At 72.0% G+C, this 57,671-nt stretch carries 49 protein-coding genes, 1 tRNA gene and 1 pseudogene (2 of these 51 only partly in view); 30 read left to right on the top strand and 21 right to left on the bottom strand.

Going from position 1 to position 57,671, the window contains the following annotated elements:
• From typA to E9228_RS05910, 7 genes are all read left to right on the top strand, one after another.
• On the top strand, positions 1-115 hold the 3' end of the coding sequence (typA, locus tag E9228_RS05940) for a translational GTPase TypA (RefSeq protein WP_111075669.1). 1,808 nt of this gene lie to the left of the window's left edge; the window shows 115 of its 1,923 coding nt (coding positions 1,809-1,923); the start codon falls outside the window, past its left edge; the stop codon is at positions 113-115.
• Between the two features lie 98 nt (positions 116-213).
• Positions 214-1,407, top strand: a complete 1,194-nt coding sequence (locus E9228_RS05935; protein WP_166779659.1) for an amidohydrolase — start codon at positions 214-216, stop codon at positions 1,405-1,407.
• A gap of 92 nt (positions 1,408-1,499) precedes the next feature.
• Positions 1,500-2,048 (top strand): hypothetical protein, encoded by a 549-nt coding sequence (locus E9228_RS05930; RefSeq protein ID WP_166779658.1) that lies wholly within the window; start codon positions 1,500-1,502, stop codon positions 2,046-2,048.
• 41 nt (positions 2,049-2,089) lie between these two features.
• Entirely contained in the window at positions 2,090-3,346 is a 1,257-nt protein-coding gene (locus tag E9228_RS05925) for a PIG-L family deacetylase (protein ID WP_166779657.1), read from the top strand.
• A gap of 39 nt (positions 3,347-3,385) precedes the next feature.
• Complete coding sequence (gene fdxA / locus E9228_RS05920) at positions 3,386-3,700, top strand: ferredoxin (protein WP_166779656.1); 315 nt, start codon at positions 3,386-3,388, stop codon at positions 3,698-3,700.
• Positions 3,701-3,703: 3 nt separating this feature from the next.
• Entirely contained in the window at positions 3,704-4,822 is a 1,119-nt protein-coding gene (gene dapC / locus E9228_RS05915; protein ID WP_166779655.1) for a succinyldiaminopimelate transaminase, read from the top strand.
• A 179-nt stretch (positions 4,823-5,001) separates the two neighbouring features.
• Positions 5,002-6,300, top strand: a complete 1,299-nt coding sequence (locus tag E9228_RS05910; protein ID WP_166780145.1) for a citrate synthase — start codon at positions 5,002-5,004, stop codon at positions 6,298-6,300.
• A gap of 159 nt (positions 6,301-6,459) precedes the next feature.
• Here E9228_RS05910 and E9228_RS05905 read toward each other — a convergent pair whose 3' ends face one another.
• Positions 6,460-8,292 carry a M60 family metallopeptidase gene (locus E9228_RS05905; protein WP_166779654.1) on the bottom strand — a complete coding sequence of 611 codons (1,833 nt, stop codon included), beginning with the start codon at positions 8,290-8,292 and terminating at the stop codon, positions 6,460-6,462.
• Between the two features lie 817 nt (positions 8,293-9,109).
• Positions 9,110-10,093: a 2,3,4,5-tetrahydropyridine-2,6-dicarboxylate N-succinyltransferase gene (dapD, locus tag E9228_RS05900; protein WP_166779653.1), complete on the bottom strand. Its 984-nt coding sequence runs from the start codon at positions 10,091-10,093 to the stop codon at positions 9,110-9,112.
• 128 nt (positions 10,094-10,221) lie between these two features.
• On the opposite strand from dapD, the gene dapE reads away from it, so the two are divergent.
• The 4 genes from dapE (at position 10,222) to E9228_RS05880 (ending at position 13,703) form a co-directional block, all read left to right on the top strand.
• Positions 10,222-11,304, top strand: a complete 1,083-nt coding sequence (gene dapE / locus E9228_RS05895) for a succinyl-diaminopimelate desuccinylase (RefSeq protein WP_166779652.1) — start codon at positions 10,222-10,224, stop codon at positions 11,302-11,304.
• Entirely contained in the window at positions 11,301-12,548 is a 1,248-nt protein-coding gene (locus tag E9228_RS05890) for a hypothetical protein (RefSeq protein ID WP_341849797.1), read from the top strand. Before dapE ends, E9228_RS05890 begins: the two co-directional genes overlap by 4 nt.
• A 106-nt stretch (positions 12,549-12,654) precedes the next feature.
• Entirely contained in the window at positions 12,655-12,825 is a 171-nt protein-coding gene (locus E9228_RS05885; protein WP_017887054.1) for a DUF3117 domain-containing protein, read from the top strand.
• A 206-nt stretch (positions 12,826-13,031) separates the two neighbouring features.
• Positions 13,032-13,703, top strand: a complete 672-nt coding sequence (locus E9228_RS05880; protein WP_252727875.1) for an AAA family ATPase — start codon at positions 13,032-13,034, stop codon at positions 13,701-13,703.
• A 71-nt stretch (positions 13,704-13,774) separates the two neighbouring features.
• Here E9228_RS05880 and E9228_RS05875 read toward each other — a convergent pair whose 3' ends face one another.
• A complete protein-coding gene (locus E9228_RS05875; RefSeq protein ID WP_166779650.1) occupies positions 13,775-14,407 on the bottom strand; it encodes a class I SAM-dependent methyltransferase in 633 nt (210 codons plus the stop codon).
• Positions 14,408-14,470: 63 nt separating this feature from the next.
• Here E9228_RS05875 and E9228_RS05870 point away from each other — a divergent pair, with 63 nt between their 5' ends.
• A complete protein-coding gene (locus tag E9228_RS05870) occupies positions 14,471-14,845 on the top strand; it encodes a twin-arginine translocase TatA/TatE family subunit (protein WP_166779649.1) in 375 nt (124 codons plus the stop codon).
• 37 nt (positions 14,846-14,882) lie between these two features.
• Here E9228_RS05870 and E9228_RS05865 read toward each other — a convergent pair whose 3' ends face one another.
• The 3 genes from E9228_RS05865 to E9228_RS05855 are packed head-to-tail and all read right to left on the bottom strand — an operon-like array spanning position 14,883 to position 17,986.
• Entirely contained in the window at positions 14,883-16,043 is a 1,161-nt protein-coding gene (locus E9228_RS05865) for a P-loop NTPase (protein WP_166779648.1), read from the bottom strand.
• The gene (locus E9228_RS05860; protein WP_425248367.1) at positions 16,036-16,671 is read right to left on the bottom strand and encodes a DUF1003 domain-containing protein; all 636 of its coding nucleotides are present in this window, start codon (positions 16,669-16,671) and stop codon (positions 16,036-16,038) included. Before E9228_RS05860 ends, E9228_RS05865 begins: the two co-directional genes overlap by 8 nt.
• Positions 16,655-17,986: a magnesium transporter MgtE N-terminal domain-containing protein gene (locus E9228_RS05855; RefSeq protein WP_166779647.1), complete on the bottom strand. Its 1,332-nt coding sequence runs from the start codon at positions 17,984-17,986 to the stop codon at positions 16,655-16,657. Before E9228_RS05855 ends, E9228_RS05860 begins: the two co-directional genes overlap by 17 nt.
• A gap of 92 nt (positions 17,987-18,078) precedes the next feature.
• Between E9228_RS05855 and E9228_RS05850 the strand changes: the two genes are divergently transcribed.
• Positions 18,079-19,338, top strand: coding sequence for a YflT domain-containing protein (locus tag E9228_RS05850; RefSeq protein WP_166779646.1), 1,260 nt, complete (start codon positions 18,079-18,081; stop codon positions 19,336-19,338).
• Between the two features lie 96 nt (positions 19,339-19,434).
• On the opposite strand, the gene E9228_RS05845 is transcribed toward E9228_RS05850, so the two are convergent.
• From E9228_RS05845 to E9228_RS05835, 3 genes are read right to left on the bottom strand one after another with little or no spacing between them, the layout of a single operon-like run.
• Positions 19,435-19,908 (bottom strand): GNAT family N-acetyltransferase, encoded by a 474-nt coding sequence (locus tag E9228_RS05845; protein ID WP_341849795.1) that lies wholly within the window; start codon positions 19,906-19,908, stop codon positions 19,435-19,437.
• A 10-nt stretch (positions 19,909-19,918) separates the two neighbouring features.
• Positions 19,919-21,403: an aminopeptidase P family protein gene (locus E9228_RS05840; protein ID WP_166779645.1), complete on the bottom strand. Its 1,485-nt coding sequence runs from the start codon at positions 21,401-21,403 to the stop codon at positions 19,919-19,921.
• 28 nt (positions 21,404-21,431) lie between these two features.
• The gene (locus tag E9228_RS05835; RefSeq protein WP_166779644.1) at positions 21,432-22,229 is read right to left on the bottom strand and encodes an SDR family NAD(P)-dependent oxidoreductase; all 798 of its coding nucleotides are present in this window, start codon (positions 22,227-22,229) and stop codon (positions 21,432-21,434) included.
• A gap of 87 nt (positions 22,230-22,316) precedes the next feature.
• Here E9228_RS05835 and E9228_RS05830 point away from each other — a divergent pair, with 87 nt between their 5' ends.
• Together E9228_RS05830 and E9228_RS05825 are read left to right on the top strand one after the other, a co-directional pair.
• On the top strand, positions 22,317-23,180 hold the full coding sequence (locus E9228_RS05830) for a helix-turn-helix transcriptional regulator (protein ID WP_166779643.1): 864 nt from the start codon (positions 22,317-22,319) through the stop codon (positions 23,178-23,180).
• 88 nt (positions 23,181-23,268) lie between these two features.
• Positions 23,269-24,141, top strand: coding sequence for a PHP domain-containing protein (locus E9228_RS05825; protein WP_166779642.1), 873 nt, complete (start codon positions 23,269-23,271; stop codon positions 24,139-24,141).
• A 108-nt stretch (positions 24,142-24,249) separates the two neighbouring features.
• Here the strand turns inward: E9228_RS05825 and E9228_RS05820 are convergent, their stop codons facing one another.
• Entirely contained in the window at positions 24,250-25,818 is a 1,569-nt protein-coding gene (locus tag E9228_RS05820) for a DEAD/DEAH box helicase (RefSeq protein WP_166780142.1), read from the bottom strand.
• Positions 25,819-25,902: 84 nt separating this feature from the next.
• On the opposite strand from E9228_RS05820, the gene E9228_RS05815 reads away from it, so the two are divergent.
• Positions 25,903-26,616 carry a ferritin-like fold-containing protein gene (locus E9228_RS05815; RefSeq protein ID WP_341849794.1) on the top strand — a complete coding sequence of 238 codons (714 nt, stop codon included), beginning with the start codon at positions 25,903-25,905 and terminating at the stop codon, positions 26,614-26,616.
• Between the two features lie 19 nt (positions 26,617-26,635).
• On the opposite strand, the gene E9228_RS05810 is transcribed toward E9228_RS05815, so the two are convergent.
• Positions 26,636-26,932, bottom strand: coding sequence for a hypothetical protein (locus E9228_RS05810; protein ID WP_166779641.1), 297 nt, complete (start codon positions 26,930-26,932; stop codon positions 26,636-26,638).
• Positions 26,933-26,942: 10 nt separating this feature from the next.
• Positions 26,943-27,167, bottom strand: coding sequence for a DUF3107 family protein (locus tag E9228_RS05805; RefSeq protein WP_166779640.1), 225 nt, complete (start codon positions 27,165-27,167; stop codon positions 26,943-26,945).
• Positions 27,168-27,286: 119 nt separating this feature from the next.
• On the opposite strand from E9228_RS05805, the gene E9228_RS05800 reads away from it, so the two are divergent.
• Complete coding sequence (locus tag E9228_RS05800; protein WP_166779639.1) at positions 27,287-30,460, top strand: PD-(D/E)XK nuclease family protein; 3,174 nt, start codon at positions 27,287-27,289, stop codon at positions 30,458-30,460.
• Positions 30,457-33,798, top strand: a complete 3,342-nt coding sequence (locus E9228_RS05795; protein ID WP_341849793.1) for an ATP-dependent DNA helicase — start codon at positions 30,457-30,459, stop codon at positions 33,796-33,798. The genes E9228_RS05800 and E9228_RS05795 overlap by 4 nt, the downstream gene beginning before the upstream one ends.
• Positions 33,799-33,946: 148 nt before the next feature.
• Here E9228_RS05795 and E9228_RS05790 read toward each other — a convergent pair whose 3' ends face one another.
• Positions 33,947-34,945 (bottom strand): phosphotransferase, encoded by a 999-nt coding sequence (locus tag E9228_RS05790; RefSeq protein ID WP_166779638.1) that lies wholly within the window; start codon positions 34,943-34,945, stop codon positions 33,947-33,949.
• Positions 34,946-35,026: 81 nt separating this feature from the next.
• Here E9228_RS05790 and nudC point away from each other — a divergent pair, with 81 nt between their 5' ends.
• Both nudC and E9228_RS05780 read left to right on the top strand, forming a co-directional pair.
• Complete coding sequence (gene nudC, locus E9228_RS05785) at positions 35,027-35,962, top strand: NAD(+) diphosphatase (protein ID WP_166779637.1); 936 nt, start codon at positions 35,027-35,029, stop codon at positions 35,960-35,962.
• Positions 35,959-37,704: an ATP-dependent helicase gene (locus E9228_RS05780; RefSeq protein ID WP_341849792.1), complete on the top strand. Its 1,746-nt coding sequence runs from the start codon at positions 35,959-35,961 to the stop codon at positions 37,702-37,704. Before nudC ends, E9228_RS05780 begins: the two co-directional genes overlap by 4 nt.
• Here E9228_RS05780 and E9228_RS16980 read toward each other — a convergent pair.
• Positions 37,646-38,143, bottom strand: a pseudogene (locus tag E9228_RS16980) (TOMM precursor leader peptide-binding protein); the annotation flags it as partial. The gene E9228_RS05780 and the pseudogene E9228_RS16980 overlap by 59 nt on opposite strands.
• Before the next feature lie 429 nt (positions 38,144-38,572).
• Positions 38,573-39,997: a zinc-dependent metalloprotease gene (locus E9228_RS05775; RefSeq protein ID WP_166779636.1), complete on the bottom strand. Its 1,425-nt coding sequence runs from the start codon at positions 39,995-39,997 to the stop codon at positions 38,573-38,575.
• A 103-nt stretch (positions 39,998-40,100) separates the two neighbouring features.
• Between E9228_RS05775 and E9228_RS17515 the strand changes: the two genes are divergently transcribed.
• From E9228_RS17515 to E9228_RS05760, 3 genes are all read left to right on the top strand, one after another.
• Positions 40,101-41,210: a S16 family serine protease gene (locus E9228_RS17515; protein WP_166779635.1), complete on the top strand. Its 1,110-nt coding sequence runs from the start codon at positions 40,101-40,103 to the stop codon at positions 41,208-41,210.
• A 163-nt stretch (positions 41,211-41,373) separates the two neighbouring features.
• Complete coding sequence (locus tag E9228_RS05765; protein WP_341849791.1) at positions 41,374-44,409, top strand: UPF0182 family membrane protein; 3,036 nt, start codon at positions 41,374-41,376, stop codon at positions 44,407-44,409.
• Between the two features lie 64 nt (positions 44,410-44,473).
• Positions 44,474-44,550, top strand: a tRNA-Met gene (locus tag E9228_RS05760).
• Positions 44,551-44,679: 129 nt separating this feature from the next.
• Here the strand turns inward: E9228_RS05760 and E9228_RS05755 are convergent.
• Positions 44,680-45,621 (bottom strand): aldo/keto reductase, encoded by a 942-nt coding sequence (locus tag E9228_RS05755; RefSeq protein WP_166779634.1) that lies wholly within the window; start codon positions 45,619-45,621, stop codon positions 44,680-44,682.
• Positions 45,622-45,721: 100 nt separating this feature from the next.
• Here E9228_RS05755 and E9228_RS05750 point away from each other — a divergent pair, with 100 nt between their 5' ends.
• Both E9228_RS05750 and E9228_RS05745 read left to right on the top strand, forming a co-directional pair.
• Positions 45,722-46,342, top strand: a complete 621-nt coding sequence (locus E9228_RS05750) for an acyl-CoA-like ligand-binding transcription factor (protein WP_166779633.1) — start codon at positions 45,722-45,724, stop codon at positions 46,340-46,342.
• Between the two features lie 82 nt (positions 46,343-46,424).
• Complete coding sequence (locus E9228_RS05745; protein WP_341849789.1) at positions 46,425-47,240, top strand: carbon-nitrogen hydrolase family protein; 816 nt, start codon at positions 46,425-46,427, stop codon at positions 47,238-47,240.
• Positions 47,241-47,264: 24 nt separating this feature from the next.
• On the opposite strand, the gene E9228_RS05740 is transcribed toward E9228_RS05745, so the two are convergent.
• The gene (locus E9228_RS05740) at positions 47,265-48,467 is read right to left on the bottom strand and encodes an aminotransferase class I/II-fold pyridoxal phosphate-dependent enzyme (protein WP_166779632.1); all 1,203 of its coding nucleotides are present in this window, start codon (positions 48,465-48,467) and stop codon (positions 47,265-47,267) included.
• A gap of 300 nt (positions 48,468-48,767) precedes the next feature.
• Here E9228_RS05740 and E9228_RS16970 point away from each other — a divergent pair, with 300 nt between their 5' ends.
• The 5 genes from E9228_RS16970 to E9228_RS05715 all read left to right on the top strand — a co-directional run bounded on the left by E9228_RS16970 (position 48,768) and on the right by E9228_RS05715 (position 54,968).
• The gene (locus E9228_RS16970) at positions 48,768-50,621 is read left to right on the top strand and encodes a S1C family serine protease (RefSeq protein ID WP_252727777.1); all 1,854 of its coding nucleotides are present in this window, start codon (positions 48,768-48,770) and stop codon (positions 50,619-50,621) included.
• Positions 50,622-50,831: 210 nt separating this feature from the next.
• Positions 50,832-51,875, top strand: a complete 1,044-nt coding sequence (locus E9228_RS05730) for a glycosyltransferase family 2 protein (RefSeq protein ID WP_166779631.1) — start codon at positions 50,832-50,834, stop codon at positions 51,873-51,875.
• A 5-nt stretch (positions 51,876-51,880) separates the two neighbouring features.
• On the top strand, positions 51,881-52,729 hold the full coding sequence (locus tag E9228_RS05725; protein WP_166779630.1) for a CDP-alcohol phosphatidyltransferase family protein: 849 nt from the start codon (positions 51,881-51,883) through the stop codon (positions 52,727-52,729).
• Positions 52,726-53,634 (top strand): glycosyltransferase, encoded by a 909-nt coding sequence (locus tag E9228_RS05720; protein WP_166779629.1) that lies wholly within the window; start codon positions 52,726-52,728, stop codon positions 53,632-53,634. The genes E9228_RS05725 and E9228_RS05720 overlap by 4 nt, the downstream gene beginning before the upstream one ends.
• A 101-nt stretch (positions 53,635-53,735) precedes the next feature.
• Positions 53,736-54,968 (top strand): CDP-glycerol glycerophosphotransferase family protein, encoded by a 1,233-nt coding sequence (locus E9228_RS05715; protein WP_166779628.1) that lies wholly within the window; start codon positions 53,736-53,738, stop codon positions 54,966-54,968.
• Between the two features lie 3 nt (positions 54,969-54,971).
• Here E9228_RS05715 and E9228_RS05710 read toward each other — a convergent pair whose 3' ends face one another.
• From E9228_RS05710 to E9228_RS05695, 4 genes are all read right to left on the bottom strand, one after another.
• Entirely contained in the window at positions 54,972-55,274 is a 303-nt protein-coding gene (locus E9228_RS05710) for a hypothetical protein (RefSeq protein WP_166779627.1), read from the bottom strand.
• Between the two features lie 108 nt (positions 55,275-55,382).
• On the bottom strand, positions 55,383-56,153 hold the full coding sequence (locus tag E9228_RS05705; protein WP_166779626.1) for an ABC transporter ATP-binding protein: 771 nt from the start codon (positions 56,151-56,153) through the stop codon (positions 55,383-55,385).
• On the bottom strand, positions 56,153-56,974 hold the full coding sequence (locus tag E9228_RS05700) for an ABC transporter permease (protein ID WP_166779625.1): 822 nt from the start codon (positions 56,972-56,974) through the stop codon (positions 56,153-56,155). Before E9228_RS05700 ends, E9228_RS05705 begins: the two co-directional genes overlap by 1 nt.
• A gap of 116 nt (positions 56,975-57,090) precedes the next feature.
• Positions 57,091-57,671, bottom strand: the 3' portion of a protein-coding gene (locus E9228_RS05695; RefSeq protein WP_166779624.1) for a phosphocholine cytidylyltransferase family protein. The gene runs 115 nt beyond the window's last position; 581 of the gene's 696 nt are visible here — the last part of the coding sequence; its start codon lies beyond the right edge, outside the window — the gene reads right to left on this strand; the stop codon is at positions 57,091-57,093.

Below are 57,671 nucleotides of genomic sequence, written 5' to 3'. Positions count from 1 at the left end.
CCGCGAGGACGAGTGCGTCGAGGTCACCCCGGACGCGGTCCGGATCCGCAAGGTCGAGCTGGACGCGTCGGCTCGCCAGCGTTCCTACGCGCGCCTCAAGCGCCAGGACGCGTAAGCAGTCAGCACCACCCCTGGAGGCCCGTCCTCCGTCCCACGGCCCGGTCACCGCTCGCAGGTGGCCGGGCCGTCGGCGTCGGGAGATACGGTGGACGGGTGACTCTCGACCTGCTCTCGATCTACCAGGACCTCCACGCCCACCCGGAGCTCGGCTTCCAGGAGCACCGCACCGCGGGCGTGGTCGTCGACCGACTGACCGAGATCGGCGGCATCACCGTCACGACCGGTGTCGGCGGGACGGGTGTCGTCGGGGTCCTCGAGAACGGCGAGGGGCCGGTCGTCTGGCTCCGCGCCGACATGGACGGCCTGCCCGTGCAGGAGCGCACCGGTCTGCCCTACGCCAGCACCGCCCGTGCGACGGACGAGGACGGCAACGAGGGCCCGACCATGCACGCCTGCGGTCACGACATCCACGTGACGTGGCTGCTCGGCGCACTCGAGCGCCTCGTCGCGACCCGTGCGGACTGGAGTGGCACCGTCGTGGCCGTGTTCCAGCCGGCGGAAGAGGTCATCTCCGGCGCCCGTGCGATGCTCGACGACGGACTCGTCGAGCGCTTCCCGACGCCCGCCGTGGTCCTCGGGCAGCACTCGGCCCCGGCACCGGTCGGCGTCGTCGCCGTGGGGTCCGGCGCCGTGATGGCGTCGAGCGACCGCTTCACCGTCACCTTCAACGGTCGCGGTGCCCACGGTTCGGCACCGCAGGCGTCCCTCGACCCGATCGTCACGGCGGCCTCCGCGGTGGTCCGGCTGCAGACGATCGTCTCGCGCGAGGTCGGCCCGAGCGACGCCGGGGTCGTCACGGTGGGCTCGTTCCACGCCGGGACGCGGCCGAACATCATCCCGGACACCGCGGTCATCGAGATCTCCACGCGGGCACGCAACGAGGAGACCCGGGCGCGCATCATCGCCTCGATCGAGCGCATCGTCCGGGCCGAGAGCGAGGCCGGGGGACTCGGCGCGCCGACGATCGAGCGTGCCCCGGGAGCGGACGTCCTGGTCAACGACGCCGAGCAGGCGGCTGTCGTGCTCGAGGCCGTCCGCGCCGTCGTGCCGCACGCCGTCGACATGGAGTCCGGGCTGGCGATGGCGTCCGAGGACGTCGGACAGCTCGCGACGGCCGCTGGCGCCCCGATCGTCTACTGGTTCACGGGCATCACCGACCCGGAGCTGTTCCGCCGCGGCGAGGACATCCCGAGCAACCACTCGCCGTTCTACGCACCGCAGGCCGACACCGCCATCCCCGTCGGCGTCGACGCCCTCGTGGCGGCAGCCCGCGCCGCGCTCGACTGACGCACGCCGGGTGGACCCCGCATGCCCCCAGTGCGGGTGATCACCCAGCGGATGCTCGACCACTTCGAGGTCGGGGCGGTTACGGTACCGGCATGCGCCACCCGATCCGCACCTCCCTGACCGCCGCCGTCGCTGCCGGCGTCGCCCTCGCCGGGCTGAGCGGCTGCTCGTCCGAGACCCTCTCGCAGGCGACGGACCTCGGTTCCTCGGTGGCGTCGAGCGTGTCCGAGACCGTGCAGGGCATCGACGGTGCCGCGATCCAGCAGGGCATGGCGAAGGTCGCGGGCGGGATCGACGGCGCGCTCGACACCGCCCTCAAGGGCACCAGGGTGACGAGCGACGGGCAGGTGCCCGCGGGCTTCCCGTCCTCGGCCGTCCCGCTGGTCGACGGCACCGTGCTCGGCGGGGGCGCGGGACCCGCCGGCTCCGGGTGGGTCGTGCAGGTCCGCGCGGCGTCGGTCGACGACTTCGCCCGGGCGGCGCAGCAACTGGCGGACGCCGGGTTCACGAAGTCGGCCGAGCGGGCTGACTCGTCGAGTGCCTTCGGCCTGTTCCGGAGCGACGACCACCGTGTCGTCGTGACGTTCTCGTCCGAGGACGGTGGCGGCGCGACCGCGACGTACATCGTCACTCCCCGCTGACCCACGCCGCGGCCGGACGACGTCCCGTACGCTTGCAGGCGATGTCCACGGTCACACGCCCCGAGCGCGTCCTCTTCGTCCACGCGCACCCCGACGACGAGACGCTCGCGTCCGGGGGCACCATCGCGACGCTGCTCGAACTCGGAGCCCAGGTGACCGTCCTCACGGCCACCCGGGGGGAACGCGGCGAGATGCTCACACGCGAGCTCGCCCCGCTGGCCGGGGACGGCCTCCGGGTCGCTGCGCACCGTGAGACCGAGATCGCCGCCGCGCTGGCGGCCCTGGGCGGACCCGCGCACCTCTGGCTCGGCGGCCCCGGAGCCCGGCCCACCGACCTCCCGACGCGGCGGTACACGGACTCGGGCATGCAGTGGGGCCCGGACGGACGAGCCACCTCGGCCGGTGACGCCCCGGCGGACTCGTTGACCCGCGCGGATCTCGGCGAGGTGGTCGACGACGTCCGCGCCGCCATCCGCTCGACCGGTGCCGACGCCGTGGTCAGCTACGGCGACGACGGCGGCTACGGGCACCCGGACCACCTGCGGATCCACGCCGCCGCCCGGTACGCAGCGACGGCCGAAGAGGTCCCGTTCTCGATGATCGTGGACGCCGACTCCGGGCTGGCGGACCTCACGGTGGACGTGCTCCCGGTACGGGGGCGGGTCCGGGCGGCGCTCGAGCAGTACCGCAGCCAGGTCGCGGTCGACCCCGCCGACCCGCAGGACCCCGCGTCGCTGTCGTACGTCATGCCGCACGGCGTCCGGCACCAGGTCCCCGCGCTCGAGGCCTTCCGGCACGACACGCCCCCGGCTCCGGTCGCCCCGCAGACGTTCGCCGAGATGTCCGGCCAGGGCAAGGCCACCGCGGTCGTCGTGGCCGCCGTCGTCGGGGTCCTCGTCGGGGCCCTCGGCACGATCACCCACCAGCAGACCGTCGCGATCGGCTCGTGGAGCACCGCCCCGATCGGCATGGTCCTGACCACCCTCATCGTGATCGGCATCGTCGTCGGGATCCGCCTGCTGTACCGTTCGCGGCTGCTCGTCGCGGCGGTCGGCATCGGGATCATCCTGGCCACCCAGGTGCTCGTGGCAGTGGCCGGAGCGACGTCCCCGCTGGTCCTGGCGAACGCCGCGGGCTACGTCTGGACGTTCGGACCGGCGGTCGTGGCGATGCTCGTCCTCGCCTGGCCGGACCTCACCGGGCTCCGCGCCCACCAGCCGACCGACGGGCAGCGCCCGACGGACGTGCAGCACCCGACGAACGGCGAGCGGTCCGAGGTCGCAGCCCCGCACGAGTAGGCTGGCAGTCGCTCAACCCCCGGAAGGGAGCACTCGCTCGTGACCTACGTGATCGCCCAGCCCTGTGTCGACGTCAAGGACCGCGCGTGCATCGACGAATGCCCCGTGGACTGCATCTACGAGGGTGACCGGTCGCTGTACATCCACCCGGACGAGTGCGTCGACTGCGGTGCCTGCGAACCGGTCTGCCCGGTCGAGGCCATCTACTACGAGGACGACCTCCCCGAGCAGTGGGCGGACTACTACAAGGCGAACGTCGAGTTCTTCTCCGAGATCGGGTCGCCCGGTGGTGCCGCCAAGGTCGGCGTGATCCACGCGGACCACCCGGTCATCATGGCGCAGCCGCGGGCCTGACCCGTGCCGCTCGACCTGCCGGACTTCCCCTGGGACCAGCTCGCGCCGTACAAGCAGCGTGCCTCGGCGTACGACGGCGGCATCGTCGACCTCAGTGTCGGGTCGCCGGTCGACCCCACGCCCGAGGTCGTCCGCCGAGCCCTGGCCGACGCGACCGATGCGCACGCCTACCCGCAGGTCGCCGGCACCCCGGCCCTCCGCGACGCGATCGCGTCCTGGTACGGCCGACGACAGGGCGTCCAGCTCACCGCCGACCACGTCCTGCCGACGATCGGGTCGAAGGAGTTCATCGCGGGCCTGGCGCTCTGGATGGGCCTCGGTCCGGGTGACACCGTCGTGTTCCCGGAAGCCGCCTACCCCACCTACGAACTCGGTGCGGCCCTCGTGCGCGCCGACGCCCTGGCCGCCGACGACCCCGCCGCGTGGCCGACCACCACGAAGCTCGTCTGGCTGAACTCCCCGGGCAACCCGGACGGGCGGGTGCTGTCGATCGAGCAGCTCCGTGCCGCGGTCGAGCGGGCCCGCGAACTCGGTGCGGTCATCGTCGGCGACGAGTGCTACGCCGAACTCGGCTGGGACGCCCCGTACGACACCACGCCGACCCCGACGATCCTCGACCCCCGCGTGGTGGGCGACTCGTTCGACGGCGTCCTCAGCGTCTACTCGCTGTCGAAGCAGTCGAACCTCGCCGGGTACCGCGCGGCCTTCGTCGCCGGGGACCCGCGGCTGTTGGCGGACGTCCTGGCGATCCGCAAGCACACCGGCATGATGCCGCCGCTGCCGGTGCAGCAGGCGATGATCGTCGCGCTCGAGGACCAGACCCACGTGCAGCAGCAGAAGACCCGCTACCGCAACCGGCGGAACGTGCTCCGGACGGCATTGGAACGTGCGGGCTTCCGTATCGACGACAGCGGTGCCGGTCTCTACCTCTGGGCGACCCGCGACGAGCCGGCCCTCGACACCGTCGCGTGGTTCGCCGAGCACGGCATCCTGGTCGCCCCGGGCACGTTCTACGGGGCCGCCGGCGCGCGCCACGTGCGTGTCGCACTGACCGCGACCGACGACCGGATCGCCGCCGCGGCGCAGCGTCTCGCCAGCGCGGGCCGTGTCGCGAACGGCTGACGCGCCTCCCGGCCGGACGCCCGCCCACCGGCGACGCGTCCGCGCAACAGCGGTTCCACACCAACAACCGAGCCGTTGCATGTACCCGAGCGACAGTCGCCGCGATTAGGCTGTCCAGCGTGACTGACACTGCCAACGACGCTCAGAAGACGGCCACACCGCCCACGACGCCCGTCCCCGTGAGCCCCGGCGCCGAACAGGCGACCGAGACGGCCACGCTGACGTACCCGGGGGGAACGGCGGAGTTCCCGATCCTGCAGAGCGTCGACGGCGCCTCCACGATCGACATCTCGACGCTCAAGAAGCAGACCGGGCTGAACACGCTCGACTACGGCTTCGTGAACACCGGGGCCACCAAGAGCGCCATCACCTACATCGACGGCGACCAGGGGATCCTGCGCTACCGCGGCTACCCGATCGACCAGATCGCCGGGAACTGCACGTTCCTCGAGGTCGCCTGGCTCCTCATCTACGGCGAACTGCCGACACCGAGCGAGCTCGACGCCTTCGACAGCCGCATCCGCCGGCACACGCTGCTGCACGAAGACCTCCGTCGGCTGTTCGACGCGCTGCCGCACTCCGCGCACCCGATGTCGGTGCTGTCCAGCGCGGTCAGCGCCCTGTCGACGTACTACGAAGACGACATGGACGTCGACGACCCCGAGAAGGTCGAGCTGCAGACCGTCCGGCTCCTCGCGAAGCTCCCCGTCATCGCGGCGTACGCGCACAAGAAGGCGATCGGTCAGGCGTTCCTGTACCCGGACAACAACCTGTCCTTCGTCGACAACTTCCTGCGGCTGAACTTCGGCACGATGGCCGAGCCGTACCAGCCGAACCCGGTGCTGTCGAAGGCACTCGACCGGTTGCTCATCCTGCACGAGGACCACGAGCAGAACGCCTCCACCTCGACCGTCCGGCTCGTCGGCTCGACCAAGGCGAACATGTTCGCGTCGATCTCCGCCGGCATCAACGCGCTCTACGGCCCGCTGCACGGCGGCGCGAACGAGGCCGTGCTCGAGATGCTGCAGCAGATCAAGGACTCCGGCGAACCCGTCACGCGCTTCGTCGAGCGGGTCAAGAACAAGGAGCGCGGGGTGAAGCTCATGGGTTTCGGACACCGTGTCTACAAGAACTACGACCCGCGCGCCAAGCTCGTCAAGGAGTCCGCGGACGAGGTCCTCGAGGCCCTCGGCGTCCAGGACGACCTGCTCGACATCGCGAAGGAGCTCGAGCAGATCGCCCTCGAGGACGAGTACTTCGTCAGCCGCAAGCTCTACCCGAACGTCGACTTCTACACCGGCATCATCTACAAGGCGATGGGTTTCCCGCCGCGGATGTTCACGGTGCTGTTCGCCATCGGACGTCTGCCGGGCTGGATCGCGCAGTGGCGCGAGCTCAACAACGACCCGCTCAACAAGATCGGTCGGCCCCAGCAGCTGTACGTGGGGTACCCGGAGCGGAACCTGCCGCAGCGCTGACCTGGTCGCACGCGTCCACGTGCGCCGACGAACAGGAGGCCCGGTGCCGGTCATGCAGACCGGCACCGGGCCTCCTGCCGTCCTGGCCGCCGGTTCGGCTCCGCTCAGTCCAGCGCGTCGGGTCAGTCCGGTGCGTCGGGTCAAGTCCAGCGCGTCGGGTCAGTCCAGCGCGTCGAAGTCGTCCCAGATCGGGGTCTCGAGCGCCGGGTACTCGGCGAGGTGCGGGCGGAGGTCGTCCTCCACCCGGACGCCCCACTGCTCGAAGAACGGGGTGAGGTCGTGCCCCGCGACGTGCGTGGCGTGCAGGATGAAGGCGCGGCGTGCCTCCCGGTCGCTGCCTGCGGCGACGTCGGCCCGCGCCCGCGCGGCGACGGTCGACAGGAAGTCCTCGCCGTACGCGCGACGGAGCTGGTCGAAGACCAGGTGCCGGGTCATGCTGTTCATCTGGTTCGACCAGAAGTCACGCTCGCCGACCGGCTGCTGACGGAACCGGTCGACCTTCGCGCGCCACGAGTCGAGCGGGTTGCGCTGGTGCACCTGCTCCTCGAGCACGATGCTGGCGAGGTCCTGCGAGATCGTCCCGTCGGCCTGGCCGTGCTCGTTCGTCCAGCGCATCACGTCCTGCTGGAACACCCGGCCGAACGCGGCGCGGAGCGCCTGCTCACCGGCCGCCGAACCGTCGCTCGTGAACAGGGCGTGCGGGGACGCGTGGTCCGTCGGGAACGCCACCCAGCCCTGGTGGACGTTGGTCGGGGTGTTCGCACCGGCGTCGCCGTAGCTCGGCGTGGTGATGTGCACGCGGTGGCCCGTGTCGGCGACGCCCCACACCCGCTGGTTCGTCCGGACGGTCTCGTCCCATCGGTCGATCCGGACGTCGAGGTCGTCGTCGGCGATCAGGGCCTCGTTCTGGTCGCTCTGCGGAGCGGTGCGGTCGGAGCGGAGGACGTCAGCCTGCACCTGCTCGCCGATCAGCGAGAAGAACGGTGAACGGTCCCAGTCGCGCAGCTGCGCGTCGAAGTCGGCACGATCCGTCACGCCCGCGACGTAGGTCGGGACGGGAGCGCCGCCGCGGACGACGATCGTGCCGTCGTCGCTGGTGCTCCGGTCGATGATGCTGACGAGACCGTCGTGCGGGGCGGTGACCGTGTTCTGGCCCGGGTGGAGCGCCTGCGTGGCGATGCCGACGTCGCGGCACCCGTTGATGCCGAAGTAGTTGCCCTGCTGGCCGATGGCGACCTCGGCGTCGGTGACGCCCGCGGGGACCTCGACCACGAAGGTCTGGTGGGCGCGGATCCACCGGCCGGCCTGGCGGAGGTCGCTCCGGGCGGCCTGTGTGCCGTCGTGCTCCTGCGCGGCGAGGGCGCTGCCGAGGGGGCGGACGGGGACGTCGGTGTGGCCGCTGGTGACGGTCGGCCAGGTGTGCTCGGGGGCGGGGGACGGGGAGTCGTCCTCGTCGGCCGTGCCGGGCGTCTCGGTGCCCGGGGTCTCCGCGCCGGGCGTCTCGCTGCCCGGGGTCTCCGTGCCGGGCGTCTCGCTGCCCGGGGTCTCGGTCGCGTCGTCGGCCGTGCAACCGGTCACGGCGGCACCGTCGACGGAGCAGTGCTCCGGCAGGGTGCCGGCGGCGTTCAGCAGGAAGAGCGGGACCTCGAACGTCGCACCCGGTTCGAGCACGCCCGAGGGAGCGATCCGCACGTGGGTGCCGTCGGTCTGCACGTCGACGCGGGCACCGAGGCGGTTGTGCACCATGCCGGTCGGCAGGTCGAACTCGACGGCCGACGCGGCAGGCGTGCTGCCGGTGTTCTGGAACGTGAACACCGCGTCCGTCACGGCATCGGTGACGACGGTGGTCCGGAGTGAGGCGGTGACGCTCGAGGAGGGCGCAGCCTGTGCAGCAGCGGGGACGAGGACCGTGCCGAACACGGTCGAGGCGAGGACGAGCCCGCACGTGCCGAGGCGTGCGGCGCGGCGGGTAGCTGGAGGAGGCGAGGTCATGACGGATCCTTCGATCGGGACGGGGTCAGCCGGAAGTATCTCATATATTGCAACCGAGATACGAACCGTGCACCCCGAGGGCGCGAGCGGGCGGAACACCCGGGAGCCGGGACTCGGTGGCCCGCATCCGTGCCCGCTCGCGTCAGGTGTCGGTCGGCCAGCCGCCGTCCCGGGCCCGTCCCGGACCTCCAGCCCGAGACGCACCGACGGCGAACGGGCGGAACACCGCGGTCCGGAGCGCGGAGGGCCCGGGAGTTCCGCCCGCTCGCGAGAGAGGGGGGAGGAGGACGGACCGGGCGCGGCACGGCCACGCCGGGGGACGAGCCGTCGCGGGCGTTGAGCGGGCGAGATGCCACGTCCGGAGGGACGGGCCACCCTGGTCTTCCGCCCGTTCGCTGGCCAGGAGGCACGGCCCACCCGACCAGTGCCGCCCGCGCCCGGTGGACCGGCACCCCGGCGACGCCGAGCGGGCGGAACACCAGGGAGCGGGGGCGACCTCACCCTGGCATACCGCCCGCTCGCGGGGTCGACGCGGTCACGGACCCACGCCGACGGTCTCCCCGTCGACGCGGGTCTCCATCCCGCTGCGGGTCACGGACCGGACCGGATCGGACCGGACTGGATCGGATCGGACCGGACCGGGCCGCGCCGGGCCGGGCCGCGCCGCGCCGCGCCGGGCCAAGGTACCCGGGGGATCGTCACGGCACGCGAGCCGCGGGCTCCTCCAGGCAGGTCGCCGGGCGCACGGACGGGAGGCCCGTCACCCGCCCGTCGGACGTGTGACGGGCCTCCCGTCGGGTGCGCTGGAGCCTCGTGGTCAGGCGTGCAGTGCGGTGTTCAGCTGGATGCCCTCGCCCTTCCGCTGCAGGGCCTCGACCGCCCCGGTCAGGGAGTTCCGACGGAACAGGATGTTCGGCGCGTCCGACAGCTCGGCGGCCTTGACGGTCCGGGGGGTGCCGTCCGGGTTCGGAGCCGCACCGACCAGCACGACCTTGGTGCCCGCGGTGACGTAGAGCCCGGCTTCGACCACGGAGTCGTCCCCGAGCGAGATGCCGAGTCCGGCGTTCGCACCGAGCAGGGCACGGGCGCCGAGTCGCACGCGGTGGGTGCCGCCGCCCGAGAGCGTCCCCATGATGGACGCGCCGCCGCCGATGTCGGTCCCGTCGCCGACGACGACGCCCTGCGACACGCGGCCTTCGATCATCGCGTCGCCCAGGGTGCCGGCGTTGAAGTTCACGAAGCCCTCGTGCATCACCGTGGTGCCCGGTGCCAGGTGCGCACCGAGCCGGACCCGGTTCGCGTCGCCGATCCGGACGCGGTCCGGGACGACGTAGTCGACCAGACGCGGGAACTTGTCGATCGCGTGCACCGCGATGCCGGCGCGCTGCAGCGTCGGACGGAGACGCGTGAGGGACTCGGGGTGCACCGGGCCGGCGTTCGTCCACGCGACGATCGGCAGGTGCGCGAAGACCCCCTCGAGCGAGATCTCGTTCGGGCGCACGTGCAGGTGGCTCAGCAGGTGCAGGCGCAGGTAGGCGTCCGGTGTGCTGGCAGGAGCGTCGTCGATCGCGATCTCGACGGTGGTGGTCTCGATGCGCACGTCCCGCCGGGGGTCGTCGCCGGCGGCATCGGAGAGTTCGGCGGGCACGGCGGCGTCGGCCGGCAGCGCACCGAGGAACGTCGCGGGGAACCACGTGTCGAGCACGGTGCCGTCGGCGGCGATGGTCGCGAGGCCGTGGCCCCAGGCGTGCGTGGGGCGGGCCGTGGCGGGCGGGGCGGGCTGCGGAGTCGTCTCGGTCACCCTCCGAGGGTACCGACGAGCCCGCGCCGGAGACCGTCCACCCGGACTGCTGTGGAGGACGGCGACCGGGGAACTGTGGGACTGTGTAGAACTGCGGACCTGCGGGGAACGGTCGGTAGGCTGCCCGCATGCCGCAGCCGCTCGACCTCTCTGCCTCGTCCATCGACATCACCCGCGCGATCTGCGACATCGAATCGGTGTCCGGCAACGAAGGCGCGCTCGCCGACGCGATCGAAGCCGCCCTCGCTCCGCTCGACCACCTCGACGTGGTCCGCGACGGAGATGCCATCGTCGCGCGCACGCAACTCGGCCGTGACCGCCGGGTGGTCATCGCCGGTCACATCGACACGGTGCCGCTCAACGACAACCTGCCGACCGAGTTCCGCACCGCCGACGACGGCACCGAGATCCTCTGGGGTCGCGGGACGGTCGACATGAAGGCCGGCTGCGCGGTGCAGCTCAAGCTCGCCGTCGACCTCGTCGAGCCCAACGTCGACGTCACGTGGGTGTTCTACGACCACGAAGAGGTCAGTGACGCGCTGAACGGTCTCGGCCGTCTGGCCCGCACGCGGCCGGAGCTGCTCGCCGGCGACTTCGCGATCCTGGGCGAGCCGTCCGGGGCGCAGATCGAGGGCGGGTGCAACGGCAACCTCCGCGCCGAGGTCCGCACGTTCGGCAAGCGGTCCCACAGCGCGCGCAGCTGGATCGGTGACAACGCGATCCACAAGACGGCACCGATCCTTGCCACCCTCGCCGCGTACGAGCCGCGCACCGTGACGGTGGACGGGCTCGAGTACCGCGAGGGGCTGAACGCCGTCGGCATCTCGGGCGGCATCGCCGGCAACGTCATCCCGGACGAGGCGATGGTGCACGTCAACTACCGCTTCGCGCCCTCGCGCTCCGCCGAGGAAGCCGTGGCGCACATCCGTGAGCTGTTCGACGGCTACGACGTCACGATCGTCGACCTGGCCGCCGGTGCCCGCCCAGGCCTCGACGCTCCGCTCGCGCAGCAGTTCGTCGCAGCGGTCGGCGGTCCCGCACCTCGTCCGAAGTACGGCTGGACCGACGTCGCACGCTTCTCGGCACTCGGCGTGCCGGCGGTCAACTACGGCCCCGGTGAGCCGGTCTTCGCGCACCACGACGACGAGCAGGTCCCCGTCGCCCAGATCACGGCCGTCGAGGACGGACTGCGGCGGTGGCTGACGGCGTGACCACAGCCTCCTCGGCGGTGCCCCGTGCACGGCCGTCGCGAGCTGCTGTGTCGTGGGTGGTCGTCCGGTGGCGTCTGCTGCCGTGGTGGCTGCGGATCACCGTCGTCTACACGCTCTCCCGTGTCCTGACGACGGTGCTGATGTCCGGCTTCGCGCGGATCCAGACGGCGAACTCCTTCACGGTGCAGCAGCCGTCGTACCTGTCGTTCGCGTCGATCTGGGACGGCGCCTGGTACCGGGTGATCGCCGCGTCCGGCTACCCGTCGACGCTGCCGATCGACGCGGCGGGGCACGTGACCGAGAACGCGTGGGCCTTCATGCCCGCCTACCCCTTCACGGTCCGGGCGCTCATGACGGTGACGGGTGGGTCGTTCGAGTTCGTGGCCGTCTGGGTGTCGCTGCTCACCGGGTGGGGCGCGGCCCTGGTCTTCCGCCGTCTGATGGGGCGTTTCCTGGAGCCGGCCCGGGCGACGTTCGCCACGGTCCTGTTCTGCGTCGCGCCGGTCTCGGTCATGTTCCAGGTGGCCTACGCCGAGGCGATGGGCGTCCTGCTCCTGCTCGTCGCACTGCTGCTCCTGGTGCAGCGCCGGTACTGGGCGATGCTGCCCGTGGTCCTGCTGCTCGGGATCACGCGGCCCACCGGTCTGGCGTTCGCGCTCCTGATGGCGATGTTCGTCTTCGTCGGTGTGCTCCGCCCGGCCTGGCTGCGGATGTCCGAACGGCTGACGCTGCGCACCGCCGTGGCCCCGTCGGTCGTCGCGGTGGTGTCCGGACTGGTCGGTCTCGCCTGGCCCGCGATCGCCTGGGCAGCCACCGGGGTGCCCCGCGCCTACACCGACACCGAGCTCGCCTGGCGGTCGTCGTACATCGGTTGGGGCGAACTCGTGCCGTTCGCCCCGTGGGTGCAGGGCTTCGGGTGGTGGTTCCACCAGCCGGCCGGGACGATCCTGCTGGTCGTGGTCCTCGTCGGCTTCGTGGCCGTGGTGTTCCAGCCGGCTGCCCGGCGCATCGGCCTCGAGCTGCGGCTCTGGGGCTTCGCCTACCTGGTCTACCTGCTGGCGGTGTTCTTCCCGCAGTCCAGCACGTGGCGGATCCTGCTGCCGATCGCGCCGCTGCTCGGCGTGGTCGCGCTCCCGCGGTCGCGTGTCTACCGGGTCGCGATGGTGGTCCTGGCGGTCGTCCTGCAGTGGACCTGGCTGTACTACTGCTGGTGGGTGGACGGGTACGACTGGACCCCACCGTGAGCCTCCCCGGTGTCCACGGGGAACACCCCCGACCTGGGCGGTTTCGCAGTCGTGCCTGTCTACGGGATAATGGCCCCTGTTCGTACTGCACGAAAGGGGACATCTGATGGCAGCAATGAAGCCGAGGACCGGCGACGGGCCGATGGAGGCTGTCAAGGAGGGTCGACTCATCATCGTGCGGGTTCCGCTCGAAGGTGGAGGCCGCCTGGTGGTCTCGGTCAACGACGCCGAGGCCAAGGAACTCCACGACGCACTGGCAGAGGTCGTCTCGGCCTAGTTCGTCGACGCACCACCACGGAAGGCCCGGGACGCGTACGTCCCGGGCCTTCCGTGCGCTGACCGGCGGAGTTCCGTGCGCAGGGTGGTCACGGACGCCCGGACTGGAGGCTGTCGGTCGCGCCCGGCATGATGGGTCACGTGCCCCGGGACCGCGTCCGCAACCAGCCGGTCCGCCGCATCGAGGAGTACTGCGACCCGGACCCCATGCCCCGCGACGAGTGGCCGGCGACCCTGGCCCCGGTGCGGCAGCTCCTCGACGAGGGCCTCGAACTCGGCCCCGTCACGGTCCTGGTCGGCGAGAACGGCGTCGGGAAGTCGACCCTGGTCGAGGCCATCGCGCTGGCGTTCGGGATGGCTCCGGAGGGCGGATCGACCGGGTCCGGGCACACGACACGCCCGTCGGAGTCGGACCTCTGGGAACACATCCGGCTGGTCCGCGACTTCGGGGCGGCGCGCAGCGGGTTCTTCCTGCGTGCCGAGACCATGCACGGCTTCTTCACCTACCTGGAGCAGAACCCGAACCCGAAGCGTGCCGAGCCGCACTTCCACGAGCGCAGCCACGGCGAGTCGTTCCTGGACTTCGTCATCGACCGGGCGCGGTGGCCGGGGCTGTGGGTGCTCGACGAACCGGAGTCGGCGCTGTCGTTCTCGGGCTGCCTGTCCCTGATCGCGCTCCTGCAGTCCATCGTCGAGGACGGCGTCGGGCAGGTGGTGCTGTCGACGCACTCGCCGGTGCTCGCCGCGTTCCCGGGCGCGACCGTGCTGGAGGTCGGGGAGTGGGGCATCCGGCGGAGCGACTGGGCGGACCTGGACCTCGTGCGGAACCAGCGGGCGTTCCTCGAGGCCCCGGAACGGTACCTGCGGTACCTGGAGTGAGGCGCGCCTCCCGGCCGGCTCCGCACATGCCGGACCGGACGTGCCGGACCGGCCGTGCCGTCGGGTCCGGCTCAGTCGGTGAGCTTCGTCATCTGCAGCAGCCCGTCGCCCGCGGGGGACAGGGCGCTGCGGACGGCACCGGAGGTCGAGACCTCGGTGAGGAGCAGCCGGAAGTCGGTCGTCGCCCGGTCCCGCTTGACCGGGTCTGCGACCTTGCCACGCCACAGGGCGTGCGGGACGAGGACCGTGCCACCGGTCTTCGCCAGTCGGAGGCCGTGCTCGACGTACTCGATGACGTGCTCCGGGTCGGCGTCGATGAGCACGACGTCGTACGAGGCGTCGTTCATCCGCGGCAGCACCTGCGCCGCACGGCCGGGGATCAGGCGGACCCGGCCGGACGCGGTGCCGGCGGCGATGAAGGCGTCGCGGGCGTCCTGCTGGTGGTCGATCTCGACGTCGATCGTCGTCAGCGTCGCGTCCGGCGCACCCGCGAGCAGGTACAGACCGGAGACGCCGAGCCCGGTGCCGATCTCGATGATGCTCGTCGCCCGTGAGGCGGCGGCGATCACGCTCATCTGCGCACCGATGGCGGGTGAGACGGCTTCGACCCCGAGCTCGAGGGAGCGCTCACGGGCACGGGCGACACCGTCGGGTTCGGAGACGATGTCCTCCGCGAACTTCCAGTTCGAGTCTTTCTCTGACACGCACACTCCTCGTCGGTCAACTCTACGGGTGACTCGCCGACTCCACGCGTTAGGCTCGCTCCCGTGAACATCCAGCTCGACAAGATCCTGCTCATCGGGATCATCGCCGTGCTGTTGCTCGGGCCGCAGCGGCTGCCCGTGTACGCCCAGAAGCTCGCCGACTTCGTCAAGGCTGTCCGCCGGTTCGCGGACACCGCGAAGGACCGGATGCGCGAGGAGATGGGCCCCGACTTCGACGACGTGGACTGGCAGAAGCTGGACCCGCGTCAGTACGACCCGCGCCGGATCATCCGTGACGCCCTGCTCGACTCGCCGTCCTCGGGTGCCGAGGCGGCTGCGGCGGCCGCGACCGTGACGGCCGCGAAGGTCCGTGCGCCCGCGCCGATCGTCCCGCTGGCGGCCGGCGAAGCCGCCCCGTACGACGCCGAAGCGACCTGACGCCGGTCCGACCTGACGCGGGACCTGAGGGCGCCGGTCAGGACAGGGACAGGCCGAGCTTCCGGCCGGCCAGCCCGCGACCCATCGCGGTGAGCCGGTCCGCGACCGCGTCGAGCGCGACCGCTGCGGCATCCGCCGGGTCACCCAGCACGACCGGGAGGCCCGCATCACCGCCGGCACGCAGCGGCACCGAGAGCGGCACCCGGCCGAGCACCGGCACGGGGACGTCCTGCCCGCGGGAGAGCCGCCGGGCGGTCTCGTCGCCACCGCCCTCGCCGAAGAGGTGCAGCACGCTGCCGTCGGGCTGCACGAGTCCCGCCATGTTCTCGACGACACCGATGACCCGCTGACCCGTCTGTCGGGCGACGATCCCGCTCCGCTCGGCCACGTCCGCCGCAGCCGCTTGCGGGGTGGTGACGACCAGGACCTCGGCGTGCGGCAGCAGCTGGCCGACGGAGATCGCCACGTCGCCGGTACCGGGCGGCATGTCGAGCAGGAGCACGTCGAGGTCGCCGAACCAGACGTCCGACAGGAACTGGTTCACCGTGCGGTGCAGCATCGGTCCGCGCCAGGACACCGCGGTGGAGACGTCGTCGACGAACATGCCGATCGAGACGACCTTCACGTCGTGGGCGACCGGCGGCAGGATCATGCTGTCGACGCGGGTCGGGCGTGGCGCGACGCCGTTCGCGTCCGTGAGGCCCATGAGACCCGGGATGCTGAAGCCGTGCACGTCGACGTCGACGATGCCGACGCGCTGCCCACGACGGGCGAGGGCGACGGCCAGGTTCGCCGTCACGGTGGACTTGCCGACGCCGCCCTTGCCGCTCGTCACGGCGATCACACGTGTCAGCGAGTCCGGGGTGAACTGCACGCCCTTCGGCCGACCCTCGCGCAGCCGCTCCGTGAGGGCACGACGCACGGCGGGGTCCATCACGGACACGTCGACGTCGACCGCCGCGACACCCGCGACGGAACCTGCGGCGGCCCGGACGTCCCGTTCGATGGTGTCGGCGGCCGGGCACCCCACGATCGTGAGCTGCAGGTCGACGCGCACCGAGCCTCCTGGCTGGACGTCGACCCCCCGGATCATGTCGAGCTCGGTGACGGGGCGACGGATCTCGGGGTCGATGACGCGGCCGAGGGCAGCGAGGACGGCTGTGCCGAGCTGGTCCTCCGGGTGGGAGGCGTCAGCCACGCGTCACCGAGCGGTCGTGGCCCCGATCACGGCCCCGGTCGTGTCCGCGGTCGTGCACCTGGCTGCGCGCGCGGTCCCGTTCACGGTCGTCCAGCTCGTCGAGGTCCTCGGGGTCGCCGTCGCGGCGGTCGAGCTCCTCGAGCAGGGACCGTAGTTCGGCGCGGATGAAGTCCTTCGACGCCATGTCCCGCATCGCCAGGCGGAGCGCGACGACCTCCCGGGCGAGGTACTCGGTGTCGGCCAGGTTCCGCTCGGCGCGCTGCCGGTCCTGCTCGAACTGCACGCGGTCACGGTCGTCCTGACGGTTCTGCGCGAGCAGGATCAGCGGCGCCGCGTACGAGGCCTGCAGCGACAGCACGAGCGTCAGCGCGGTGAACCCGATCGCGGCGGAGTCGAACTGCCACGGCTTCGGCGTCAGGATGTTCCAGCCCATCCAGAGAACGCAGAAGAGCGTCAGGCCGATGAGGAACCAGGGGGTGCCCATCGCCCGCGCGATGCCTTCGGTCGCACGGCCGAACGCGTCGCCACGACCACGGCGTCGGGTCGGCAGGACGCGGGTGCGCATGCCCTTGGGGGAGTCGAGACGTTCCTCGGGTCGTTCCCTGCGGTTCTCATCGGTGCGTGCCACGAGTCGTCCTCCTTCCCGGGGTCACCGGTGCTCTGCGGGTCAGTGAGCGTGGGCGCGAGACCGCGCCCGGGTTGGCGTCGGCCTCGTCCTGACTGCGCCAGTCGTCCGGCAGGACGTGGTCGAGGACATCGTCGATGGTCACCACCCCGACGAGTCGGTGGGCGTCGTCGACCACGGGGACGGACAGGAGGTTGTAGGTCGCCATCACGCGGGTCACCTCTGCGGCACTCGCGTCGACCTTGACCGGTTCGGTCTGCTGGTCGATGAGGGTGCCGAGGCGTTCGTTCGGCGGGTACCGGAGCATCCGCTGGAAGTGCACCAGGCCGAGGAAGCGTCCGGTCGGCGGTTCGTACGGCGGGAGCGTCACGCAGACGGCGGCGCCGAGCACCGGGGCGAGTTCGTGGCGACGGATCAGCGCGAGACCCTCGGCCACGGTCGAGTCCGCGGACAGGATCACCGGTTCGGTCGTCATGAGCCCACCGGCGGTGTCCGGCTCGTACTCGAGCAGCATCCGGACGTCCTGCGCCTCTTCCGGCTCCATGAGCTCGAGGAGGGCTTCACTGCGCTCGGACGGCAGCTGGGCCAGCAGGTCGGCGGCGTCGTCCGGCTGCATCTGGTCGAGCACGTCAGCGGCGCGGGAGTCGCGGAGCGCGGACAGGATCTCGATCCGCTCCTGGTCCGGCATCTCCTCGAGCACGTCGGCGAGGCGGTTGTCGGGCAGTTCCTCGGCGACCTCGAACCGACGCTCGGACGGTAGGTCCAGCAGGGTCGACGCGAGGTCGGCCGGCACCAGGTCCGAGTACGCGGCGATGACGTGTTCGGCGGACTGGGACTCACCCGGCAGCTCGTCCTCGGTGACCTCGGTCCAGGCGGCGAACGTCGTCGGGCCCTTGCCGAACGGGGAGGGCGTGGTCTTCGGCTTGCGGAGGAAGAGCTGCGCGATCGACCAGTCACCCTGGCCGTGGTCCTCGACGGCGACGTCCTCGATGGTCGCGCGGATCTGCTCCTTCTTGATGAGCACCTTGCGGCCGAGGATCTCGGCGATCACCCGGACCTCGCCACCGCGCTGCTCGAAGCGGCGCATGTTGACCAGGCCCGTCGTGATGACCTGGCCGGCACCGATGGAGGTGATCCGGCCGATGCTGACGAAGATGCGGCGCTTGCCGGGGACCTCGACGATCAACCCGACGACCTGCGGAGCGTCGACCCGGCGGTACACCACCAGGACGTCCCGGACCCGGCCCACCCGATCGCCCGCGGGGTCGAAGACGGAGCACCCGGCCAAGCGGGCGACGAAGACCTTCGAGGCGCTCACCCGTCCAGCTTAGTCGCTCGCTCCGGCGTGCTCGCCGCCCCTTCCCTGGTGGTTCTCGTGCGATCGCAAGGAGCCCGGTGGATGATGGCTGTGTGAGCACTCAGAGCCCCTTCGGCGGCCGCACGGCACAGGCGTTCCCCACGCTGCCCCGCGGTGACGTCCTCGGCACCTACGACAGCTACCCCGAAGCACAGCGCGTGGTCGCGAAGCTCGCCGAGGCGGACTTCCCGGTCGCGAAGCTCGCGATCGTCGGCAACGACCTCAAGACCGTCGAACGCGTCACCGGCAAGATGACCTACGGTCGTGCAGCCCTCGCCGGCGCGCTCTCCGGGCTCTGGCTCGGGTTCTTCTTCGGCATCGTCCTCACCCTCTTCTCGCCGTCGGCGGGCGGGCTCTTCGCCGCCGCCGCGGTCATCGGCGCGGGCTTCGGCATGCTCTACGGCATCGTCTCGTTCGCGATAACCAAGCGGCAGCGGGACTTCACGAGTGTCCACCAGGTCCTCGCCACGAACTACCAGATCGTCGTCGAGCCGCAGCTCTCCGGACAGGCGCAGCGCATCCTCGGGCAGGTCGGTGCGGTCGAGCACACCTCGTGGGACCAGCCCGGCGCGGGCGTCGCCAAGCGGGGCGGCCAGCCCGGGCAGCCGGGCCAGTACGGACAGCAGGGACAGCCGGGCCAGTACGGACAGCAGGGACAGCCTGGCCAGTACGGACAGCAGGGACAGCCTGGCCAGTACGGACAGCCCGGCCAGTACAACCAGCCGGGTGGGGCACCGCAGTACGGCCAGCAGGGTGGCGGGCCGCAGTACGGCCAGCAGGCACCCCAGCACGGGCCCCAGGGCCAGCAGGGCGGCGCACCGCAGGGCTCGCCCTACGGCGGGCACGCGACCCCGCACCAGCAGCCGGGTTCCGGCCAGCAGGGTCCGCCGTCCCAGGACGGCCGCCCCCGCTACGGCACGAACGACGGCCCGCGGTACGGCGCGAACGACGACGACGCTGCCCGGCAGGCGCCGGACGACAGCGGTCGACGTGACGCGACGGGAGGCCCGCGGTACGGCACGAACGACGGTGCGGCCCGCGACGCCTCCGGTGACCGCGGCGCGAACCCGCCGCAGCGACCCGGGGGTGCCACCCCGCAGTTCGGCACCAACGAGGGCGGCCCGCGTCCGACGTCCACCACCGACGGGGTCGGATCCTCGCCCGAGCGGCCCGACACCGCGCCGCGCTTCGGCACGACCGACGGCCCGCGGTACGGCGAGCGGACCGCGACGCCCGGGTCCGAGCAGCAGACGGACGAGGGCGCGACGGACGACACCGGGTCGCCCCGCCACGACGACGGACACCGCGACTGACCGCAGCGCGCGGCGATCATGACGGAGGGGCTCCCGGACCAGATGGTCCGGGAGCCCCTCCGTCATGCCCGCGCGATCGAGGTCAGCGCACGTCGATCAGAGGATCTTGGAGTAGCAGACCGAGCGGTCCGCGCCCGCGTAGGGGCCGAAGTTCGCGATGCGGCTGAAACCCTCGCGCTCGTAGAAGGCGATCGCGCGCTTCTGCTCGGTGCCCGTCTCGAGGACGAGCGCCGGCGAGCCCAGATCGAGCGCCGCCTCTTCCAGCCGACGCAGCATCGCCGCGGCGACACCCGACCCGCGGGACTCCGTGCGCACGTACATCCGCTTCACCTCGGCGATGCCGTCGTCCACCAGTCGCAGACCACCGCAGCCGACGGGCGTGCCGTCGCTGTCCCGCGCGACGAAGAACACCGCGATCGAGTCCGCCGTCGGCTTCGGGCCGGGCTCGGTGTCCGCACCGTAGGTGCTGTCGATCTCGATGCGCTGGGCTGCACGCAGCCGCTGTGCATCGGGCGAGTCGAAGTGCTCGACGTCGATCAGGAAGGTGCTCGAGGGGGCTTCAGCGCTCACGAGGCCCAGGCTAGCGCGGAGTGCGGGCGATCCACCCCTCCACTTCCGAGGGGGTCCTGGGGATGTGCACCGACAGGTTCTCGGCGCCGTCCTCGGTCACCAGGACGTCGTCCTCGATGCGGACGCCGATGCCGCGGAACTCCTCCGGCACGGTCAGGTCGTCCTGCTGGAAGTACAGGCCGGGCTCGATCGTGAAGACCATGCCGGGCTGCACGATGCCGTCGAGGTACATCTCGCGCCGGGCCTTGGCGCAGTCGTGCACGTCGAGTCCGAGGTGGTGGCTCGTCCCGTGGACCATGTAGCGGCGGTGGAACTGGTTCTCCGGCAGCAGTGACTCGTCGGCGGAGACGGGCAGGAAGCCCCACTCGGCCGTCTTGCGGGCGATGACCTGCATGGCGGTCGCGTGGACCTCACGGAAGGTGATGCCGGGCTTGACGATCGCGAACGCCGCGTCGGCAGCCTCCAGGACGGCCTCGTAGACCATCCGCTGCACCGGCGAGAACGTGCCGCTGACCGGCAGGGTCCGGGTGATGTCGGCCGTGTAGAACGAGTCGACCTCGACGCCGGCGTCGATGAGGATCAGGTCGCCCGGCTGCACCGCCCCGTCGTTGCGGGTCCAGTGCAGGATGCAGGCGTGGTGACCGGCGGCCGCGATCGTGTCGTAGCCGACCGTGTTGCCGTCCGCACGTGCACGGCGGTTGAAGGTGCCCTCGACGATGCGCTCACCGCGGGGGTGCGCCAGGACCGCGTCGAAGTCGGCGATCACGTCGCCGAACCCGTGCTGTGTGGCGTCGACGGCCTTGCGGAGCTCGTTGACCTCGAAGGCGTCCTTGACGAGTCGCAGCTCGGACAGGTCGCGGGACAGGACGTCGTCCGTCGACGGGGTGTCGTCCTGCTCCGCGGCGCCCCCGACCGTCGCGCCGAGACGCTCGTCGAGTGCGCGCGTGAACTCGGTGTCGGCGTCGCGGACGACCAGCACCGAGGCGTCGAGCCCGTCGAGGACGCCGTCGAGCTCCCCGAGGTCGGCCGTCGCCAGGCCGAGGTCGGCGGAGACCTCGGCCAGCGAGGGCCGCGGCCCGACCCAGAACTCACCGATCTCGGGGTTGGCGTAGAACTCCTCGGAGTCGCGGCCGGCCGTCGCACGGAAGTACAGCGTGGCGTCGTGCCCGCTGCCGTTCGGCGTCAGGACCAGGACGGACCCGACGACGGTGTCCGTGCCCCAGCCGGTCAGGTGTGCGAAGGCGGAGTGCGGGCGGAACGGGTAGTCGCAGTCGTTCGAGCGGACCTTCGCCTGCCCCGCGGGGACGACGAGGGTCCGACCGGTGTGCAGCTCGGACAGCCGCGCACGGCGCTCGGCCGCGAACGCGGACTGTTCGCGGGGCGCCGGGAGCGGACGCTCGCGCTCCGCCCAGTTCGACGCGATGTGGTCCTTGAACACGGACGAGCCGGGAGTGGTGGAGCGGTTGCTCGTCGCGCGGGGAGTGGTGTCGGCCATGCGTCCCATCATCCCACCGCTCCACCGATCAGGCTCCGGCGCCGCCGTCCACCGGCACGCTCGCCCCGGTGACCATCGACGCCCGGTCACTGAGCAGCCAGGCCGCCACCTCGGCGACCTCCTCCGGCCGGGCCATCCGGCCGAGTGGGACCGAGGCGGTGATCTGCTCGACGATGCCCGGCGTCGCCGCCTCCCACGCGTCGATCATCTCGGTCGCCGTGCCGCCCGGGGTGATCCCGTTCACCCGGATCCCCTCGGGAGCCCACGTCACCGCGGCGGTCTCGGTGATGCTGTTGAGCGCGCGCTTCATCGCGCCGTAGGCGGGGAGGGCCGGGTTCGCACGGCGGCTGCCGACGCTCGAGGTGTTCACGATCGCCCCGCCGCCGGAGCGTCGCATCAGGGCGGCCTCGGCGGTCATGGCGACCCAGTGGCCGCGGAAGTTCACCGCGAACTGCGTGTCGAGGTCCTCGTCGCTCGTGGTGTCGAGCGGTCCGGGCTGCTGGATCGCGGCACCGTTGTTGAACGCACCGTCGAGCCGGCCGTGCAGGGCGTCGACCCGGTCGACGGCGGCGCGGATGCTCGCCGGGTCGGCGAGGTCGAGCGCGACGGCGTCCGCCGTGCCGCCATCGGCCCGGACGGCGGCCACGACGGCGTCGAGGGCGTCGGTGCTCCGCGCCGCGAGGACGACGGCGGCCCCTTCACGGGCGAACAGCCGAGCGGCGGCCGCCCCGATGCCACGGCTGGCGCCGGAGATCAACACGACCTTGCCGGCGAGCAGGCCGATCGGGTGGGTGGTGGGGGGAGTGGTGCTGGTGTCGTTGGTCATGACGTCAGCGTCCGGCCGCGGCGCCTCCCGGAGCCAGGTACACCCGGTACCAGGATCGCGCCGCCTGGGTCGGGGCAGACTCGGCGCATGGACAAGCAGGAGCTCGCCGCCTTCCTCCGCTCCCGGCGGGAACGGCTGCGCCCGGAGGACATCGGCCTGCCGTCGGGGACGCGTCGACGGACGCCGGGCCTCCGGCGCGAGGAGGTGGCCGTCCTGGCGCACATCTCGACCGAGTACTACGTGCGGCTCGAGCAGGGTCGCGCGCCCCGTCGCTCCGCCGAGGTCCTGGCAGGGATCGCGGGCACGCTGCGGCTCAGCTCGGCCGAGTCCGCCCACCTGCACCTGCTCGCCGGGACCCTCCCGCTGCACCGGGGGACCGTCCAGCGGGAGGTACGCCCGAGCATCCTGGCCGTCGTCGAGCGCCTGCCGCAGACCGCGGCGATCGTGATGTCCGCGGACTTCGAGGTCCTCGCCTGGAACGACCTCGCGGTGGCGCTGATGGAGGACTTCGCCGAGCAGGACCGCGCCGGACGGAACCTCGCCCGCAAGGCCTTCCCCGTCGTCGGATCGCCCCTGCCCGTCGTCCCGCCGTACGGCATCTCCGACGGGACGGAGTTCCAGCAGCACGTCGTCATGCGGTTGCGCACCACGCTCGCGCAGCACCCCGCGGACGACGAGGTCGCCGGACTCGTGCAGGAGCTGCGGACCGGGAACGCCGACTTCGCCCGGCTCTGGGAACGGCAGGACGTCCATCCGGCGCCGGTGCTGACGAAGACCTTCCGGCACCCGGCCGTCGGCGAGGTCACCGTCGACTGCGACGCACTCGAGCTCACCGACCAGGGCCAGTTCCTCGTCTTGTACACGGCGCCGCCCGGGTCGAGGGACGCGGACGCCCTGGCGCTCCTCGGTGTGCTCGGTGCCGACGCCGGACGCGCTCCACGCCGGAGTTGACCGCGCTCATGTCGCCCGCACACTCGTGGCCGACCTGCGTCTGTGAACGGCGTCCGGCCAGCCGGTGACCTGTCGGTAGCATTGCCGCGTGCCTGATCCGTTCATCGACCTGCACGCTCACTCGAGCGTCTCCGACGGCACCGAGCGCCCGGCGGACCTCGTCCGGGCCGCTGCGGCGAGTGGCCTGGACGGCGTCGCCCTGACCGACCACGACACCACGGCGGGGTGGCACGAGGCCGCCGAGGCCGTGCGGCAGCTGCCGATGACGCTGGTGCCCGGGCTCGAGTTGAGCACCCGGATCGGCTGGCGGAGCGTGCACGTGCTCGGTTACCTGGTCGACCCCGCGGACCCGGGCCTCGTCGCCGAGACCACCGCGATCCGCGACGGCCGTCTCACCCGGGCCCGCAGCATGGTCGACGCCATCGGCCGCGACCACCCGATCACCTGGGACGACGTCCTGGCCGAGTCGAGCGAGGGTGCGACCATCGGTCGCCCCCACATCGCCGACGCCCTGGTCCGGCTCGGGCTGGAGTCCGACCGCAGTGCGGCGTTCCGCGGCATCCTGCACCCGTCCTCCGGCTACTACCAGCCGCACGACGCTCCGACTCCGCTCCGCGGCGTGGAGCTCATCCGCGCTGCGGGCGGGGTGCCGGTGATCGCGCACCCGGCGGCGTCCTCGCGCGGGATCGTCATCGACGAGCCGATGCTCCGCGAACTCGTCGACGCGGGCCTCGGCGGCCTCGAGGTCGACCACCGCGAGAACCAGGCGCACGGCAAGCGGACCCTGCTGGACTGGACCGAGCAGTTCGGGCTCTTCGTCACCGGGTCGAGCGACTACCACGGCGAGGGCAAGCCGAACCGCCTGGGCGAGCACCGCACCGCCCGCCGCTCCTTCGACGCGATCGTCGAGCAGGCGACCGGCAGCGAGCCCGTCGTCGGCCCGGGCTCGCGTCTGTCCTGACGCGCACGCCCCTCACGCGTCCCTGAGCTGAGCAGGGGACGGCTGAGCGGATCCGGGAACGACGACGGCCCCGTCACCGAGGTGACGGGGCCGATCGGTCTGGAGGCGCTACTCGCCGTCCGAGGATCCCTGCGGTGCCGAGGCGGTCGCCTCCGACGAGCCGCTGCCGCCGCGACGGCGACGACGGCGGCGACGCTTCTGCGTGCCGTCACCCGACTCGTCACCGGCGGGGGAGGTCGGCGCACCCTCGACCGGGGCCGAGGCAGCGGGCGTCGTGACGTCCGGCGTGCTCGTGTCCTCGGCGGGAGCGGTGCGCGTCCCTGCCGGACGGTCACCCGAGGTGCGACGCGAGCCGGGCTGCTCGGAACCGGTGGACCGGGTGCGGTTGCGGGACCGGGACTCCCCGGCGCTGCCGGAACGCGAGCCGGAGGCGGAGCCCGATCGCGAGCCGGCGGAGGACTTCTCGGTCCCGGCGGTCGCGGCGTGCGAGGTGGTGCCGGGCAGGCGCCCCTTGGTGCCGACCGGGATGTCCAGGTCGGTGAACAGGTGCGGCGAGGACGAGTAGGTCTCGACGGGCTCGGGGATGCCGAACTCGAGCGCCTTGTCGATCAGCGTCCACTTGTGCAGGTCGTCCCAGTCGACGAACGTGACCGCGATGCCGGTCTTGCCCGCACGGCCAGTGCGGCCGGCGCGGTGCAGGTACGTGTCCGGGTCGTCCGGGATCGTGTGGTTGATGACGTGCGTGACGTCGTCCACGTCGATGCCGCGGGCGGCGACGTCGGTCGCGATGAGGACGTCGCGCTTGCCGGCCTTGAAGGCGGCCATCGCACGTTCACGCTGCTCCTGGTTGAGGTCGCCGTGGACGGCGGCGGCGTTGAAGCCGCGGTCCTTCAGCTCCTCGACGATGCGGGCTGCGGCGCGCTTCGTGCGCGTGAAGATGACGGTCTTGCCGCGACCCTCGGCCTGGAGGATGCGGGCGATGACCTCGTCCTTGTCCAGGGAGTGGGCGCGGTAGATGACGTGCTTGATGTTCGCCTGCATCAGACCCTCGTCCGGGTCCGTCGCGCGGATGTGCACCGGACGCGACATGAAGCGGCGGGCGAGCGCGACGATCGGTGCCGGCATCGTCGCCGAGAACAGCATCGTGTGCCGGACCTCGGGCACGGCCTGGAAGATCCGCTCGATGTCCGAGAGGAACCCGAGGTCGAGCATGCGGTCGGCCTCGTCGAGGACGATCTCCTGCACGTGCGAGAGGTCCAGGAGTCGCTGCCGCTGCAGGTCGATGAGACGACCGGGCGTGCCGACGACGATCTGCGCGCCGGCCTTGAGCTGCTCGACCTGGCCCTCGTACGCCTTGCCGCCGTAGATCGAGACGAGCTTGGTCGGACGGTTGACCATCGCGGACTCGAGGTCCTCGCTCACCTGCACGGCGAGCTCGCGGGTCGGGACGACGACGAGCGCCTTCACGCCCGGCGCCGGGTCGGCGCCGATGCGCTGGATCAGCGGCAGGCCGAACCCGAAGGTCTTGCCGGTGCCGGTCTTGGCCTGACCGATGATGTCCTGGCCGGTCAGGGCGAGCGGGATCGTCTGCTGCTGGATCGGGAAGGGCTCGATGATGCCCTTGCTCGCGAGCGCATCGACGATGTCCTGCTCGATCTGGAGTTCTGAGAAAGTCAAGAAGTTCACCCTGTTCGTGGGGAGGAGTCCGGGCCAGTCTACCGACGTGCCGGAGGGGGATCACCCGACCCGTATGCTGGGCGGGTGGTGTCGTGGTGGAACCGGAAGCGTGCTGGGCAGCTCGCTGCAGCCTGGCTCGCGTCGCGGAACCCGCGTAGCGGGACCGTCGAGCGTCTGCAGCTGGACGACGTCAGCCCGGAGCTGGACGTCTACCTCGGCCAGGCCGCCTACCTGCAGCTGTCGCTGTACGAGACCATGGGCCGTGCCGGCGCCGGTGCGCCGACGCTCTCGGGCCGTCTGGTCACCGGGGTGCTCGCGACGACCGCTCTCGAGCGGCACCGTGCCATCGTGGCCGAGATCGAGCGTGGCGGCAAGGAGCCGGCCGATCTGATGGCTCCGCACCGGGACGCGATCGACCGCTTCCTCGAGCGCACGAGCGGCGCGGACTGGTACGAGTCGATGCTCACCGGCTACGTCACCGCCGGCATCCTGAACGACCTGTTCGCGAACCTGCTGCGGTCCCTGCCGATCGACGTCCGGCAGCGTCTGCGCACGGTGTTCGACGCCCGTGAAGAGCCCGCGGTGGTCGAGGAACTGACCGCGCGGATCGACGAGGACCCCGTCGTGGCGTCGCGTCTGGCGATGTGGGGCCGCCGCCTCGTGGGCGACACGCTGCTCGTCGCCCGCTCCGCCCTGGCGTCGCACGCCCGGGAGGACCAGGAGCGGCTCGAGCCGGTCTGGACCGAGCTCATCGCCGCGCACACCCGACGGATGGACGCGCTCGGCCTGACAGCCTGAGCCGGCGACAGCAGCTGCGCTAGGCGCCCTGCTTGACCAACTGCTCGTAGTGCGCTTCGTCCGCTGCCGTGCGGCGACGGCCGAGCACGACCTCGACGACCAGCGCCACGACGCCGGCACCCACCAGGGCGACGACCCAGATCCACGTCCCGCCGTAGGACCAGCCGGCCCAGGTCAGGGCCTCCCACAGGACAGCCGCGACGATGCCGCCGACCACCGGGCCGATCAGCACCCCGCGGGTCGTGCGCCAGGGCACGACCACGTGGGCGACCGCCCCGAGGAGGATCCCGCCGAGGACGGCGAAGAGGAGCTCCATGCGGGGAGCGTCAGGCGAAGAAGCCGATGCGGCGGGACTCTTCCGCGCCGACCTCGACGTACGCGAGCGATCCGACCGGCACGATGAAGCGGCGGCCCTTGTCGTCCGTGAGGGAGATGTGCGTCGCCTTGGCCGCGAGGGCGTCGGACACGGCGGTCTCGATCTCGTCGGCGGTCTGCGCCGTCTCGAAACCGATCTCGCGGGGGCTGTTGATGATGCCGATCTTGATGTCCACGACCTCACCCTAGTCGAGCGTCCCCGGCCTGCCCGGAGCGTTCGCCGCGGGCGCACCAGGGCATCCGCAGCCCGGCGCGGGTGGCCCGCGATGTCGGCTGCGGTGGGTACCGTACGACCGTGCCACCGACCACCCTGACGCCCGCGCCGGACCTCGGCTCGGTCGCGCGCGCACTGGTCGACGACCCGGCACAGCAGGCCGTGCTCGCACTGCCCGACGGGGTGCACGCGGCGGTCATCGGCGCTCCGGGAACGGGCAAGACGAGCACGCTGACGCGGCTCGTGGCCGATCGGTTCGCCCGCCCCGGCGCGGTCGACTCCGCCGGGCAGGCCACCGTCCTCGCGCTCACCTCGGCACGCGTCGCTGCCACCGCGCTCCGCGATCGCCTGGCCGCGGCCGTCGACCGGGTCACGCCGGGCGCCCTGGCCCGGACGGTCAACTCCCTCGCCTTCCAGGTGGTCGGGCACGCGGCTGCCGTGCAGGGGCAGGAGCCGCCGACCCTGCTGACCGGCGGCGAGCAGGACCGGGTCATCGCGGACCTCCTGGACGGCCACGAACTCGACGGCACCGGTCCCGCCTGGCCGCTGCCGATCACCGAGGTCGTCCGTGAGCGGGCCGGGTTCCGGACGGCGCTCCGCGACCTCATGATGCGGGCGGTCGCCGCCGGGATCGAACCCGACGACATGCGCGAGCTCGGCGACGACACCGGACACCCCGAGTGGCGGGCGGTCGGCGACTTCGTCGACGAGTACCGCGCAGCGGTGACGGCGTTCCGGTCGACGAGCCTCGACGCCGCCGAACTCGTCGCCTTCGCGACCGCCGCCGTGCTCCGTGGCGAGCTGCCGCCCGCCGTCGCCGCACTCCGCCTGGTGGTCGTCGACGACGTGCAGGAACTGGTCGAGGGCGAGATCGCCCTGCTCGGTGCCCTCGCCCGATCCGGCGTGCAGGTGGTCGCGTTCGGCGACCCGGACATCGCGGCGTCCGCTTTCCGCGGTGCCGTCCCGGACGTCCTCGGCCGCCTCGGACCGCGCCTCGGCGTCCCGCACGTGCAGGAGATCGTGCTCGGGACCGTGCACCGGCACGCGGCCCCGATCCGCACGCTGGTGACCGGCATCACGGGGCGCATCGGCACCGCGGCCGCCGGTCGACAGCGCGCCGCCCTCGCCCGGGAGGCCCGTGGCCGCTCCGACGCGGTCCTGCACCTCGAAGCGCCCAGCCGTTCCGCGATGGTGGCCGCGGTGGCGAGACGTCTCCGCGAACACCGGCTGCTCGACGGTGTCCCGTGGCACCGGATGGTCGTCGTCACGCGCAGTGGTGCCGCGATCCCGGAACTGGTCCGGGCGCTCTCGGTGGCCGAGGTCCCCGCCACGGCCGGCGCTGCCCCGACCCGTCCGCGGGACGACACGGCCTCCCGGACGCTGGTGGACGCCGCAGCCGTCGCCCTCGGGGTCATCCCGCTCGACGCCGACCTGGCGACCTCGTTCGCGACCGGTCCGCTCGGGGGGCTCGACACCCTGGCGATCCGCCGACTGCGTCTCGCCCTGCGGCGTGAGGAACTGGCCGGCGGGGGGACCCGGACGGCCGACGAGCTGCTGGTCGACGCGCTCGGCGCCCCGGAACGCCTGGCGACGATCGACGCCGCTTTCGCCCGGCGTGCGATGCGGCTCGCGTCGAGCTTCGTCACCGCCCGGCAGGACGCCGAGTCGGGTGGGAGCATCGAGGAGATCCTCTGGGGCCTCTGGGAGCGCAGCGGCCTGGCCGGTGTGTGGCGGTCGCAGTCCGTCGCCGGCGGGGTCGGCGCCGCCGAGGCGGACCGGCACCTCGACGCGGTCGTCGGGCTGTTCACCGCCGCGAAGCGCTTCGTCGAGCGGACGCCGGACGCCCCGGCGCGCGTGTTCGTCGACGACCTCCTCGGGGCGGACCTGCCGGAGGACTCGATCGGCCCGGACCGGACCGCCGGACGGGTCCGCGTGCTCACCCCCTCGGCCACCGTCGGGCTGGAGTGCGACGTCGTGGTGGTCACGGGCCTCCAGGACGGCGTCTGGCCGAACACGCGGGTGCGCGGCAGCCTGCTCGACCCGGACGGGCTGGTCCGTGCCGCGGCGGGGATCCCGCACTCACCCACCGACGACCGCGCAGCGGTGATCGGTGACGAGCTCCGCCTGTTCGTGCGAGCGGTGTCCCGCGCCACGACGCAGGTCGTCATCGCGACCGTCGCGAACGACGACGAGTCGCCCTCGCCCTTCGTGCGACTGGTGCCGGTGCCGCCGGACCGGCAGCCGTCCGCGCACCCGCTGTCGTTGCGCGGGCTCGCCGGGTCGCTGCGCCGCCGCGTGGTGGCGACCGGGGACCACGAGGCCGCTTCGGCGCTGGCACGTCTGGCGGCCGAGGACGTGCCCGGCGCGGCCCCCGACGACTGGTACGGCATCGTCGAACCGTCGACGGACGCACCCCTGGTCGACCTGGACGCCGAACCGGTCGTGCCCGAGGGCGGCGACGAGGACGGCGAGGTCGGCGAGCCGGTGCCGCCGACGGTGGCGGTGTCGCCCTCCCGCATCGGCACCTTCGAGGAGTGCCCGGTGCACTGGTTCGCGCAGACGTTCGGCGGCGGTGCCCCGAGTCCGGCGATGGGGATCGGCACGATCGTGCACGAGGCGATGGAGCACGCGACCGACGTCGACGTCGAGTCGCTGTGGCACCGGGTCGAGGAACGCTGGGACGAGCTGACCTTCGAGTCGCCGTGGGTCGCCGACCGCGAGCGTGTGCGGACCCGACGGATGATCGAGGGACTGAGCGACTACCTGCGGACGTTCGCCAGCGCCGGGCGACGCGTGCTCGGTGCCGAGGCGTCGTTCGCGCTCGTGACCGGTCCGGCCCGGGTGCGGGGGAGCATCGACCGCATCGAGGTCGACCCCGACGGCCGGATCAGCATCGTCGACCTGAAGACCGGGCGCTCGATGCCGAGCGAGAAGAACGACATGCCCGGACACCCGCAGCTCGCCGCGTACCAGCTCGCCGTGGCCGACGGCGCGGTCGAGGGGGTGCCGGAGGGTGCGGAGACCACCGACGCCCGGCTCGTCTTCGTGCAGAACCCGAAAGGTGCGCACGCGTACTCGGAGCGGACGCAGCGGGCCCTCGACCCGGAGTCGAGAGAGGCCTACCGGGAACGCCTGCACACCGTCGCGCGCGGCATGGCCGGCCGGACGTTCCTGGCGAACGTGGACGACCACTGCGACCGGGCCCGCACCGGGACCGAGTGCCGGATCCACGTCGTGGGCGAGGTGACCTGGTGAGCGACGAGACCACCGTGGACCAGACCGCCACGTCCGCTGTCACGGCTGCGGCTGCGGCGGTCGCCCCGACGGCCGCCCCGACGGGAGGCGCGGTGCCGGACGAGCGTCCGGCCCGACGCCGGTACGGGGCCGACGAGATCGCCGACGCCCTGGGCAAGCCCCGCCCGACCGCGCAGCAGCGGGCCGTCATCGAGTCCCCGCTCGCCCCGGCCCTGGTCGTCGCGGGCGCCGGCAGCGGCAAGACCGAGACGATGGCCTCCCGGGTCGTCTGGCTGCTCGCGAACGGATTCGTGCAGCCCGACCAGGTGCTCGGGCTGACCTTCACCCGCAAGGCCGCCGGCGAGCTCGGCGTCCGCATCAACGACCGGATCGGCGCGCTCGAGGGCGCCGGGCTGATCGAGGCCGGGGACGCCTTCCTCGCGCCGACCGTCTCCACCTACAACGCCTTCGCGAACGCCGTCTTCCGCGAGAACGCCCTGCTCGTCGGGCGTGACGGCGAGTCCCAGGTGCTCACCGAACCCTCCGCGTGGCAGCTCGCCCGACGGGTCGTCGTGGGAGCCCGGGACGACCGGCTCGCCGGCCTCGACCGGAACGTCGACACCATCACCGCCGCGGTCGTCGCGCTCGCCGGGGCCGCCTCCGAGCACCTCGTCGACCCGGCCGACCTCCGTCGGTTCTCGATCGACTTCGGGGGGCTGCTCGAACTGCCCGGGTCGAGTCGCGGCACGCCGTACAAGGCCGTCACCGACGCCGTCGCCGCGGTCGGGTCCCTCGAACCGCTCGCGGACCTGGTCGAGGAGTTCCGCCGACAGAAGGTCGACCGCGGCTTCGTCGAGTTCTCGGACCAGATCGCCCTGGCACTCGCTGCCGCCGACGCTGCCCCGCGGGTTGCAGACGACCTGCGCTCGCGGTTCGCCGTCGTGCTGCTCGACGAGTACCAGGACACCTCGGTCGTGCAGACGCGGTTCCTGGCCCGGCTGTTCCGCGACCACCCGGTGATGGCGGTCGGGGACCCGCACCAGTCCATCTACGGCTTCCGCGGAGCCAGTGCGGCGAACCTCGCGCGCTTCCCGGCCGACTTCGGGGACCCGGCGGGCGAACCGGTCGTCACCTACGCCCTGTCGACCAGCTGGCGGAACCCCGTCGACGTGCTCGCCGCCGCGAACGCCGTCGTCGAGCCGCTCTCGAGCGCGTCCGAGGTCCAGGTGGAGCGCCTCGAGCCGCGGCCCGGTGCGGACAGCGGCACGGTCTCCGCGGTGTTCCCGGAGACCCTGCCGGAAGAGGCCGACGCCGTGGCCGCCTGGTTCGCCGACCAGCGCGCGCGGAACCCCGACGGGTCGATGGCGCTGCTGCTCCGCGCCCGGAAGGACCTGTCCGCCTTCACGGCGGCGCTCGGTGCCCGGGCGGTGCCGTACCACGTGCTCGGTACCGGGGGCCTGCTGCAGCGACCGGAGATCGTGGACCTGGTGGCGTGCCTCCGGGTGCTGCACGACCCCGCCGCGGGCAACGACCTGATCCGACTGCTCGCCGGCGCCCGGTGGCGGATCGGGGCGGCGGACATCGTCGCGCTGCACGGTCTGGCCCGCTGGCTCTTCGGCCGCGACCACACGCACCGGCGGCTCGACGACGACGTCACGGCGGCGTTCCGGGCGTCGGTCGCCGCGGGGGAGCACGGGTCCGTCGTCGACGCCCTCGACTTCGTGACGACCGCCCCCGACGACCACACCGCGCTCGAGGGCATCAGCCCGGCCGGCCGGGAGCGCATGCGGGCCCTCGGTGCGCAGCTGTCCTCGCTGCGTGCCCGCGCGGGCGGCGACCTGGTCGACTTCGTCACGCTCGTGGTGCAGGAGATGCGGCTCGACATCGAGGTCACGGCGCACGAGCACGGCGGCTCGGCGTACCTCGACGCCTTCGTCGACGAGCTCAGCGGGTTCGTGCAGACCGACGACCGGGCGGACCTCGGCGCGTTCCTCGGGTGGATCGACGCCGCGGCGCGTCGGGACGACATGGGGCCGCGGTCCGAGGAGCCCGAGGGCGGCACCGTGCAGATCCTCACCATCCACGGGTCGAAGGGGCTCGAGTGGGATGCGGTCGCCGTGCCCCGGATGGTCGAGGGCGGGTTGCCGGCCCGCCCGCAGGAGGGCTCGACCGGCTGGCTCGGCTTCGGTCGGCTGCCGTACGAGTTCCGTGGCGACGCCGACGAACTGCCGCGTCTGGCCTGGCGCGGACAGGAGACCCAGAAGGACGTCGTGGACGCGATCGACGCGTTCAAGGACGAGGTCAAGGCCCGGAACGAGGACGAGGAGCGCCGGCTCACCTACGTCGCGCTGACCCGGGCGAAGCACGAGCTGCTCGTCACCGGGTCGTCGTGGTCGACCGGCGTGAAGCCGACCGCGCCGAGCCGCTACCTGCACGACCTGGTGGCGGCCGGCGTGCTCGAGGCGGACCGGATCCCGGAGGGGACGACCCACGAGTCGAACCCGCTCGGTGACCAGGGGGCGTCGCAGACCTGGCCGCACGTGCCGTTCGGGTCCCGTGGCCCCCGGGTGCTGGCGGCGGCCGACCGGGTCCGGAACGCCAACCCCGGCGCTGCCGGTCGCTACGCCGCCGACATCGACCTGCTGCTCGCGGAACGTCGGGCTTCCCGGTCGGCCGCGCACCAGGTCGTCGTCCCGCACCGCGTGCCGGCGTCGGGCTTCAAGGACTACCTCGGCGAGCCCGACAAGGTCGCCGAGCGGCTGCGTCGACCGATGCCGGAACGGCCGTACCGCGCGACGCGACTCGGCACCCTGTTCCACCAGTGGGTCGAGCAGCGTGCCCGGGGGACGGCCCCCGCGGCGCTCGGCGGCTGGGACGGCGGGTTCGACGCCTGGGACGATGAGCTCGACCTCGATCCCGACGAGACGACCGAGGGCGGACCGGCAGCGGTCGGCGAGGTCCCGGTGAGCGACGACGACGCCCGACGGCTGGCCGACTTCCAGGACACCTTCGCCCGCTCACGGTGGGCCGGACTGACCCCGGTCGAGGTCGAGCGCGAGATCCACATCCCGTTCCTCGGGCACAGCGTGGTCTGCAAGCTCGACGCCGTGTACGAGATCGACGGGCGGATCGAGGTGGTCGACTGGAAGACCGGCAAGGCCCCGAGCGGCGCCGACGACCTGGACCGCCGCCAGCTGCAACTCGCGCTCTACCGCGTCGCGTACGCCGAGTTCACCGGGCGGCCGATCGAGGACGTCGACGCGGTGTTCTACTTCGTCGCGGACGACCTGGAGGTCCGGCCGTCGTCGCTGCTCGACCGTGCCGGACTCGAACGCGCCTGGCGCGAGGCGATCGGCTGACGCGAGTCGTGCCTCCCGGCCGGCGGCCGCCTGGCGCGCGCGTCGACCCCGCGGAACACCGGTGTTCGTCGAACCCGCCGCGTCTTCCCGCGATGCATCGGACGAACACCGGTGTCCCGCGGGTCCGGCCGACCTCCCGGTCGGCGCGTCAGCTGTGGCGGCGCTCGGTCGAGGAGAGCAGCTGCTCGACCTCGCCGATCTCCATCGTCTCCGGCGAGACCGCCTGCAACGGCGCAGCCGAGGGGGCGTGCACGGCCTCGGCGAGGCGGTGCATCATCGCGACGGCGTCGTCGACGACCTCGGTGCTCTTCACCTGCACGCCGTGCAGCAGCCACTGCGCGGTCTCGAGTTCGTGGTGCACGCGCGCCCGCTGGCCGAGCTGTCGGTCGCGGCCGCCACCACCGGCGGTGTAGGCGCTGAGCACGGTGTCGAACGCCTCGCGGCGGCCGGCGAGCACCCACGCCAGGTCCTTCGCCGGGTCGCCGAGCCGCAGCTCGCCCCAGCCGAGGACGCCCGTGACGTCGTCACCCTGGACGAGCAGTGCGTCGAGGCCGAGCGACCCGTGTACGACGGTGGGTGTGAACTGCCACAGCTGCTGGTCGCGCGCGGCACCCTCCCACCGTTCCTGCAGGGCGGCCGGCACGAGCTTCGTCGCGACGGCACGGTCCATCACGGACACGGCGGAGCGGAGCACCTCGAACGGCGTGAGCGAGGGCAGACCGGCGTCGGTGACGAAGCTCGTGGGCAGCACGTGCAGCGCGGCGATCGCGCGGCCGACGCTGGTGGCCAGCTCCGGACGCTCGGTCAGGTCACGGAGCGCGGGGTGCGCGCCCTCGACGTACGAGGTCAGGATGGCGCGGGTCGACCCGATGGGCGCCTGACCGCGGTACTCCGGGACGGCGAACGGGAGGCGCGTGCGGATCCCGGCGCTCAGGGCGCGGATCGCGACGAGGTCGGCGGACTGGCGTGCTTCCGCACGCTGGTTCCGGGGACGACGGATCGCCGAGGATCGGCCGTCGGCGTCGCGGACGACGGCCGATTCGTAGTCGCCGCCGGCCACCGAGCCGAGCGTGCGTGTGCCGGTCAGGACCAGTCCGGGCACGGCCGTGGTCGCCAACGCGGCTAGAGTGAACTGCGATCCCGCCATGCCCAACAGGGTAGGTCCGCGGCGCATCCGATCGGTGCGCGCCACGCTGACCCGGGACGTGTCGACCACCAGGAGATCCGTGTGACCGTGGAGTTCGCCGCCCGGCTGCCGCTCGCCCGCAACGAGCTCGACCGCGATGCGGAGCACCGTTCCACGCCCGACCTCGAGCGGGTGCTGCGCGACGACCCGACCACCCGGTTCCTCCCGGTCCACGGCGGCGCGATGCTCCGGAACGCCGACGGCACGCTGCGGTTCGTCGACGCCGACCAGGTGCCGGACGACGCCACGCTGCTCTACCTCGGTCGTGCGGTCAGCGACGCTCCGGACGCCGCGGCCGGCACCCGTTTCGTCGCGGCGCTCGTCGACGACGCCGCGGCTGCCCGGATCGAGCCGGACACCGACGCGTGGGAGAACCTCCGCATGTTCGGCACCGAGCTCTCCGCGCGTGACCAGGGCCTGGCGGTCGAGGCCGTCGCGATGGCGAACTGGCACGCCGTGCACGGGTTCTCGCCGCGCACCGGCTCGCCGACCGAGTCGACCGTCGGCGGGTGGGTCCGCCGCGACCCCGAGGGCCACCAGCACTTCCCGCGCACCGACGCCGCCATCATCGTCGGGATCACCGACGGCCAGGACCGGATCCTGCTCGGCTCGAACGCGGCGTGGGACGCGAACCGCTACTCGCTGCTCGCCGGCTTCGTCGAACCGGGGGAGTCCCTCGAGGACGCCGTCCGCCGCGAGGTCTTCGAAGAAGCCGGCGTCACGATCGAGGAGCCCGAGTACCTCGGCTCGCAGCCGTGGCCGTTCCCGGCGTCCCTGATGGTCGGGTTCCGTGCCCGAGCGGTCGACGGCGACCCGTCCACCGCCCGCCCCGACGGCGTGGAGATCATCGACGTCCGCTGGTTCTCGCGTGACGAGATCCGCGAGCAGGCCGGCGACACGGTCCTGCTGCCCGGCCGGACCTCGATCGCCCGCACGATCATCGAGGAGTGGTACGGCGGGCCGCTCGACCTGCCGTGACCCCCGCAGCCGGACCCGCGGACCCGACGACCCCGTCGCCGGACGCCCTGCTCGCCGCGCTCGACGCCGAGCAGCGCACCGTCGCCCGGACGCTCCTCGGTCCGGTCGCCGTCCTGGCCGGCGCCGGCACCGGCAAGACCCGCGCGATCACGCACCGCATCGCGTACGGCGTCGCCACCGGCACCTACTCGCCGAACCACGTCCTGGCGCTGACCTTCACCACGCGGGCCGCCGGTGAACTGCGCTCCCGCCTTCGTGCCCTGGGCGCGGGTGCCGTGCAGGCGCGGACCTTCCACGCGGCGGCGATGTCGCAACTCGGGTACTTCTGGCCGGACACCGTCGGTGGGCACGCCCCCGGTCTGGTGGAGTCGAAGGGCCGGGTGATCGCGCACGCAGCCGACACGATCGGACTCCGGGTGGACACCCCCACGCTCCGCGACCTGGCGGGCGAGGTGGAGTGGCGCAAGGTCCAGCGCCTCACCTACGACGAGTACGAGGCGGCCGCGTCCGAGCGCACCATGCCGCGCGACACCTCGCCGTCGCGGGTCGTCGACCTGATGCGCGCCTACGAGCGGCTCAAGGACGACCGTCGGCAGATGGACTTCGAGGACGTGCTGCTGGCGACCCTCGGGATGGTGGAGTCCGAGCCCCGGGTGGCGTCCTACGTGCGGCAGCAGTACCGCTTCTTCGTCGTGGACGAGTACCAGGACGTCTCGCCCGTGCAGCACGACCTGCTCCGGGCGTGGCTCGGGGGTCGGGACGACCTGTGCGTGGTCGGGGACGCCAGCCAGACGATCTACTCGTTCACCGGCGCCTCGAGCCGCTACCTGCTCGGCTTCGGCTCGGAGTTCCCGCGTGCGTCCGTGGTCCGGCTCGAACGGAACTACCGGTCCACGCGGGAGGTCGTGCACGCCGCGAACACCCTGATGCGCGGGCAACCGGGTGCCCTGGACCTGGTCGCGCAGGAGTCCTCGCCCGGCCCCGACCCGGTCGTGCTGCCGTGCGTCCACGACGGCGACGAGGCCGCGACCATCGCCCGGCGCATCGCCGAGCTCGTGACCGGGGGTGCCGCGTACGGCGACTGCGCGGTGCTGTTCCGCGTCGGGGCGCAGTCGGCCGCGATCGAGTCGGCGCTCGCCCGGAACGGGATCCCGTACCGGGTGCAGGGCGGCAAGCGCTTCTTCGACCGACCGGAGGTCAAGCTCGCGGTGCACCACATGCGCGGCGAAGCTGTTCGGCAGACCGACGACGAACTGCTGCGCCGGGTGGAGCTCGTCCTGCAGATCAGCGGCTGGACCCGCACCGCCCCCGAGGGCACCGGTGCCGTCCGTGAGCAGTGGGAGGCGCTGCAGGCGATCATGCAACTCGCCGAGTCCGCGCCCGCCGACACGACGATGCAGCAGTTCACCGCCGACCTGGTCGACCGCGCGGCCACCCACCACGAGCCGGAGCTCGACGCCGTCACGCTCGCCACCCTGCACTCGTCCAAGGGTCTGGAGTGGCCGCACGTGGTGCTCGCCGGCGTCGCCGAGGGCCTGCTGCCGATCTCGTACGCGACCACCGACGACGGCATCGACGAGGAACGCCGGCTGTTCTACGTCGGCATCACCCGGGCACGTCGTTCCCTGACGATGACGTGGTCGGCGCAGGGTTCGTCACGGGGCGGACCACGGGTGGCGAGTCGGTTCCTGGCAGCGATCGGCACGCACACCGCGGATGCGGAGCGACCCACCGGCGCGTGACCGACAGGTCCGTCCGGTCGAACAGTCGCTGTTCGGCGTCCGGCCGCTGCACCACCAGGGGGAGCCGGTCGAGGACCGAGCGCGTCACCGCCGCCGCCACCGTCGCGGCCCGCCACGGTGACAGCACCGCCGCCGGCCGGCCCCACACCTGGGCGGCGATCGTCGGCCAGGCGGTGTCCGCGTCCGTCCGTTCGAGCTCCACGCACTGGAGGCACGGACCGGCTCCCGGCACGAGGAACGGTCCGACGCGCACCCGGCCGTCGCCGACCACGACCGGCAGGTGCGGGACGGACCGTCGGGTCCACGCCGACCGTACGGCCGGGTCGGTGACGTGGTCGGCGACGAGGACCGCCAGCGCCGGAGCGGGGTCGGGCTCCGGCACCGGGCCGCCCCGCGGGACGACCGTCCGGACGACGGTCACGCCCTCGCCGGTGAGCATCCGGTCGAGTTCGTCCGCGAGTGGGCCGGAGCCGGCGACCTCCACCCGTGCCAGGGGCTCGGGGAGCATGTCGACGACCGCGGCGGCAGCGTCCCCGAGCACCCGGGCGGCCGCCGCCGGGGTGCAGCCGACGCTGCGGGCGAGACCGGACATCACGTCGCGGGCCGTCTCGCGTCGGAGGGCGCAGAGGAACCGCTCCTCGGCCGTGGTCGGGACGGGCACCACGGCGCGCGGCGGGTCGACCCCGAGCTGCACGGTGCACGGGTCGCGCCACACGAACTCGAGTGTCGGATCGATGCGGATGCCCATGGCGCCAACGCTGGCGCATCGGGCGGCCGGCGGAGGCGGCGACCGCGTGATCTGTGGAGAACCCGGTGGCGGGCCGGCGGGTGTGGACGGGAGGCGGGACGTGCCTCCCGTCCGGGACGACTACTGCTGCGGACCGGTGGCCGGACCAGGTGCCGGGCCGTCGGACGGGCCATCGGCGCTGCCGTCCTCGTCGATCCCACCGGACTCGTCCTCGTGCGGACGGTCGTCGGTGGCGTCGTTGAGCAGGTCCTCGAGGGCCCGGTCGAAGGCGTCGTCCTCGGCGGACTGCGAGGGGTCCCGCAACCGGGCGACGAGCGACTCCGGCGCGTCGATGTCGTCCGAACCGGGCACAAGGTCGAACGCGGCCCAGAGGGCATCGCGCTGGTCGGCGCCGAGCTCGTCGGTCACGCGCTGCCACATCGCGGCGGCCTCGCGCAGTCGGCGCGGCCGGAGTTCCAGACCGACCAGCGTGGCGAACGCCGACTCGGCCGGACCACCCGCGGCTCGGCGGCGACGGACCATCTCGGCGATCGCACCCGCGCGGGGCAGGCGTGCGGTCGCCGCGGCCGTGACGGTGTCGACCCAGCCCTCGACCAGGGCGAGCATGGTCTCGAGCCGGGCGAGCGCGGCGTCCTGCTCGGGCGTCCGCGGCGGGATCAGCACCCCGGAGGCCAGCGCGTCGCGCAGCTGCTCCTGGTCGGTCGGGTCGATGCCGGACAGCGATTCCTCGACCCGGTCGAACGGGATGTGCACGCCCTTCGCGTACTCCGTGATCGAGGAGATGATGTGCAGTCGGAGCCAGCGGGCCGACCGGAACAGCCGGGCGTGTGCGAGCTCCCGGACCGCCAGGTAGATGCGGACCTCGTCCACGGGGACGTCGAGTCCGTCGGCGAACTCGGCGACGTTCTGCGGCACCAGGGCGGCGACCTGCTCGTCGAGCAGCGGCACGCCCACGTCGCCGCCGGACACGACCTCCTTCGCGAGCTGCCCGACGACCTGGCCGAGCTGGATCGCGAAGAGGGCCCCGGCGACGCCGCGCATCGCCTTCGAGACGTCGCCGAGCATCACCTTGAGCTCTTCGGGCGCACGCTGGTCGATCGCCTCGGTCAGGGCGGTCGCGATGCTCGAGGCGACGGGCTCGGCGATCTGCGACCAGACCGGAGCCGTCGCCTTCGCCCACTGCTCGCGGGTGTAGACGCTCGGCGTCGCGGTGAGTTCGGCGACGGTGGTGACCTCGTCGAGCCACAGGGCCGCGACCTGGAACGCCTGCGCCGACGCCTGCGCGGTCGCGGGGTCGAGCGGCTCGGCGCCCTCGCGGGCGATCGTGGCGGCGCGGTCCGCCGTCACGGTGAAGTCGATGCCCTCCGAGCCGGTCTGGGCGGCGCGTTGGAGCTGGCTCATGAGTTCGGCGACGGCGGCCGGGTCGTTCGGCAGGCCGGCGGCGCCGGCGAGCTGCGACGGGTCGATCTGCCCCTCGCCGGACAGGAGCTTGCGGAGCATCTCCTGGAAGTCGTCGTCCGGCCCCGGCTGCGGTTCATCAGGCATGCCGACTACGCTAACCGCTGCCCGCGGGCCCGGACCTGGGACCGGCCCGGGCATCCGCCCGGACGGCTGCGCCGTGGGCGAACAGCCTCCGGAAGGACCCTGCGTGACCCTCTTCGCCCCCGCTCCCCGTCGTCGTCCGCGTTCGCGGACGGTCGGGTGGGTGTTCGTCGCCGGAGCCGTCGTGCTGGGTCTCGTCGCGAGCGTCCTGCCGAGCCCGTACGTCATCGAGATGCCCGGACCGGTGTTCAACACGATCGGCACCCAGCGGCAGGGGACCGGCAAGGACGCGAAGGACGTCGAACTCATCCAGGTCGACGGGCACCGGACGTACCCGACCTCCGGCGCGCTCGACATGCTGACGGTCAGCGTGCAGGGCACCGCGACCGAACGCCCCTCGTGGACGAGCGTCGTCCGCGCCCTCTTCACGAAGTCGCAGGCGGTCGTGCCGGCCAGCGCGATCTACCCGCCGGGCACCTCGACCGACCAGGTGAACAAGCAGGACGCGGCCGACATGACGAACTCGCAGCAGTCCGCCGTCGCCGCCGCGCTCGTCCACCAGGGGTACCGGATCCCGACGGAGCTCGAGGTCGGCAGCGTCCAGGACGGTTCCGCGGCCGAGGGCGTGGTCCGCACCGGGGACGTCGTGACCGCCTTCGACGGGACGTCGCTGCGCACGAACGCCGACGCGACGACGCTCCGCGAACTGGTCGCGAAGCACGGCACCTCGTCGCCCGCGACGGTCACGGTCGAGCGTGACGGCGCGACCCGCGAGCTCTCGCTGACGCCTCGCTCGGAGCAGGGCACGGCGCTCATCGGTGTCGGGGTCGTGGAGCACTACGACTTCCCCTTCAACGTCGACATCCAGCTGCAGGACGTCGGCGGACCCTCGGCCGGGATGATGTTCGCCCTCGGGATCATCGACGAGATCACGCCGGGCGAGCTGAACGGCGGGAAGCACGTCGCGGGGACCGGCACGATCACGGCGGACGGAGCGGTCGGCCCCATCGGCGGCATCCGCCAGAAGCTCTACGGGGCCGAGGCCGCCGGCGCCACCGTGTTCCTCGCGCCGAAGACGAACTGCGACGAGGTCGTCGGACACGTCCCGGCGGGCCTCGACGTCTACGCCGTCTCCACCCTCGACCAGGCCGTCACCGACCTGCAGACGATCGCCGCCGGCCGCAGCACGTCCGGTCTGGAGCGCTGCACGACCTGAGCGTGCTGCCGGACGGGGGACGTGCCTCCCGGCGGGACGGGAGGAACGCGGCGGCTTCCTGAGACGCGGCACAGGTTGACTGTCGGCCGGGGCGAATAGGATCGTCAGCACTGACGGCTCGGCCTGCCGGCGCCGCCGGTCCGACACGTCTGGAGCACAACAAGTGACGAACACCTCGTCCACCGCGGGACGGCGCTCGCCGCGTGTCCCGATCGTGGTCACGATCATCGTGCTGGCCGCACTGGTGATCGGCTTCTTCATCTTCGCCAGCCTCTACACCGACTACGCGTGGTTCACGCAGCTCGGGTTCGAGCGGGTCCTGACCACCAGGTGGCTCGCCGGGACGGCGATGTTCGTCGCCGGGTTCCTGGGGATGGCCGTCCCGGTCTGGCTGAGCATCACGCTCGCCTTCCGGTTCCGTCCGGTCTACGCGAAGCTCAACTCGCAGCTCGACCGCTACCAGCAGGTCATCGAGCCGCTGCGGCGCGTCGTGATGCTCGGCATCCCCGCGGTCCTCGGCGTCTTCGCCGGTCTCGCGACGGCGCCGCGCTGGAGCATGGTGCTGGAGTACTTCAACCGCACCCCCTTCGGCAAGACGGACCCGCAGTTCGGGCTCGACATCGGCTTCTACGTCTTCGAGTTGCCGTTCTGGCGATCCGTCGTGGCGTACTCGTCCGCGGTCGTCCTCATCGCGGGGCTCGCCGCCCTCGCCGCCACCTACCTGTACGGGGCGCTGCGCTTCGGCGGCCGTGAGGTCCGGATCTCGCGGGCCGCCCGCATCCAGCTCGCGGTCACTGCCGGTGTCTACATCGCCCTGCAGGCCGCCAGCCTGTGGCTCGACCAGTACGCCGCGCTGACGAAGGACAACTCGCTCATCACCGGTGCGCAGTACACCGAGGTGAACGCCACCATCCCCGGTCGCGAGATCATGGCCGGCATCGCCGCGATCGTCGCGATCCTGTTCATCGTCACCGCGGTCATCGGCCGCTGGCGCATCTCGATCGTCGGCACCGGGCTGCTCCTGGTCGCGGCGATCGTCATCGGCGGCATCTACCCGTGGATCGTCCAGCGCCTGCAGGTCGCCCCGAGCGAGCGGTCGTTCGAGTCCGCGTTCATCCAGCGCAACATCGACGCCACCCGGGACGCCTACGACGTCGCCGGCGTCAAGGAGCAGGACTACGACGCGACGACCACGGCGTCCTCGGGGGCGCTGTCGGAAGACGCCCAGACCACCGCGAACATCCGCATCATCGACCCCAAGATCGTCGCGGACACGTACAGCCAGCTCCAGCAGTACCGGCAGTACTACAAGTTCCCCGACCAGCTGGACGTCGACCGCTACCAGGTCGACGGCAAGACCGAGGACACCGTCCTCGCGGTGCGTGACATCGACCTCGAGGGCCTCGGCGCCTCGGCGACCCAGTACAACCGCACGTTCGTCTACACCCACGGCTACGGCGTCGTCGCGGCGTACGGCAACCAGCGGGCCGCCGACGGCAAGCCGGTCTTCATCGAGTCGGGCATCCCGGCCGGCGGCGACCTCGGCAAGTACCAGCCGCGCGTGTACTTCGGTGAGAACTCGCCCGCGTACTCGATCGTCGGGGCGCCGAAGGGCACCAAGGACGTCGAGCTGGACTACCCGTCCGGGTCCGACGACAACGACGGCAACGCGACCACGACGTACGCGGCGAACGGTGGCCCGACGATCGGCAACTTCTTCAACCGCCTGGTCTACGCGGCGAAGTTCCAGTCCGAGCAGATCCTGCTGTCGAACGCCGTCAACGCGGACTCGCAGATCCTCTACGACCGGGACCCGGTGCAGCGCGTCGGCAAGGTCGCGCCGTACCTGAAGCTCGACAAGGACGCCTACCCGGCGATCGTCGACAACCGCATCCAGTGGGTCGTCGACGGGTACACCACGAGCAACGCGTACCCGTACTCGCAGAGCCAGAGCATGACCGACAGCATCAACGGCACCGACACCGGCAGCTTCCGCACCGACCAGGTGAACTACATCCGGAACTCGGTCAAGGCCACCGTCGACGCCTACACGGGCAAGGTCACGCTGTACGCGTGGGACACCACCGACCCGGTGCTGAAGACCTGGCAGAAGATCTTCCCGACGTCGCTCCAGCCGGTCTCCTCGATGAGCGCCGACCTGCTGGCCCACGTGCGCTACCCGACGGACCTGTTCAAGGTCCAGCGGAGCATCCTCGGCACCTACCACGTCACCAACGCCAACTCGTTCTACTCGGGCGACGACGCGTGGACGACCCCGGTGGACCCGACCTCGACGTCGACGAGCGCGGGGGACGCCGACTCGGCCGGCACCGGCTCGGGGACGAACACGACCACCACGAACGCCCTCGGGACGCAGACGACCGCGACCAACCCCGACCAGCAGGACCCGTACTACCTGACGATGAAGGTCCCCGGCTCCGGGACGGCGTACTCGCTGTACAGCACGTACATCCCGAAGCAGAACTCGTCGTCGAACGCGCGCAACGTCCTGACCGGCTACCTGGCCGTCGGGTCGGACGCCAGCGGGGCCGGCAAGGGCGAGAAGGGCAAGGGGTACGGCAAGCTCACGCTGCTGACGATCCCGAAGACGGACAGCATCCCGGGTCCGTCGCAGGTGCAGAACCTGTTCAACTCGGACCCGACCGTGTCGCAGGAGCTGAACATCCTGAAGCGCGGCAACAGCACCGTGAAGCAGGGCAACCTGCTGACCCTGCCGGTGGGTGGCGGCTTCCTCTACGTCCAGCCGGTGTACGTGCAGTCCACCTCGAGTGGGTCCTACCCGCTGCTGCAGAAGGTCCTGGTGGCCTTCGGCGACAAGATCGCCTTCGAGGACACGCTGGACCAGGCGCTCGACGAGCTCTTCGGCGGCAACTCCGGGGCAGCCGCGGGTGACTCCGGCGCTGCCTCGGGTTCCGACTCCGGCGGCTCCGGGTCGGGGACGTCGACCGGTGGTACCTCCACCGGCGGTGCGACCGGCGGCTCGACCGGCGGATCGTCCGCGGGCAGCACGGACCCGGACGTCCAGCAGGCACTGTCCGACGCCGACAAGGCGCTCCGTGCCCGCGAGCAGGCGTACGCCGACAACGACCTGGTCGCGGCGGCCGAGGCCGACAAGCAGCTGCAGGAGGCCATCGAGGCCGCCATCGCAGCGGAGAGCAGCAGCTCCTCGAAGGGGTGAACACGCCGAGCGGGGTGCGTCGATTTGGCACCCCGCTCGGGTCCGTGTAGTGTTTTCCATGTGCCGCGGGGTGGAGCAGTTCGGTAGCTCGCTGGGCTCATAACCCAGAGGTCGTAGGTTCAAATCCTGCCCCCGCAACCAACGCGACACGAGAAGCCCCGGTCCTCACGGACCGGGGCTTCTTCGCGTTCCCAGACCTCTTCGCGTTCCTAGGTTCCTTCATGTTCCCAGGGGCGTCCGTCGTCGCCGCTCCGGGAGTGGGCAGATCCCTCAGCTCGTGGCGCGGGCGCCGCGCACGCCGCGACTGAGCGTGTCGATGCGCGCGAGTTCGTCGGGAGCCAGGGTGACGGCCGCGGCGGCGACGTTCTCAGCGACACGTCCGGCGCTGCGTGACCCGGGGATCGGCACGATGTCCTCGCGCTGCGCGAGGATCCACGCGAGCACCAGCTGCGAGAGGGAGATGCCCTTCTCCGATGCGAGTTCGGTCAGACCCGCCACGACCGCGGTGTTGGCGTCCCAGTTCTCGGGTGCCCACCACTCCAGCCACTGCCGGATGTCGTCCTCGGCGTAGGCGCTCCGCGGCTGCACGGCCCCGCTGAGGAACCCGCGCGCCAGGGGTGAGTACGCGACGAGACCGATGCCGAGTTCGTCGACGACGCCGAACAGGTCCTCGGACTGCCGGGCGAACACCGAGTACTCCGTCTGCAGGACGGAGATCGGGTGGACCGCGTGTGCCCGCCGGATGTTCTCGGCATCGGTGTTCGAGAGGCCCAGCCAGCGCACCTTGCCGGCCTGCACGAACTCCTGCATCACGCCGACCACGTCCTCGACCGGGACCTCCGGGTCGTGGACGTGCTGGTAGAGCAGGTCGATCGAGTCCGTGCCGAGGTTGCGCAGGCTCGCATCGACGACCTGCCGGATGTGGTCGAGCTGCGAGTTCGGGGCGTAGGCGTCCGGGGTGAAGCCGAACTTCGTGGCGATCGTGACCTCGTCGCGGATCGGCGCGAGTGCGGAGCCGAGGAGCCGCTCTCCGGTTCCCCACCCGTAGAGCTCTGCGGTGTCGAAGTGGGTCACGCCGAGGTCGTGCGCGTGCCGGCTCGCGGCGATCGACGCGGTGTCGTCGCCGGGCCCGTACGCGAAGGTCGTGCCCATCGCGCCGTAGCCGATCGCGCTGACGGCGAGGCCTTCTCGTCCGAGTGTGCGGTTCTGCATGTCGTCCTCCATCAATGTCGTGTTGACACTGGCACTGTACGCCGAACCTGGCAGAGACTGTCAAGTACGGCGGTGGATGCCGGAGCGGTAGCATCGGAGCATGGGAGCGACGACGGGGACACGGACCGGCCTGCGGGACATCACCCGGGATGCCGTCCGCGCGCGCCTCGCCGCCGTCGCGATCGCCCGGTTCGACGCCGACGGGTTCGACCGCGTGACGGTCGAACAGGTGGCGGCCGAGGCCGGTATCTCGGCGCGGAGCTTCCACCGGTACTTCCCCGCGAAGGAGGACGCCGTGATCGGCGACCCGGCACGGCACGGTGCGGCCCTCGCGGCAGCGTTCCGCGCGCGCCCCGAGGGCGAGCCGGTGTGGACCGCGCTGCAGGAGTCCTTCGCGTCGATGCTCGTGCTCGGCGGCGGCGACGATCCGGAGACCGGCCGTCGCTCGGTCCGAGTGATGCTGAGCACGCCGTCCCTGCGGGCACGGAACCTCGAGAAGCACCATGCGTGGGCCGAAGTGCTCCTGCCCTTGGTCGCGGCACGGCTCGGGCTCGGCGAGACGGACGGGGACCTGCGTGCTCGGACGGTCGTGCAGGCGGCACTGTCGTGCTTCGACGTGTCGGTCGCGACCTGGGCAGCGGGGGAGGACGACGTCGTCGGGATCCTGCGTCGCTCGTTCGGCGTCCTCGCCGTGCCCGACGTCCCTGCGGACCGGAGCTGACGCCGGGCGGTGACGGGCGCTCGTCGATGCGGCGGACCGACGCTGCCTGCCGGCGCCGTCCAGCCGCGGCTACCCTGTCATCGTGACGACCCTGACCATCGCGGCGGCCCAGTTCGCCCCCGTCGCCGACACCGCGGCGAACCTCCGGACCGTGGCCGACGCTGCGCGGACCGCAGCGGAGCGGGGAGCACAGCTGCTCGTGACGCCGGAGTACACGTCGTACTTCACCGCGGACATCGACGACCGGTTCGTGGCCGCCGCCGAACCCCTCGACGGGTCGTTCGTCACGGGGCTCCGTCGGATCGCACGCAGCACCGGCATCGCGCTGGTGGTCGGCATCGCGGAAGCGGGGGAGACGCCGCAACGGTTCCGGAACACCCTCGTCGCGATCGCTGCCGACGGCGCGGTCCTGGACACGTACCGGAAGGTCCACCTGTACGACGCGTTCGGGTCGCACGAGTCCGACCGCATCGAGGCCGGCGACCCCGCGCAGCTGCCCGTGGTCGAGGTCGACGGCGTCCGGGTCGGCCTCGAGACCTGCTACGACCTGCGTTTCCCCGAGGTGACCCGTCGGCTGGCCGCGGCCGAACACGGTGGTGCCGACGTCGTGGTCCTCCCGGCCGAGTGGGTCCGCGGCCCGGGCAAGGAGCACCACTGGCGGACGCTGTTGACGGCACGCGCGATCGAGAACACCGTCTGGGTCCTCGGTGTCGGACAGGCACCGCCCGTGGGCATCGGCGGCACGGTCGCCCTCGACCCCACCGGTACCGCGGTCGCTGCACTCGGAGCCGATCCCGGGCTGCTCGTCACCACGATCGACACCGCGGTCACCGAGCGGGTGCGGACCGTGAACCCGTCGCTGGCACTCCGCCGGTACGACCTGCACGTGCGCGACTGACGAGCGACCGCCCGCAGGCCGCGTTCAGGCCGTCGCGGCGAGCCCTGCCAACCGTGCCACGGCCTCCTCGAGCACCGACCGCCGCTTGCAGAAGGCGAACCGGATGAGCGACCGGTACCCGTCCACGTGGTCCGGCCGGACGAACGCCGACACCGGCACGCCCACGACGCCGACGAGGCGGGGGAGCTCCAGGCAGAGCGCCCGGGCGTCGTCGTGTCCGAGCGGCGCCGCGTCCGCGATGACGAAGTAGCCGGCGTCCGGGCGCAGGACGTCGAAGCCCGCGGCGGCGAGCCCGTCGGCCAGAATCGCCTGCTTCGACCCGAGGTCCGCCGCGATCCCGGCGAAGACCGCGTCGGGCAGCCGCAGCCCGGTGGCGATCGCCGGTTGGAACGGTGCCCCGTTGACGAACGTCAGGTACTGCTTCACCGTCGTGATTGCCTCGACCAGGGCCGGGGGAGCAGTGAGCCAGCCGATCTTCCAGCCCGTCGTGTTGAAGGTCTTGCCAGCACTCGAGATGGACACCGTGCGCTCGCGTGCTCCGGGGAGCGTGACGGGCGGGACGTGGGTGCCCGCGAACGCCAGGTGCTCGTAGACCTCGTCGGTGACGATGACCGCGTCGAACTGCTCGGCGAGCTCGACCACGGTGCGGAGCACCTCGACCGGCAGCACGCGACCGGTCGGGTTGTGCGGCGTGTTCACGAGCACCACCCGGGTGCGGTCCGAGAACGCGGCGCGGAGGTCGGCCTCGTCCGGCAGGAAGTCCGGGGCACGGAGCGGGACGGTGACGTGCGTCGCGCCGGCCAGCCGGATGAGCGCGCCGTAGGCGTCGTAGAACGGTTCGAAGGTGACGACCTCGTCGCCCGGCTCGACCAGTGCCAGCAGGGTCGCGGCCAACGCCTCGGTCGCGCCGGCGGTGACCAGGACCTCCCGGTCGGGGTCGACGTCCAGGCCGTACCAGCGGGCCTGGTGCTCCGCGACGGCGGCACGCAGGTCCGGTGTGCCCCGGCCCGGCGGGTACTGGTTCGCGCCGCCGCGGATGGCCTGGACCGCGGCCTCCAGGACCTCGGCCGGCCCGTCCTCGTCGGGGAATCCCTGCCCCAGGTTGATCGCGCCGGTCGCGGCCGCCAGGGCGCTCATCTCGGCGAAGACGGTCGGCGCGGGCACCCCGTCGGGCCCCAGGAGCATCGCACCCTCGGCGGCTCGCAGCCACGGACCGGTCTGCCGCATGTGCGACCCCTCTCGACGTCGAGGCGCCGGACGGGAGGCACGGCGCGCGCTGGCCACCAACCTAGCGTCCGCCCCGTGCCGACCCCGATGGACCATGGACGATCCCGGCGGACGCCGGATGACACCGGCGGACGTGGGCGAGCCCGGCTCGTGACGGTCGGCCGCTGTTCGTGTGCCGACTCCTGCGGACCCGGCACACAGCTGACGCATACGATCGGCTTGGCCAGCTCGCAGGTGCGCCATCATGACCGCCCAGGTCGGTGGGGGAGACTGCAGGAGCTTGAAAGGAGCACGTCCAGCATGAGCGACACCACGCCCAACGGGCACGGCGACGACGACCGTCGCGACGAGACCACCGGTCCGGACGAGGCGGACGGCACCCGGTACGGGCACCGCGACGCCGACGACACGGACGTGGTGGGGACGACTCCAGCAGCGGACGGGACGCATGCCGCCGCCTCCGACCACCCGACGGACCAGTACACCGCGCCGTACCCGGAGTACGGCCAGTACGGCCAGTACTCGCAGCAGGGCCAGTACGGCCAGCAGAGCCAGTACGGCCAGGACTCGCAGTACGGGCAGCAGGGCCAGTACGGCCAGCAGAGCCAGTACGGCCAGGGCTCCCAGTACGGCCAGCAGGGTCAGTACGGCCAGGCGCCGCAGCAGGGTCAGTACGGCCAGGGCCAGTACGGGCAGGCACCGCAGCAGTACGGCCAGCAGGGTCAGTACGGCGAGCAGGGCCAGTACGGGCAGCAGGGCCAGTACGGCCAGGACCGCCCCCGGTACGGCGAGTACTCCGGCGCCGCGGGCCCGACCCCGTCCGCAGACCAGCCGCCGGCCTCCGCGACGAGCTCGTTCGGCGACGCCGCAGACCAGCAGCGCGCGAACGGTCACTACTTCTCCGGTGCCCAGGCGGCGACCGGCACCACCACGCGCGACCGTTCCGGCCGCAACCGGCTGCTCCTGCCGGCCGTCGCGATCGCCCTGGTCGGCGGTCTCATCGGCGGCGGCATCGTCTGGGCGGCCGACTCGGCCACCGGCGGCGACACCACGACGAGCAGCTCCGGCTCCTCGCAGAGCGGCGGCAACCTCACCGTCAACGACTACGACTCCGCCACCGTCGTGACCGCGGTCGCCGCGAAGGCCACGCCCTCCGTCGTCACGATCAACGTGTCGGCGAGCAGCGAGGCCGGCACCGGCTCGGGCGTCATCCTCGACAAGGACGGCTACATCGTCACCAACACCCACGTGGTGACGCTCGACGGCGACAGCTCGAGCGGCACCATCTCGGTGACGACCTCGAACGGCCGCGTCTACAAGGGCACGCTCGTCGGCACCGACCCGACGGTGGACCTCGCGGTCATCAAGATCGACGCGCCGGACCTCACCCCGATGGACTTCGCCGACTCGTCGAAGCTCAACGTCGGCGACACCGCCGTGGCGATCGGCGCGCCGCTCGGCCTGTCGAACACCGTCACGGACGGCATCGTCTCGACCCTGAACCGCAGCATCCAGGTCACCTCGAGCGACCCGAACGCGGGCGGCGACTCCAACGAGGGCCAGGGCAACAACGGCAACGGCCCGTTCGACTTCTGGGGCAACGGCGACAACGGCAGCAGTCCCTCCGCGAGCACCACGGTGTCGCTGCCGGTGATCCAGACCGACGCGTCGATCAACCCGGGCAACTCGGGCGGCGCGCTCCTCGACGACAAGGGTCGGTTGATCGGCATCAACGTCGCGATCGCCAGCGCCGGCAGCTCGAGCTCGTCGGGCTCCCAGTCCGGCAGCATCGGCGTCGGGTTCTCGATCCCGTCGAACCTGGTCAAGCGTGTCGCCTCCGAGATCGTCGACAACGGAAAGGCCACCCACGGTCTGCTCGGCGCCTCGGTCGGGGACGCGACGGAGGACGCCAACGCCTCGCAGGTCGGTGCCGTCATCAAGTCGGTCGTCTCCGGTGGCGCTGCGGCGGACGCGGGCCTGCAGAAGGGCGACGTCGTGACGAAGCTCGGTGACGCCACCATCGCCGACGCGACGGACCTCACCGCGCAGGTGCGCTTCTTCGCCGGTGGTGCGAAGACGAAGGTCACCTACGTCCGCAACGGCGAGAGCCGGACGGCGGACGTCACACTCGGGACGTACGACAGCTCGAAGTGACCCGACCGTCCTGACGACGTCAGGCCCGCCTCCAGCCGGTGGCGGGCCTGACGTCCGTCCGGGGGACGCGGACGTGACGCGCCGTCGGCACGGTCGGTCACCGGCTCCAGGAGGCGGCCAGGTGGGCAACTCGGGTGCTTGATAGGCTCGGTCCGCTCTGCGGGGCGGCCCGGTCGGGTCGTGTCGCGCCCGCCGGACCCCGAGGATCACATGCAGCACGACGGACAGGCCCTGCCGGGTGTCTCCTACGTCATGCCCGTCCTCAACGAGGTGACCGAGGTCCGTGCCGCCGTCGGCAGCCTGCTCGAGCAGGACTACGCCGGGCCGTTCGAGGTCATCCTGGCGCTCGGGCCCTCGATCGACGGCACCAACGAACTCGTGGCCGAGATGAGCGCCGCGGACCCGCGGATCCGCGCGGTCGACAACCCGGTCGGGTCCACGCCGGCCGGTCTCAACGTCGCGATCCGTGCCTCCGAGCACCCCATCGTGGTGCGCGTGGACGCGCACAGCGTCCTGCCGCCCGACTACACGCGCATCGCGGTCCGCACCCTGCAGGAGTCCGGCGCGGACAACGTCGGCGGCATCATGCGGGCCGAGGGACGGACGCCGTTCGAACAGGCCGTGGCCCTCGCCTACGGCAGCCGTGTCGGGCTCGGCGGCACGCCGCACCACGTCGGCGGTCAGGCCGGACCAGCCGAGACGGCGTACCTCGGGGTGTTCCGCCGCGAGCGGCTGTTCGCGGTCGGGCTCTTCGACGAGGGCATCAAGCGCGGGCAGGACTGGGAGCTCAACCGGCGGCTGCGGACGACGGGCGGCACGGTCTGGTTCACCCCGGAACTCGTCGTCACGTACCGCCCGCGGCCGAGCCTGAAGCGCCTGGTGCGCCAGTTCGTCGCCACCGGGCTCTGGCGGGGCGAACTTGCCCGACGATTCCCCGCGGGCAACGGCCTCCGCTACTTCGTGCCGCCGGTGATGGTCCTGGCCGTCGCCCTCGGGCTGGTCGCCGGACTCGTCGGCGTCGTCGGGGCGCTGTTCGGGTCGCCGGTGGCGTGGGCGATGACCGGGTTCGCCATCCCGGCGGTCTACCTGCTCTTCGTCGTCGTCGGTGCCCTCGCGGTGTCGCGGCGATCGGTGCCGGCGACGCGGGCGTGGTTGCTCGTCGTCCTGCCGTGCATCCACGTCGGCTGGGGTGTCGGCTTCATCATCGGGTTCCTGACACGGACCTCCGATCTGACCACACACACGGGACGGTGACCGACATGGCGGACGACGACCTCGGGAACGGCGGCGTGCCCGATCCCCGGAACGGCCGCGGCTTCAGCCGGCCCACCTCGATCGCCGAGCTGCGGGCGGTGGCGCAGCCGGACGAGGTCCGGGCGCGCGCGAACGCCGAGCACTGGACGGCGTCGCTCTACCTGCGGGACATCTCGCCGTACCTGACGTCGGTGCTGCTGCGGACCCGGGTCAGCGCGAACCAGGTCACCGGCCTGATGATCCTGGTCGGCTGGTCCACCGCGGCCGCGCTCCTGATCCCGGGCATCTGGGGTGCCCTGCTCGCGCTCGTGCTCGGCCAACTGCAGATGCTCGTCGACTGCTCCGACGGCGAGGTCGCGCGGTGGCGTGGGACCCGCTCGCCGGCCGGCATCTTCCTCGACAAGGTCGGGCACTACACGACCGAGGGGCTCATCCCCATCGCGCTCGGCGTGCGCGCAGCGACCTGGCCCGTGCACGGCGCCGACTGGATGTGGACGACGATCGGCTGCGCCCTCGGCCTGGTGATCGTCCTCAACAAGGCGCTCAACGACATGGTCCACGTGGCGCGTGCCCACGGCGGCATGGAGAAGCTCGCGGACCGACGCGACGGGGTCACCGCCCCGTCGGGTGCCCGGCTCGCCACGCTCCGCCGCATCGCCCGGTTCCTGCCGTTCCACCGTCTGTACCACTCGGTCGAACTCACGATCATCACCTTCGTCGTCGCGCTCCTGGCGCTCGTCATCGGGCACCCGCTCGCCGACCGGATCCTGGTCGGCGCCCTCCTGCCCCTGGCGGTCCTCGCGACTGCCGGTCACTTCCTGGCGATCATCTCGTCGAAGCGGGTCCGCGCGTGACTCCCGGCACCGTCCGGCGTCGCGCCGTCCCGCATCGCGGACGACCGCGGGTCGCAGTGGTCAGCCTGTCGCAGGGCACGCGGCCGGAGGACCTGCGCCGCGGCCTCGAGAGCGTGCTCGCGCAGCAGGACGTCGAACTCGACGTCGTCTGCGTCGGCAACGGGTGGCAGCCGGTCGGACTGCCCGACGACGTGCGCGCCCTCGCCCTGCCGGAGAACCTCGGTATCCCCGCCGGCCGGAACGCCGGTGCCGCCGAGGTCGACGGCGACTACGTGTTCTTCCTCGACGACGACGCCTCGGTGCCGTCGCCGACGTTCCTCCGTGACGCGATCGCACTGTTCGAGCACGACCCGTCGCTCGGACTGGTGCAGCCCCGGGTCGTCGACCCCGCCGGCGCGGCCAACCCCCGTCGCTGGGTTCCCCGGATCCGGAAGGGCGACCCGCAAGAGAGCTCACCGGTGTTCTCCGTGTGGGAGGGTGCCGTCGTCCTGCCGATGGACGTGTGGCGTGCCGTCGGCGGGTGGGGAGCCGAGTACTTCTACGCGCACGAGGGCATCGAGCTCGCCTGGCGCGTCTGGGACGCCGGCCGCCGAGCATGGTACGCGGGGGAGCTCGTCGCGAACCACCCGGCCATCGACCCGGCGCGTCACCGCGAGTACGTGCGCCTCAACGCCCGGAACCGCGTCTGGCTCGCCCGGCGCAACCTGCCCGCCGTGCTCCGGCCCGTCTACGTCGGCAGCTGGGCCGCGATCCAGGTGCTCCGGTGGTGGCGGTCGCCGCGTCGGCTCGCGACCTGGTTCGGCGGTGTCACCGAGGGGTGGCGCACCGACTGCGGTCCGGCCCACGTGATGGGATGGCTCACGATCGGTCGCATGACGCTGGCAGGCCGACCGCCTGTCGTCTGACACCGGCGGGACGGAGTGGGAGGCGCACCTCCGGTCCGACCGCACCGCACCGCACCGCACCACACGCACGACCTGCCCGACCCACTGCCCAGGAGCACAGCATGGCCATCGTCAAGGACGCCCGCACCGCGATCCGGCTCGCCGGCCGGCTCCTGCGCTCACGACAGACACGGGCGCAGCTGGCACGTCGGCTGCCGTCGGTCCCGACGCCCGCACCCGGCACGGTCGAGATCGCCGTCTACTTCGCCGACGGCCCGGTGAACATGTACCAGATCCGACAGTGGTACAGCCCGCTCGCCGCACTGGCGGAGCACCGGGGCGTGGCGATCGTGTCCCGGAGCCCGGGCGCGATGCTGGCGCTGGCGGACGAGTCGCCCGTCCCCGTGGTCTACGCCCGCCAGGTGGTGGACCTCGAGCGCTTCGTCACCGAGCAGGCGCCGAAGGTGGTGCTCTACGTCAACCAGAACGCCCGCAACTTCCAGATGATGCGGTACGGGCGGATGTGGCACGTCTTCGTCAACCACGGCGAGAGCGACAAGATGTACATGACGACGAACCAGTTCAAGGCCTACGACGCCGCGCTCATCGCCGGCGACGCCGCCCGTGACCGACTCGCCGAGGCGCTGTGGGACTACGATCTGGACGCCCGGACGATCGCGATCGGTCGCCCGCAGGCCGACCACTTCGCCGGTGAACCGCCGTACCCGGCCGACGACCGCACCGTCGTGCTGTACGCGCCGACCTGGGAAGGGGACCGCGCAGCCGCGGCCTACGGGTCGATCGCCAGCCACGGCACGACCATCGCCGAACGGGTCCTCGCGTCGCCGCGACACCGCCTGGTCTACCGGCCGCACCCCCGCAGCGGAGTGCTCGACGACGACTACCGGGCCGCGCACCAGCGGATCGTCGCCGCCATCGCGGCCGCGAACGCCGCCGACCCGTCGGCGCACCACGTGCACGACGACGGGCCGACGCTGGGGTGGCAGCTCGCCGCGGCCGACGTCGCGATCACCGACATCAGCGCGATGATCTACGACCGCCTGGCCGTGGGCAAGCCCCTGATCGTCACCCGACCGGTGTCGCCCGAGGCGGACGTCGACGAGCGCGGGTACCTGGGGGATGCGAACTGGCTGCGGGCGGAGGACGCCGGGGACGTCGTGGACCGGGTGGACCGCGCCGCGACGGACGCCGACGAACTGGCACGGCTGCGGCACTGGGTGCAGCGCTACTTCGGCGACACCACGCCCGGAGCCGCGACGGCGCGGTTCCACGCCGCGATCGACCGTCTGGTCGCACGGTGGCACGAGGTCGCCCGGGCCCGGTCGGGCAGCTGAGCGTCACGGGGCGAGCCCCGGCCCGGCCAGTGACATCCGCCACAGGTACTCCGAGCGGTCCGGGCGACGCCACCGCACGATGACGACCCCGGTCTCGTGCGGGCCGGCGCCGAAGACGGCCAGGGACACGCCGCGCCCCGGCTCGAGTCGGCGGACGACGAGCGGCGGCGAGTAGCCCGTGCCGAGGTGGGTGAGGGCGAGACCGTCCAGGGTCTCGGAGCTGGTGTTGACCAGTTCGTAGCGGCGTGGTGCCGCGGATCGATCGACGGCGAAGGGGACCGGGTATGCGGTGGTGGGGTGGTGCATGGAGAGCACGTTAGGGGTGGGGTCCGACGGTGGGGCCCTCGGGGACCCCGCGGGGGACCGGGGCTGTGGAGCGGGCCCCGGGGGTGCTCGGTTGTGGAGGAGTGGGTGTCAGACGCCGTGGTCGGCGTTGTACCGTTCCAGGGCGTCGTCGATCGGCCCGTCGAACTGCAGACGACCCCCGTCGAGGTACAGCCCGCGGTCGCAGAACCGCCGCAGGTCCTTGTCGCTGTGCGAGACGAAGAACAGCGTCCGGCCCCCGGCCAGGAGCTCCTCGATCCGCTTGTAGCACTTCTCGCGGAACTTCTTGTCGCCCACGGCCAGGACCTCGTCGACCAGGATCACCGGCTCGTCCAACCGCGAGATGACGGCGAACGCGATGCGGACCTTCATGCCGCTCGACAGGTGCTTGTAGGGGGTGTCGACGAAGTCGGCGATCTCGGCGAAGGCGATGATCTCGTCGAACGCCGAGCGGATCTCCGCCTTGGACATGCCGTGCAACCCGGCGGTCAGGTAGACGTTGTCGCGCACCGTCAGGTCACCGACGAAGCCGCCGGTGATCTCGATCAGGGGTGCGACCCCGGCGCCGACGTGCACGCGGCCCTCGTCCGGCAGCATCACCTGGGCGACGAGCTTGAGCAGCGTCGACTTGCCCTGCCCGTTCCGGCCCACGACGCCGATCGCCTCGCCCGGACGGACGTCGAACGAGACGTCCCGGAGCGCCCAGAACTCGTCGGCCTTCCGTCGGCGCTGACCGCGTCCGAACAGGTCCTTGAAACTCCGGCTCGCGCGCCGGTTGCGCTTGAACCGGATGCCGGCGTTCGTCACCGAGATCACCGGTGCGGTCGTGCGCGGGACGGTCGTGGGTCGGGTCGTGGTCATCACAGCTCCTTGAGGACGCGGTGCTCGCTGCGACGGAACACGACGAGGCCGATGACGAGGACGATGCCCGTGATGACCACCGACGCGAGCACTTCCTTCCAGTCCAGCTGCCCCGGGAAGAACGCCGAGCGGTAGATGCCGAAGATGCCGCTGAGCGGGTTGACGGCGGCGATGTCGTGCAGGGCGTCCGGGAGCGCCTGCGTCCCGTAGATGACGGGGGATGCGTAGAACAGGAACCGCAGGACGAGCTTCACCGCCCGCTCGAGGTCGCGGAAGAACACCACGAGCGGCGCGACGATGAGGCCGAGGCCGTACACGAGGGTGGCCTGCAGGACGATCGCGAGCGGCCACAGCACGACCTGCCAGTGCAGGTGCGCCCCGGTCGCGATGACGAAGACCGCGAGCACCGGGATGCTCAGCAGGAACTCGATGCCCTTCGACGCGTCGATGCGGGCGACCCAGATGCTCCGCGGGATGGTCGTCGAGCGGATCAGCTTGGCTTCCTTGATGAACGCCCGGGTCGAGTCCGAGACGCCACCGGTGAACCACATCCAGGGCAGCAGGGCCGTCAGCAGGAAGACGATGTAGGGCTCCTCGCCCACCTTGCCGCGGTGGAACACCTGCGTGAAGACGAACCAGTAGATCGCCGACATCACCAGCGGGTCGAGGATCGACCAGAAGTACCCGAGCGCTGACGTCGAGTACCGCACGCGCAGATCCCGGACCGTCAGCAGCCAGAGCGCCTGCCGGTACCGTCGGGCGGAGCCCCGGGACGGCACCGTCGTCGCGACGGTCGGGGTCTGCGTCTGCGCGTCAGTCATGGGTCTGCGCGTCGGTCATGGTTTCCCTCCGGCCGGGACCACGCCGAGTGCGGGTACCCGGGCCGTGGCCGCGGAGTCCGCGGCCAGCGGGGCCGATCAGGGGGTCCTGACCGGGTTCAGGCGAACAGGTCGTTCGCGCGCTGCAGGTCCTCGGCGAAGTCGATCTCGACCGCGTACAGGTCGGAGATGTCGATCGGCGTCCAGCGTAGCCCGTCTTCGGCGATGGCCGCTTCGATGCCACCCTCGAAGTACTCCTGGTCGTCGACCCGGCCGAGCTGGCGGATCAGGGCCTGCTTGTCGGCTGCGGAGACGTAGTTGATGCCGACCGCCTCGCCGAGGCCGCCGACGACCTTCTTGGACAGCTTGTGGATGAAGCCCTCGGCGTCGACGGTGTACTTGACCTCTTCGTCGGAGACCTTCTCGGTGTTCACGCTGACGAACGACCGACCCTCGTCGATCATGTCGGCGGCACGCACGAGCGCCATCGGGTCGAAGACGACGTCGCCGTTCATCCAGAGGACGCCGCTCTTGCCGGTCGCCTTGAGGGCGCGGAGCAGGCTCTTCGAGGTGTTCGTGGAGTCGTAGGACTCGTTGTAGACGAAGTTCGCCTCGGGGAAGGCCTCGACGATGTACTCCGACTTGTAGCCGACGACGATCGTGACCCGTGCGCTCGAACCGAAGGCGGCACGGATGTTGT

The sequence above is a fragment of the Curtobacterium salicis genome, from assembly GCF_011759505.1.
GTDB classification, from domain to species: domain Bacteria; phylum Actinomycetota; class Actinomycetes; order Actinomycetales; family Microbacteriaceae; genus Curtobacterium; species Curtobacterium salicis.
This window is presented reverse-complemented; position numbering and strand designations above follow the sequence as displayed.

Bases quoted from the DNA above. Each gene is read 5' to 3' on its own strand.
- E9228_RS05930 (WP_166779658.1), top strand. From the start codon at position 1,500: ATGCGCCACCCGATCCGCACCTCCCTGACCGCCGCCGTCGCTGCCGGC.
- E9228_RS05925 (WP_166779657.1), top strand. From the start codon at position 2,090: ATGTCCACGGTCACACGCCCCGAGCGCGTCCTCTTCGTCCACGCGCAC.
- E9228_RS05905 (WP_166779654.1), bottom strand. From the start codon at position 8,292: ATGACCTCGCCTCCTCCAGCTACCCGCCGCGCCGCACGCCTCGGCACG.
- dapE (WP_166779652.1), top strand. From the start codon at position 10,222: ATGCCGCAGCCGCTCGACCTCTCTGCCTCGTCCATCGACATCACCCGC.
- E9228_RS05885 (WP_017887054.1), top strand. From the start codon at position 12,655: ATGGCAGCAATGAAGCCGAGGACCGGCGACGGGCCGATGGAGGCTGTC.
- E9228_RS05880 (WP_252727875.1), top strand. From the start codon at position 13,032: ATGCCCCGCGACGAGTGGCCGGCGACCCTGGCCCCGGTGCGGCAGCTC.
- E9228_RS05840 (WP_166779645.1), bottom strand. From the start codon at position 21,403: ATGGCCGACACCACTCCCCGCGCGACGAGCAACCGCTCCACCACTCCC.
- E9228_RS05835 (WP_166779644.1), bottom strand. From the start codon at position 22,229: ATGACCAACGACACCAGCACCACTCCCCCCACCACCCACCCGATCGGC.
- E9228_RS05830 (WP_166779643.1), top strand. From the start codon at position 22,317: ATGGACAAGCAGGAGCTCGCCGCCTTCCTCCGCTCCCGGCGGGAACGG.
- E9228_RS05810 (WP_166779641.1), bottom strand. From the start codon at position 26,932: ATGGAGCTCCTCTTCGCCGTCCTCGGCGGGATCCTCCTCGGGGCGGTC.
- E9228_RS05790 (WP_166779638.1), bottom strand. From the start codon at position 34,945: ATGGCGGGATCGCAGTTCACTCTAGCCGCGTTGGCGACCACGGCCGTG.
- E9228_RS05775 (WP_166779636.1), bottom strand. From the start codon at position 39,997: ATGCCTGATGAACCGCAGCCGGGGCCGGACGACGACTTCCAGGAGATG.
- E9228_RS05755 (WP_166779634.1), bottom strand. From the start codon at position 45,621: ATGCAGAACCGCACACTCGGACGAGAAGGCCTCGCCGTCAGCGCGATC.
- E9228_RS05750 (WP_166779633.1), top strand. From the start codon at position 45,722: ATGGGAGCGACGACGGGGACACGGACCGGCCTGCGGGACATCACCCGG.
- E9228_RS05740 (WP_166779632.1), bottom strand. From the start codon at position 48,467: ATGCGGCAGACCGGTCCGTGGCTGCGAGCCGCCGAGGGTGCGATGCTC.
- E9228_RS16970 (WP_252727777.1), top strand. From the start codon at position 48,768: ATGAGCGACACCACGCCCAACGGGCACGGCGACGACGACCGTCGCGAC.
- E9228_RS05730 (WP_166779631.1), top strand. From the start codon at position 50,832: ATGCAGCACGACGGACAGGCCCTGCCGGGTGTCTCCTACGTCATGCCC.
- E9228_RS05725 (WP_166779630.1), top strand. From the start codon at position 51,881: ATGGCGGACGACGACCTCGGGAACGGCGGCGTGCCCGATCCCCGGAAC.
- E9228_RS05715 (WP_166779628.1), top strand. From the start codon at position 53,736: ATGGCCATCGTCAAGGACGCCCGCACCGCGATCCGGCTCGCCGGCCGG.
- E9228_RS05710 (WP_166779627.1), bottom strand. From the start codon at position 55,274: ATGCACCACCCCACCACCGCATACCCGGTCCCCTTCGCCGTCGATCGA.
- E9228_RS05705 (WP_166779626.1), bottom strand. From the start codon at position 56,153: ATGACCACGACCCGACCCACGACCGTCCCGCGCACGACCGCACCGGTG.
- E9228_RS05700 (WP_166779625.1), bottom strand. From the start codon at position 56,974: ATGACTGACGCGCAGACGCAGACCCCGACCGTCGCGACGACGGTGCCG.